Genomic DNA, 56,970 nt, shown 5'->3' with positions numbered 1-56,970 from the left:
GAACAACACGACGAAGACCAACTGGACGCCGACCATCACCGCGCGCTTCGACAACGCGACGTCGACCGCATACGACTTCGGGATCTCCGCGATGCTCGGCCGGCAGTCGCTGTTCTCGCCGTGCGCGGTGGCGGGCGGCTACGGCTACCAGTGCAACGGCTCGTCGCCGACCGGCCTCTACAAGTACGTGGAAGCCGACATGACCTATACGCACGACAAGACCCAGGTCAACGCGCAGGTCGACTACGGCGAGCTGCAGAAGGGCGCATGGAACGGCGGCACCGCGCGCTGGTACGGGATGTCGCTGCTCGGCCATACGAAATGGACGACGTCGTGGGTCGGCCGCATGGGCGCGACGCTGCGCTTCGACTACCTGAACAACACGTCGAACGGCGGTGGCGGCACGAACATCCAGTACGGGCTCGCGGGCGGCAACCCGTCGGTGAACGGGTCGAGCGGTTTCGGCATCGATCCGGCGTGCTTCCAGGGCTCGTCGACGAACGGCACCGAGTGCAAGGGCGCGCAGCGCTACGCGATCACGGCCGACCTGTTGTTCTATCCGACGCAGCAGATCACCGTGAAGGTCGAATACCGCCACGACGCGGCGAACCATCCGGTGTTCCTGAAGAGCAACGGCACGTACTCGCGCAGCAACGACCTGGCCGGGATGCAGTTCATCTACTCGTTCTGACCGGCGCGTGCCGTCCGATTCGCGACGCAACGCAATCACGTTCCGGGCCGAGCGGGCCCGGACCTCATTCGACACAGGAGATTTGATCTTGAAGCTGCATACCTTCGTGACCGACATCACCGATCCGCGTGCGCGAGGCCGCCTGATCGGCGAACGCTTCACGCCCGAAATCCGCGAGACGGTCGCGCTCTACCTCGCGTTCTTCCCGAAGCTCGGCATCGATCCGCAGCGCGCGCGGGAGATCGGCGAAGCGAGCCTGGCCGCGCTCGGCGCATGGTGCCCGCGCCTCGCCGCCGAAGTCGAGGCGATCGCCGACGGCGTCGACCTGCCGCGCTGGCAGCTCGCGTGCTTGAACGCGCGCACCGAGATTCTCGCGACCGCCCCGGCATCGGCCGAAGGCGAATGCTCGACGACCGTCTACGCGCCGGCCGGCCCGCACGCGCCGCGCACGCTGCAGACGTGGGACTGGCACGACAGCCTCGCGCCGCAGGGGCTGCTGATGCAGTTCGACACGCCGCACGGCCGCACCGTCAAGCTGTTCTCCGAATTCGGGATGCTGGCGAAGCTCGGCGTGAACAGCGCGGGGCTCGGGCTGCACTTCAACATCCTGCATCACGCGAGCGACAACGACAGCGCCGGCGTGCCCGTGCATGCGATCGCGCGGCGCCTGCTCGAAGACGCGACGACGGTGCAGGAAGCGATCGAATTCGCGCGCACCGCGCGGGTGAGCGCGTCGACGGTGCTGACCGTGTTCACGCGGCACGACGCGAACCCGCGCGCGGCGAGCATCGAGTTGAGCCCGTCGGGCGTGGGGGTAGTCGTGCCGCGTCCGGACGGCTGGCTGCTGCATACGAACCATTTCCTCGACCGCGCGTTGAGCGGCGGCGAGTGCATGCCCGACAGCTCGACCACGCGCGAACGCTTCGCGCACCTGAACGATGTCGTGGCGGGCATGACGAGCGCCGAGGTGCGCGAGCGCGCGGCGGCGATGTGCGGCGCGGCCGGCGATCAGGCCGTGGTGTGTTTCCATCCGGATTTGTCGATGCCCGACACCGAGCGCTGGGAAACGCTGCTGACCGTCGGCATCGATACCGACGCGTGCGCGCTCGACTACGTGGCTGGCAATCCGCACGACCTCGCGCGCGACGGGGCGCTGCGGTTCTGATCCGCGGGGCGGCACGCGTGTGCCGCCCGTGCGGCGGTCACGCGTCGATGCGTTCGACCTTGCCGACGAGCAGCCCGTACGATAGGCTGCCCGCGAGCGCCATCGCGGCGATGTAGGTGATCGCGCGCGAGAAGTCCGCGCCGTTCACCAGCAGCCCGATCACGATCGGCGTCGCGATCGCGGACAGGTTGCCGATCAGGTTGAACACGCCGCCCGTGAGGCCGATGAGCCGCGCGGGTGCGAGCCCCGACACGAGCGACCACGTGATCGACGCGAAGCCGTTGCCGAAGAACGCGATCGTCATGAACGCGATCACCCAGCCCGTCGACGTCACGTAGTTCGCGCCGATGATGCAGGTCGAGATCAGCAGCCCCGAGATGATCGGCAGCTTGCGCGCGAAGCCCTGCGATGCGCCGCGGCGCATCAGCCAGTCCGACAGCACGCCCGAGCACAGCACGCCGACGAACGCGGCGAGGAACGGCAGCGACGCGAGGAAGCCCGACTTGATGAAATCCATCCCGCGATACTTGACGAGATAGGTCGGGAACCACGTGAGGAAAAACCACAGCGTCGAGTTCAGCGCGAACTGGCCGAGGTAGATGCCCCACAGCTTGCGCCGGCCGAGCACGACGCCGAGGTCGCGCCAGGTCGACGGCGTGCGTTCGCTGCGCGCCGCGATGCGGTCTTCGAGATCGACGAGCCCGCCGCCGTCGCGGATCAGCGCGATCTCGGCCGCGTTGACGCCGCGAAATGCGCGCGGCTCGCGGTACACCGCATACCAGATCGCGGCCCACGCGATGCCGGCGAGGCCGGTCGCGACGAACACCATGTGCCAGCCGAGATGCACCTGCAGCCATGCGAGCACCGGCGTGAGGAACGCGAGGCCGACGAACTGGCCCGACGTGTAACTGCCGATCGCGCTTGCGCGTTCTCGGGTCGGGAACCACGTCGTGACCACGCGGTTGTTGATCGGGTAGGCCGGCGCCTCGAGCGCGCCGACCGCGAGACGCAGCACGATCAGCCCGACGAACGAACCCGCGAAGCCGAGCAGCAGCGTCGCGGCCGACCACAGCGCCAGCGCGCCCGCATACAGCACGCGCGGCGAGACCTTGTCGACGAGCCAGCCGCCCGGAATCTGCATCAGCGCATAGGTCCAGCCGAACGCGGAGAACACGAGGCCCGCGCGGACGGGATCGATGTTCAGTTCCTTGAACAACGCCGGCGCGGCGATCGACAGGTTGCTGCGGTCGAGATAGTTGATCACGACCGTGACGAATAGCAGCGCGAGGATCAGCAGCCGCTTGCGGCTTGGGCGGGCGGTTGCGGTTGCGTGAGCGACGGATTCCGGCGAGATGTCCGCGCGAGCAAGCGGCGGCTCCGGCGGGTTGGCATGGGTGCGTGACGCGGATTGGGCCACGGTTGTCTCCTGTGTTCTATGCCCGGCCGGCGCCCGCGAGCGGGGCGGCCGAATCGAATGGCGTTGGGGCGAACGTTAGAGCCGTGGAGCGAAACGCGTCAACATTTGAACAGGCATCCCTATTAATGGGAAGTTGGGCGTTCAGTATGTGGGAAAGGTGGCAGCCGGGCCGCATCGTGCATCGGCCGCTCGTGTTCTCCGCGCACGAGGAGATCAGTCAGGCAACGGTAACTGATGCGAGTCCTTGATCGTATGCATCACGAACGCGCTGCGTACTTCACGAACGTGCGGCAAGGTCGCCAGTCTTTTCCGACTGAACATGGCGAAGCTGTCGAGGTCAGTCGCGACCACACGCAATAGATAGTCCTCTATCCCGGACAAGATGAAACAGGACAGCACTTGATCGACCGTCTTGACGGCATTCTCAAATTCAACCGCGTCCTGCTCGCGATGCGACGAGATCTTCACGTAAACGAATGCATCGATCCCCAGACCGAGTGCCTTGCGGTCGAGTTCGAGGCTATAGCCCGAGATCACGCCCGACTCTTCCAGCCGCTTGACCCGCCTCCAGCACGGAGACTGCGAACTATGGGTCGCCTCGGCCAGTGCTGCCATCGACATTCTGGGATCAGATTGCAGATGGGTGAGGATCTGAATGTCTGCGGGGCTCAACGGAACGGGCTTCATGTCTGGACCTCGGGTACGCGGCAGTGGTAAGGGTTTCCCCGGTTCTGGATCGATGCAGGCAAATTCTGTCTGAATGTATTTCGGGGTGGACATATTTTGCCGGAGTATCCGGGCTTGTGCGGCAAAAGCGAAAAGAAAAGCCCGTCGTGGCTGGCTAGAATTTCTCCATCAAGGAGGCAGTCATGCACGAAGACGTCAAGGTCACCCTGGAGCGGGAATATTCCCCGAGCAGCGTGGCGCCCGACTACCGGAAGACAGTCGCAGCCTATGCGGCCGAGAGCGCGAACGTACTGGGCGCGCGAGCTCACCGCCGTCTCGCGTACGGCGCTGCCGTGGACGAGTATTCGATCGTGTTCGACGCGGCATCGTCCGATCGCCGTTTGATGTTCGTCTTTATCCACGGCGGGTACTGGCAGGAGCTGGCCGCTGAAGATTCGTGCTTTCCCGCCGCGGGGTTTCTCGCGCGAGGCATATCGTATGCGGCCGTGAACTACACGCTCGCGCCGAACGCGACCATCGAGGAGATGATCGGTCAATGCGGATGTGCGATCGAGGAGCTGACGCGCGAATATCCGGACACGAATCTGGTGCTGGCGGGCAGTTCGGCCGGCGCCCATCTTGCCGCGATGCAGGCCGTGCGGATGCCTGAGTCGGCCGATGTGCGGCACCGCGTGGTTGGCTCGATCCTGATTTCGGGCATCTACGATCTGCGCCCGCTCACACACACCTATATCAATACACCGCTGAAACTGGATCCGATCCGGGCGCACATTGTCAGTCCGGCGTTGCTTCCGGTCCGGCAGGTCGCGCCGACACTCGTGTGCTGGGGCGAACACGAAACCGCCGAATTCAAACGTCAGAGTGCCGAACACGCGGAACGACTGGCGAAGTATGGCGTGCCGGTGGAGCGTCTCGAAGTAGCGGACCGGAACCACTTTGACATTCTGTTTGATCTGGCAAACCCCGCCAGCCAGTTGGGGAAAGCCGTCGATAACCTGCTTGGAGGCTTGTAATGGCTGTATATCGCAAACGCGTCATCCCCGAGATTCGCGATCCGGCGCTTGAGCTGTCGGTCGTGAGAGATATCGGTATCTCGACTGACGAGAGCCGTACGGACGCCGTGAAGACCACGGCGGGCGAGCCGATGGTCGACTTCGAGGGCAAGAGCAATCCTTTCATCGACTATCACCGCAACGACCTTTTGCTGAGCCTGCAGCATATGCGTAGTGAAGGGCATGACGAGATGGTCTTCATCCTCATGACGCAGTGCAAGGAACTGACGTTCAAGGCGATTCACTACGAGCTGTACAACATGCAGCAACGCATCAAGGCGGATGACGTCACGGGTGCGCTCGCGTTGGCACCACGGATCAAGCGACTGTTCGAATACCTCGTCAAGACGTGGGACGTGCTATCGACGATCACGACGAGCGGCTTCAACGAATTCCGCGATTGCCTCGGCATCTCGTCGGGCCAGCAGTCGTATATGTATCGGCACGTCGAATTCATCCTCGGCAACAAGGCCGTCCGCATGGCTCAGGCACATGCGAATAATCCGGATGTGTTCCCTCAACTCAAGCAGTCCCTGAACTCGCCGAGCCTCTACGACGACGTCATCGCGTTGCTTCATCGCCGCGGGGTCGCCATTCCGGCGAATGCGCTGGAGCGGAACTGGTCCGAAACCTACGTCCCGAATCCTGACGTGGAGAAGGCATGGCTTGCGGTCTACGCCGATCCCGCGCCGGACAATGATCTTTATGTACTCGGCGAGGCGCTGATCGAGATTGCGGATCTCTTTTCGCAGTACCGATGGCGGCATTTCGTATCGGTCGAGCGCATCCTGGGGTTCAAACCGGGCACCGGTGGTTCCGCAGGGGTGGGCTGGCTCAAGCACGTGGTGGAACACCGGTTCTTCCCCGAGCTGTGGGCGATCCGTACGGTGCTGGGGGCGTGATGACGTTTGAAGACCAACAGACGGCCGCGACGCCCGTTCATGCAGATCCGTTCGATCTGACGCGCGCCCGGTTCGCGCTGCCGCCCGACATTCGCTACTTCGACGGCAATTCGCTGGGCCCGCTGCCCAAGGCGGTGCAGACGCAGGTCTACGTATCGACCACGCATGAATGGGGGGAAGGCCTGATCCGCTCGTGGCAGGACGCACGGTGGAATACGTTGCCGCAGCGCGTCGGTGAACGCATCGGCCGCCTGATCGGCGCGGCGCCGGGGCAGGTGGTGGCCTGCGACTCGACCTCGGTCAACTTGTTCAAGGTGTTGACGGCCGCCGTGCGTCTGCGACCGGGGCGGCGGCTGATCGTAACGGACGCCGCGTCCTTTCCGACCGATCTTTACATCGCGGGAGAAGTCGCGCGTCTGATGGGGCTGGAGATCGTCACTGTGCCAGTGAGCGAGATGTCCGAAGTACTGGGCGAGCAGGTCGCCGTGGTCCTGCTGTGCCATGTCGATTACCGGACGTCCGAGATCTACGACCTGGCCGGCATCACTCGCGCGGCGCACGACGCAGGCGCGCTCCTGGTTGCCGATCTGTCTCATTCGGCCGGCGCGTTGCCATGCAACCTCGATGCCAGCGGCGTCGACTTTGCCGTGGGATGTGGCTACAAGTACCTGAACGGCGGTCCGGGCGCGCCGGCGTTCCTGTACGCCGCGGCACGCCACATTCCGAATTGCGAACAGCCGCTGGCCGGCTGGTTTGGACATGCGACGCCGTTTGACTTTACCGGGGCGTACGCGCCCGCGCCCGGCATCGAGCGCTTTCTGTGCGGGACGAACCAGGTCATCGCATTGTCGGTCCTGCTTCGTGCACTGGACGTCTTCGACGACGTGTCGATCGAAGACGCTCGGACTCGCAGTCTGGCGTTGACCACCCGGTTCATCTCCGCGGTGGAGGCACGGCTGGTGCGCCACGGGTTCGTGATCGCATCGCCTCCGGAGGCGACGCGACGCGGTAGCCACGTATCGCTTCGCCATCCGAAGGGGTACGCGATCATGCAGGAACTGGCCCGGCGCGGCGTCATCGGCGATTTCCGCATGCCCGATTTCATGCGATTCGGCTTCGCGCCGCTTTTCAATACGATGGAGGACACGGACCATCTGGTCGACGAGATCGATCGCATCATGGAGGAGCGCGCGTGGGATAAGGCGCAGTACGCGCAACGCCGCGACTTCACCTAGTTCGGCGGGTATGACGGGGAGGAAGGGTCCCCGCATCATGATTCGCATTCCATATTAATTATCGGAGACAACGATGTCGGAAGTGAGTGGATTTCTGGCGAGAACCGAACGCGAGCGAGGACTGAGGAAGAGCCTGACGTCGCCGCAGCTGACGATGATCGCCATAGGCGGCGCGATCGGTACCGGGCTGTTTCTGGGAAGCGGCGCGGCCATTCAGGTCGCGGGGCCGAGCGTGATTCTCAGCTTTGCGATCGGCGCGTGTGTCGCGCTGCTCCTGATGGGGTGTCTGGCCGAAATGGTGGTGACCCATCCCAGTACCGGGTCGTTCGGCTCCTATGCCGAGCACTATCTGGGCAGCCTTGCCGGTTTCGTCGTCCGCTACGCGTACTGGATATCGGTGGTGTTGGTCATCGGTGCGGAAGTCACCGCGATATCCGTCTACATGAAGTTCTGGTTTCCGGGCTCGCCGGGCTGGTTATGGATCGTGCTCTTCTCGATTGTGCTGATCTGCCTGAATGCTCGCAGCGTCGGCTCGTTCGGCGTCGCCGAATACTGGTTTTCGGTCGTCAAGGTCGCCGCGATCGTCGGGTTCATCCTGATGGGAAGCTACACGGTATTCACCGCTACGCCCGCCAGCGGCATCGGCTTCGCCAACTTCCATGCGAACGGCGGGTTCTTCCCGCACGGCTGGGACGGTACGTGGCATGCGGTCGTCGTCGCGATCTTCAGCTTCATCGGGATCGAGTTCATCGCGGTCGCCGCGGGCGAGGCCGAGGACCCTGAGCGTGCAGCGCGCGGCGCTTTCAAGTCCGCGGTGTTACGGCTGATCGTTTTCTATCTGCTCACCGTTGCGCTGATGCTCGCGATTGTGCCGTGGCAGTTGGCGGGAACGGGGAAAAGCCCGTTCGTGATGGTCATGGAGACGACGGGCTTCTCGTGGGGGGCCGGCATCATGAACTTCGTCGTGCTGATGGCGGCATTGTCGGCGATGAACTCGCAGCTCTATGTCGCCACGCGCATGATTTTCAGCCTTGCCTGTAGCGGCTATGCGCCGGCCGGCCTGAGTGTCGTCGGTGCCAACGGCATTCCGCTGCGAAGCCTCGTGGTGTCATCGGGCGGCGTTGCCTTCGCAGCCGTCACGAGCATCGTGATGCCGCAAGGTTCGTTTGTCCTGGTCATGTCCATTGCAATGTTCGGCGCATTGTTCGGGTGGCTCATGATTTTCGTCACGCATTATCGCTTCCGCCGCGCGTGCGAACGCGATGGCGTTACGCCAACGTTCCGTCTGCCGGGCTTTCCGTTCCTGACGCTTCTCGGGGCCGTCGCAATGGCGGCGATCATCGGATCCACCTATTTCGTGCCGGCCTTTCGCATGACCGTGATCACGGGGATCCCGCTTCTGGTGGTGCTGGTCGTCGCCTATGCGCTGATCCGGAAGCCGCAGGCGTCGCGGGCGGTGATCGCGCAGCATGGTGCCGTGGAGTCCTGACCATTCGTCTCCGGGATGAATGACATACAAGGAGCATTTGATGTCGACGAATCACTACGATACCTATCGTGAAGACGTGGCCGGTCGTGCGAATGTCGAGGATTCGCCCGAGCTGGTGGCCTACTACCGGGAATTGGAGCAGCTTAAAACCGGCGCGCTATGGACCGTGGCCAACAAGATCGAGCCTTGGCAACCCAGGTCCGATTCGGTGCCGGTGCTCTGGCGCTACCGCGACTTGCGCGAACACGTGCTGCGTTCGGTGTCGCTCGTGACACCGGAGAAAGCCGGCCGGCGCGTCATCTATCTGGACAACCCCGGCCGGCGGGAGGTTGCCGCCGCGGTCGGGTGGTTGTACTCGGGCTTGCAGGTCATGCATCGGGGCGAACGGGCAGGCGCCCATGCGCATTCGTCTTCGGCGCTGCGATTCATCATGGAGGGAAGCGGCGCCTATACGATCGTCGACGGTCACAAGATGACGCTGGGCGTGAACGATTTCGTGCTGACTCCGAATGGCACCTGGCATGAGCACGGCGTCGAGGACGATGGCCTGCCGTGCATCTGGCAGGACGGCCTGGACATTCCGCTGGTCAATGCACTGGAGGCCGGTTTCTATGCCGTGCATCCGGATCTGCAGCAGGCCGTGGGCTACCCGGTCGACGATTCCCCGGGCATCTGGGGGGCAGCCGGCCTGCGCCCGCAGCATGCGGGCTGGACCCGGCGTTATTCGCCGCTGTTCAAGTACACGTGGGAGGCGACCTATGCCGCGCTGCAACGCTACGCGGGCGCGCAAGCGCACGATCCCTTCGACGGCGCGTTGATGCATTACACCAACCCGATCGACGGCGGCCACGTGATGGCGACCATCGGCGCGAGCATGCAGATGCTGCCGCCGGGTTTTGTCGGCAGCGCGCATCGACACACCGGCAGCTTCCTCTATCAGGTTGCCAAGGGCCGGGGCCATTCCGTCATCAACGGGCAGCGTCTCGACTGGCAGGAGCGAGACATCTTTTGTGTGCCCTCGTGGGCCTGGCACGAGCACGCCAATGCCAGCGGCAGCGAGGATGCGGTGCTGTTCAGCTTCAACGACCTGCCGGTGATGGAAAAGCTGGGCCTGTATCGCGAGGAAGCGCTGGCCGACAACGGTGGACACCAACCGGTGCTGCCGCTTGTGTCGGGCTGAGCGCATCCCGGAACCCGTTCATTTCAATCATCTCCTTCTGAACTGACTTACTCATGCGACTCGTTACCTATCGCGCTCATGTGAATGCGTCCGCCCGCATGGGCGCCATTGTCGATGATCTCGTGATCGATCTTCAGCGCCTTGGCGCGCACGTCGGGCATGCGATTCCCGGCGATATCCTCGATTTCATCGACCTCGGACCCCACGCGGTGGCGGTCGCGACCGAACTGCTGATCCAGCACCGGGACAAGTGGCCGCTGGATACGGCGCTGCCGCTGGCCAACGTCAGGCTGCTCGCGCCGATCCCGCGGCCACGCAAGAACATCTTCGGCATCGGCCTGAACTATGTCGAGCACGTGGAGGAGTCCAGCCGCTCGCTGGATACGTCGAGGGATCTGCCGAAGCAACCGGTGATCTTTTCCAAGCCGCCGACCGCGGTGATCGGGCCTGACGATGCGATCGAGCACGACGCAGGCATCACGCGGCAGCTCGACTGGGAAGTCGAGCTGGCCGTGGTAATCGGCCGTCGCGCGAGGCGTGTCGGGGAGGCGCGCGCGCTGGATCATGTGTTCGGCTACACCGTCATCAACGACATCAGCGCGCGCGACAACCGTCGTGCCGGCCAGTGGATCTACTCGAAGGGGCAAGACACCTACGCACCGCTGGGGCCGGTTATCGTCACCGCTGACGAAATCCCCGATCCGCATGACCTGAATCTGGGCCTGAGGGTCAACGGCGTGGAGAAACAGAACGCCAACACCCGCCACTTGCTGTTCAAGATCCCGACGCTGATCGCGGACATCAGCGCCGGCATCGCGCTGGAGCCCGGCGACATCATCGCGACGGGCACGCCATCGGGGGTGGGTGCCGGCCGGACCCCGCAGGAATGGTTATGGCCAGGCGACGTGGTCGAGGCGTGGGTCGAGGGGATCGGCACGTTGCGCAATCCGGTCGTGGCCGTGGGCGACGTGCCGTGCCGACGTGCGGAACAGTGACGGGTGCAGACGAAAGGAGCTATCGACATGCTTGAACTTCACGCATTCAGGGCGGCGACCGTACAGACGTCGCCGATTTTTCTCGATACCGACGCGACCGTCGACAAGGTCGTCCGTCTGATCGGCGAGGCGGCCGACAACGGGGCGCGCCTGATCGCGTTCCCGGAGGTATTCGTTTCCGGCTATCCGTACTGGAACTGGATCGGCAACCCGGTGCAGGGCAGTGTCTGGTTCGAGCGGCTTGCCCGCTCGGCGATCGAGATACCGGGCCCCGAGATCGCCAAGATCGCGCAGGCCGCCGCGCGTCATCGCATCAACGTGGTGGTCGGCGTCAACGAGCGAAACTGCCGTGGCGTCGGCACGATCTACAACACGGTCGTCACGCTGTCCGACGAGGGGCGCCTGCTGGGCCGTCACCGCAAGCTCGTACCCACGTGGGCCGAGAAGCTGACCTGGGCGCCGGGAGACGCTTCCGCGCTCCGCGTACATGACACCAGCGTCGGCCCGCTGGGTGTGCTGGCGTGCGGCGAGAACACCAACACGCTGGCGCGCTTCGCGCTGCTGGCTCAGGGCGAACTCATACACGTCGCGAACTACATTTCGCTGCCGGTGGCGCCGCCGGACTACGACATGGCGGAAGCGATCAGGATGCGTTCGGCTGCTCACAGCTTCGAAGGCAAACTGTTCACGGTCGTCTCGTGCTCGACAATCTCGGCGGAGATCGTCGCGGCGCTCGAGGTCGACTTTCCCGATGCGCGCGACATGCTTTCGCGCCGCAACAGCGCGTTCTCCGGATTTGTGGGGCCCGACGGACGCACAATCGGCAAACCGCTGATCGACGAAGAAGGCATCGCGTATGCCGATATCGATCTGGGGCGCTGCATTCAGCCTCGCCAGATGCATGACATCACCGGTCACTACAATCGCTTCGACGTGTTCGAGCTGAGCGTCAATCGACGGCCCCTCACAGCCGCGCGCTTCGACGATTCGCGCGCGGCCGATGAACTCGATGGGGAACCGGTAGTCATCGAACGCAACCAGGGCATTCAATCATGAGCGAGACTCGCCGCGACTACCGTATCGGTCAAATCGTACCGTCTTCCAACACCACGATGGAAGCCGAAATTCCAGCCATCCTGCGCGCGCGGGAGGTCGGTCACACGGAGCGTTTTACGTTCCACGCGAGCCGCATGCGCATGAAGCACGTTACCCGGGAAGAACTGGCTGCCATGGACGCAGACAGCGATCGCTGTGCACTGGAACTGTCCGACGCGCGCGTGGACGTGCTCGGCTATGCGTGTCTCGTGGCCATCATGAGTATGGGGCACGGATATCACCGTGCGTCCGAGGCGCGATTGCACCGACGGACCGTGGAAAACGGCGGACCTGCTCCTGTCGTCACCAGCGCCGGCGCACTCGTCGATGGTCTGAAAGCGCTTGGTGCCAGGAAAGTGTCGATCCTGACGCCCTACATGAAGCCGCTGACCGGACTCGTCATCGACTACCTCGGGAACGAGGGCATCGAGGTGATCGACAGTATTTCATTGGAGATCGCCGACAACCTGGAGGTCGGTCGTCAGGACCCGCATGCACCCGTCGAAATCACCCGCAAGTTGAAGACTGCAGGCGTCGATGCGATCGTTGCGTCGGCGTGCGTGCAGATGCCGTCCTTGCCGTCCGTGCAGCCTATCGAGGATCGCACCGGTTTGCCGGTGATTTCGTCATCCGTAGCGACGACCTACGCGATGCTCAAGAAACTGGGCTTGAGCACGAAGGTCCCAGGATTCGGCGCACTATTTTCCGGTCGTTACTGACCCGGTTCGGACGACCCGGGCGGATTGCGATACAGCGCCTTCAACCGCTGGAAACCGGAGACATGAGCTGCGGCGTGGTCGCGTGCTCGGTGGAGGCCATCGATGCGCAAGCAACGAGCAGCAGTGCGGCTAGCCGCCCGCGCTGTCGTCGCGATAGCCGTTCTTGCCGACGAAGATCTCCTTCAGCGCGGCGCGCAGCGCGACCGGATCGTACTGGCCTGGCACGAGATGGATCACGTAGCGCGTCTGACCGTCGAGACGCGCGGCGATGCCCGGTTCGATCTCAACGTCGATCGTGTCGTCCGTCAGTCGCACCGACAGATCCTTGACGCGCCAGGTGATCTGGTCGCGCACCATCACTTCGATCAGCGCGTCGTCCGGAAAGCGCGACAGCGCGAAGCAATAGTCCTGCTCCGCGTCGTGACAGTAGATGTTGGCGAAGCTTTCGTCGTCGTCGAGGTCGGACGTGGCCGCGCCGACGGTAGCGTGAAGTTCCATGAGCGTAGCTCCTGCGAATGGGTTGGTGGGTTAGTGGGGCGCGTGCGTCGTCGTTTCGCGCGTGGTCTCGGGCGCGGCGTCGGCCTGCGCATCGCGCGCCTTCAGCCACAGCCCGAATTCGCGCATCACGTCGACCACCGGCCGCAGCCGGTCGCCGTCCGCGGTCAGATCGTACTCGACCCGCACCGGCACTTCCGGATAGACGGTCCGCCGCACGAGCCCGGCGTCTTCCAGCGCACGCAGGTCGAGCGTCAGCATGCGCTGCGAGATGCCCGGCATGTCGCGGCGCAGGTCGCTGAAGCGTCGCGGCCCGTCGAGCAGATACGACACCAGCAGCAGCCGCCAGCGGCCGCCGAGCAGGCGCATCGCTTCTTCAACGGAACATCCTGTCGCACTCGTTTTCATGCTGCTGAACCCTGGTCGGTAAATTTTTTGTGACTACGGCACAAACGACTGCCGTCTTCCCAGCCCTGCGTCGATGCGAGATATTAGCGCCCGCGTCGCGGCGAATCGAGTCATGGTCAACCCACCAAGGAAATGCATGAAGCTTTATCACGCTCCCGGCAGCTGTTCCCAGGCCATCCGCATCGTGCTGCGCGAAGGCGGCATCGACGCGGAGATCATCAAGGTCGACGCGCGCAAGCATGTCGTCGAGGACGGCCGCGATTACTACGACGTGACCGAACTCGGCTACGTGCCGCTGCTCGAACTCGACGACGGCACGCTGCTGCGCGAAGGGCCGGTGATCGCGCAGTATCTCGCGGATCTGCGCCCGGAAGCCGCGCTCGCGCCCGCGTACGGCACGCTCGCCCGGTACCGGCTGATGGAGTGGCTCAACTTCCTCGGCACCGAGATCCACAAGGGCTTCATCCCGCTGCTGTATGCGGTGCAGGCGGGGAAGTATGTGGAGCCGGCGCGGCAGAAGCTCGACAGCCGCTTTGCATGGATCGACCGTCAGCTCGACGGCAAGACGTTCCTGACGGGCGACACGTTCACGGTGGCCGATGCGTACCTGTTCGCACTGACCGGCTGGGGCAAGGCCGACTGGATGCGCTCGGTGTACAACGCGGATATCGACCTGAGCCGGTATGTGCATCTGCACGCGTGGTACGAACGGGTCCGGGCGCGGCCGGCCGTGCAGCACGTGCTGGAGGCGGACGGCCTGCTGCGGTAGCGTGCGGCGGCGGTCGCGAATACGGTGCGTCATCCCGCCACACCGCGATCGTTTCGTCATATCGACGCGCCGCCACGCCGCAAAATGCCGCGCTATAATCGCCGCCATGAAATTGCTTCGGACCTTCATCCTGCTGCTGCTTTGCGCGGTGCTGCCCATCAGTGGGCTGGCAGCCAGCGGCCTGACCGGTGAATGTCCGATGCAGCACACGATGTCGATGGACGCGGACATGGGCATGACGATGTCCGCCGACATGAGCGATTGCGATTCGATGAAGTCGCCGTCCGCCGGCCACGCGCAAGCGAAGGCCAAAGCCAAGGGCATGGCCTGCAAGGTGACGGCCCAATGCCAGTTCGGCAGTCTCTATCACCCGGCCGCCCGCGCCGACGTTAGCCGTCCCGCTGCATTCGCCAGCACGATCGTCTTCCACTACACGCAGTCCGTACCCGTCCGCGACCCGAGCGGGTTGTGGCGCCCTCCACGCATTAGCTGATCCCGATCCGACCGGTTCACCGCCCACGCGGTGAGGTTCGTCCTGTGCTCAGGACGTGGAATCCCTATGGGTTCCGACGTTGGGGTTAAACCATGTCATTCGATTTCAGCACGCCGCGCACGCGGCGTGCATGTCGGCGCGCGCCCGTGCTGTGGGCCGCGCTGCTGGTGGCGGGCGCCGTGCACGCGCAACAGGCGCCATTCACGCTGGACGCCGCGCTGCAGTCCGCCACCGATCATTCCGCTTCGATGCAGGCCGCACAGGCTTCGGTCCACGCGAGTTCCGAAGCGGCCGTCAAGGCCGGCCAGTTGCCGGACCCGATGCTCAAGGCCGGCATCGACAACCTGCCGGTCAACGGCGGGCAGCGCTTCACCGTCGGCCAGGACTTCATGACGATGCGCCGCATCGGCATCGAGCAGGAGTGGGTATCCGGCGATAAACGGCGGCTGCGCTCGGCGCTGGCCGACGAGCAGGTCGGCCGTGAGCGCGCGGGCTATCTCCAGCAGCTTGCCGCCGTGCGCCGGCAGACCGCGACGGCGTGGCTCGACGCCGTCTATGCGAAGCAGGCGCTCGCGCTTCAGCAGGCGCTGCTCGCTCACATGAACCATGAGCTCGACGCGACGCAGGCGTCGTATCGCGGCGCGAAGGCGAGCGCGGGCGATGTCGTGCAGGCCCGCGCGATGCTCGCGCAAACGCAGGATCAGGTGCTCAAGGCGCAGCAGACGGTTCGCACTGCACTCATCGCACTTGCCCGCTGGACAGCCACGCCGGTGGCGGATGTGACGGGCGCGCCGCCCGCGCCCGAATCCTTCGTGTCGTCGTTGCCGCCGGACGAACTGCGCCTGTCGCAACCGGCGCTCGTCGCGGCCGCCGACGACATCGCGGTTGCCGAAGCCGACACCGCGGTCGCGAACAGCGAGCGCAGCCCGAACTGGACGTGGGAGATCGCGTACCAGCAGCGCGGCGGCGCGTATTCGAACATGGTGTCCGTCGGCGTCTCGATCCCGTTGCCGCTCAACCGAAAGAACCGCCAGAACCGCGACGTTGCCGAGAAGGCCGCGCTCGCGACGAAGGCGCGCCTGATGTACGAAGACACGCTGCGCCAGGTGCAGGCCGATATCCGTACGCAGTCCGAGACGCTGGCGAGCGGCCGCGAACGCATCGCGAACCTGGGCGCATCGCTGCTGCCCGCCGCCGATCAACGCGTGCAGCTCGCCAACGCCGCGTACCGGGCCGGCACGGGTTCACTTGCCGACACGTTCGCCGCGCGGCGCGCGCAACTGGAAGCGCAGTTGCAGGTGCTCGATCTCAGGCGCGACGTGTCGCAGACCTGGGCGCAGCTCGAATATCAGGTCGTGCCGGCAACGCTGGCCGCCGCGCAGTGAAGGAGAACCACATGACGAAGCAATCACTGACGCGCGCGGTGCTGATGACATTCGCCGGCGCGGCGCTGCTCGGCGCGGGGTATGTCGCGGGCACGCGCCATGCGGCAGGTAACGCGGCGATGGCGGCATCGACACCCGCCGCCGCTGCATCGGCCGGCAGGACCGACCCGAACACGGGGCGCAAGGTGCTGTACTGGCACGACCCGATGGTGCCGAACCAGCATTTCGACAAACCGGGCAAATCGCCGTTCATGGACATGCAGCTGCAGCCCGTCTATGCGGACGAAGGCGGCGGTTCGTCCGGCATCCGGATCGATCCGGGCCTGCAGCAGAACCTCGGCATTCGCTACGCGACCGTGCGCCGCCAGCAGACGGCGGCCGGTTTCGATGCGGTGGGCACCACGCAGTTCGACGAATCGCGCGCGGACGTCGTGCAGTCGCGCGTCACCGGCTACATCGACCGTCTGTATGCACGCGCGCCGATGCAGCGAATCGCGAAGGGCGCGCCGGTCGCGTCGCTGTTCGTGCCGGACTGGCTCGCGCCGCAGGAGGAATATCTCGCGCTCAAGCGCGGCGGGATGGACGGCAGCCTGCTCGATGCGTCGCGTGCGCGGATGCGCGCGCTGTCGATTCCCGACGGCATGATCGCGAACCTCGACCGCACCGGCCGCGCGCAGACGCACGTCGTGCTGAGTGCGCCGGAAACCGGCGTCGTCAGCGAGCTGAACGTGCGCGACGGTGCGATGGTCGCGCCCGGGCAGACGCTCGCGAAGATCGCCGGGCTGTCGACGCTGTGGCTCATCGTCGAGGTGCCGGAAGCGCTCGCGCTGAACGTGCAGCCGGGGATGTCGGTCGACGCGACGTTCGCGGGCGATCCGGCCCAGCACTTCAGCGGGCGCATCCGCGAAGTGCTGCCCGGCATCAGCACGAGCAGCCGCACGCTGCAGGCACGCGTGGAGATCGACAATGCCGCGCTGAAGCTCACACCCGGCATGCTGATGCGCGTGCGGGTCGCCGCGCGGCAGACCGTGTCGCGCCTGCTCGTGCCGTCCGAAGCGGTGATCGCGACCGGCAAGCGCTCGATCGTCATCGTGAAGAACGGCGACGGCCGGCTTCAGCCGGTGTCGGTGACGGTGGGCAACGACGTCGGCGGCGACACGGAAGTGCTCGACGGGTTGAACGAAGGCGACACGGTCGTCGCATCGGGGCAGTTCCTGATCGATTCCGAGGCCAGCCTGAAAAGCGTGCTGCCGCGGCTGGAACGCGCGGCCGGGGCCAGCGCGGCCGCATCGTCCGTGGCCGCGGCGGCGCCGATCTACGAAACTACCGGCAAGGTCGAGAAGGTCACGGCCGACGACATCACGTTCTCGCATCAGCCGGTTCCGGCGCTCGGTTGGGGCGCGATGACGATGGCGTTCGGCAAGCCGTCGGCGCACGCGTTCCCGGACGTGAAGCCGGGCCAGACGGTGCGCTTTGCGTTCACGCAGAGCGGCGACGGCTACCGGCTGACGAAGGTCGATCCGCAGGGAGGCGAACGATGATCGCGCGCATCATTCGCTGGTCCATCCACCACCGCTTCCTGGTGTTGCTCGCCACGGTGCTGGTCGCCGCATGGGGCGTCCATTCGCTGCGGCAGACGCCGCTCGATGCGTTGCCCGACCTGTCGGACACGCAGGTGATCGTGAAGGCGTCGTTTCCGGGCAAGGCGCCGCAGGTCGTCGAGGATCAGGTGACCTATCCGCTGACGACGACGCTGCTCGGCGTGCCGGGCGCGAAAACCGTCCGCGCGTATTCGTCGTTCGGCGACGCGTTCGTCTACGTGCTGTTCGACGATCGCACCGATCCGTACTGGGCGCGTTCGCGCGTGCTCGAATACCTGAGCCAGGTGCAGAGCCGGCTGCCGGCGGGCGCGACCGTGTCGCTCGGGCCGGATGCGACCGGCGTCGGCTGGGTGTACGAGTACGCGCTCGTCGATCGCAGCGGCCACCATGACCTCGGACAACTGCGCGCGCTCAACGACTGGTTCCTGAAGTTCGAGCTGAAGGCGGTGCCGGACGTGTCGGAAGTTGCGAGCATCGGCGGCATGGTGCGCCAGTACCAGGTCGTGCTCGATCCGGACAAGCTGCGCGCGTACGGCATCACGCAGGCGGCGGTCGCGGATGCGCTCGGCAAGGCCAACCAGGCGTCCGGCGGCTCGGTCGTCGAGCTGGCCGAGTCGGAGTACATGGTGCGTTCGACCGGCTACCTGCGCACGCTCGACGACTTCCGGCATGTCGTGCTGCGCACCGACGACGCGGGCACGCCGGTGCTGCTCGGCGACGTCGCACGCATCCAGGTCGGCCCGGCGATGCGGCGCGGGATCGCGGAGCTGAACGGGCAGGGCGAGGTGACGGGCGGCGTCGTCGTGATGCGTTCGGGCAAGAACGCGCTCACGACGATCGACGCGGTGAAGGCGAAGCTCGCCGACCTGAAGCGTTCGCTGCCGCCCGGCGTCGAGATCGTCACGACCTACGATCGCTCGCAGCTGATCGAGCGCGCGGTGGACAACCTGACGGACAAGCTGATCGAGGAATTCGTGATCGTCGGCATCGTCTGCGCGGTGTTCCTGTTCCATCTGCGCAGCGCGTTCGTCGCGATCCTGTCGCTGCCGCTCGGCGTGCTGGCCGCGTTCATCGTGATGCGCTACCAGGGCGTGAACGCGAACCTGATGTCGCTCGGCGGGATCGCGATCGCGATCGGCGCGATGATCGATGCGGCGATCGTGATGATCGAGAACGCGCACAAGCATCTGGAAGCGTACGACCACGCGCATCCCGGCGAGCCGCTGACGGCCGCGCGGCGCTGGGACATCGTCGCGACCTCGGCCGCGGAAGTCGGGCCGGCGCTGTTCTTCTCGCTGCTGATCATCACGCTGTCGTTCATTCCGGTGTTTTCGCTGGAAGGGCAGGAGGGCAAGCTGTTCGCGCCGCTCGCGTTCACCAAGACCTATACGATCGCCGCCGCCGCCGGGCTGTCGGTGACGCTGGTGCCGGTACTGATGGGCTATCTCGTGCGCGGCCGCATTCCGCACGAGCACGCGAATCCGATCAACCGCGTGCTGATCCGCCTGTACCGGCCGCTGCTCGAAGCGACGCTGCGGCGCCCGTGGTTCGCGATCGGCATCGCGGTCGTTGCGCTCGTGCTGACGGCCGTGCCGTTGTCGCGGCTCGGCGGCGAATTCATGCCGCCGCTCGACGAAGGCGACCTGCTGTACATGCCGACCGCGCTGCCGGGCATCTCGGCCGACAAGGCGAGCGAGCTGCTGCAGCAGACCGACCGGCTGATCAAGACCGTGCCCGAGGTCGATACCGTGTTCGGCAAATCCGGACGCGCGGATACCGCGACCGATCCCGCGCCGCTCGAGATGTTCGAGACGACGATCCGCTTCAAGCCGCGCAGCGCGTGGCGGCCCGGCATGACGCCGGAGAAGCTCGTCGACGAACTCGATCGCACGGTGAAGGTGCCGGGCCTGTCGAACGTGTGGGTGCCGCCGATCCGCAACCGGCTCGACATGCTGTCCACCGGCATCAAGACGCCGGTCGGCGTGAAGATCTCCGGGCCGGATCTCACGGGGATCGACGCGATCGCGACGCAGGTCGAGGCGGCGGTGAAGCACGTGCCGGGCGTCACGTCCGCGCTCGCGGAACGGCTGAACGGCGGCCGGTACATCGACGTCGACATCGACCGGCTCGCGGCCGCGCGCTACGGGCTGTCGGTCGCGGATATCCAGTCGGTCGTGTCGTCGGCGGTGGGCGGCGAGGATGTCGGCGAAGTGATCGCGGGGCGCGAGCGCTTCCCGATCAACATCCGCTACCCGCGCGAGATCCGCGATTCGCTCGAGAACCTGCGGCAATTGCCGGTCGTCACCGCGCGCGACGCGCAGATCCGCCTCGGCGACGTCGCGCGCATCGTGATCGCCGACGGCCCGCCGATGATTCGCAGCGAGAACGCGCGGCTGTCCGGCTACGTGTACGTCGACATCCGCGGCACCGACCTGCGCACGGCGGTCCGCGCGATGCAGCAGGCTGTCGCGCAGCAGGTCGCATTGCCGCCCGGTTATTCGATCGCGTGGTCGGGGCAGTTCGAGTATCTCGAACGCGCGGCGGCAACGCTGCGCACCGTCGTGCCGGTGACGCTCGTCGTGATCTTCGTGCTGCTGTTCCTCACGTTCGACTCGGCGGCCGACGCGCTGCTGCTGATGTCGACGGTTCCGTTCGCGCTGGTCGGCGGCTTCTGGCTCGTGTGGGGGCTCGGCCATGCGGTGTCCGTCGCGACGTCGGTCGGGTTCATCGCGCTGGCGGGCGTGGCCGCCGAATTCGGCGTCGTGATGCTGCTGTACCTGAAGGGCGCGCTGAAGCGCCGGCTCGACGCCGGCGAGCAATTGACCGACGCGCTGCTGCTCGACGCGATCCGCGAGGGTGCGGTGCTGCGTGTGCGGCCCAAGGCGATGACGGTCGCCGTCGTGCTCGCCGGCCTCGTGCCGATCATGGTCGGGCACGGCGCCGGTTCCGAAGTGATGCAGCGCATCGCCGCGCCGATGGTCGGCGGCATGGTCACGGCACCGCTGCTGTCGATGTTCGTCATTCCCGCCGCATGGCTTCTGCTTCAGCGCCGTCGTGTGCGAAGCGCGAGCGATGAACGGCATTCCTCCGCAGTTCCTTCCGGCATGAACGTGCCATCCACCCAAACTGGAGATTTGTGATGAAGAAGATGAAATCGATTGCCACCGCCACCGCCGCTGCCGTTCTCGCGATCGGCGCGTTCGCGGCTCCCGCGTTTGCGTCCGGCGACATGTCGGGCATGGACATGTCCGGCATGAAGATGTCGTCCGACGGCTCGGCCGCGTCGCACACCGCGCTCACCGACGCCGAAGTGAAGAAGGTCGACGCCGCGACCGGCATGGTCACGCTGAAGCACGGCGCGCTCGAGAACGTCGGGATGCCGCCGATGACGATGGCGTTCAAGGCGAAGGACGCGGCCATGCTCGCGCAGGTTCATGCGGGCGAGAAGGTCAAGGTTCGGGTCGAGAACGTCAACGGCACGCTGACGATCGTCAAGCTGGTGAAAGCGTCCTGATCGTGCCGATGCGGGCGTTGCCGACGCCCGCGTCGACGCAGTGACGCGCAGCGCGCGGACGCGGCGGCCGATGCCGCGTCCGCATCCGCGCGCGCGCGTGCGCGTCGGGCAAGGCGTCCGATTCTGGCGTTCAACGAGCCAGCGTCAGCACCAGATACCCCGCATACCCCGCGCCGTTCGCGAGCAGCGCCCAGATCGCAAGCCCGCGCGTGCGGGCATTGATGCGCAGCCAGGCCGCCGCCGCGAGCGTGATGATCACGCCGGTCAGCACTTCGGGGCGCGGCTCCCACGGCGTCAGCATGATGCCGATCGCCGGCAGCAGCGTGCCCTGGAACACCATCGCGCCGGTGATGTTGCCGAACGCGAGCGTGTCCTTCTTGCGGCGGATCCACAGCACGCTGTTGACCTTCTCCGGCAATTCCGTCGCGATCGGCACGATGATCAGCGACAGCAGCAGCGCCGATACGCCGAGCACCTGCGACACGCCTTCCACGCCGTGAATGAAGCCCTTCGCGCCGCCGACCAGCAGCGCAAGGCCGAGGGCCAACTGCAGCGCGATGGTCGCCAGGTTGGTCGGCAGGCCCGTGCGCGACAGCAGCATCGTATGCGGCGCCTCGGTGCCGTGCCCGGCATCGACGAGCTGGTTCGACGCGCGGAACGTCATCACGACGTACAGCACGTAGATGCCGACCAGCAGCGCGGCAAGCAGCGCGCGGACGGCCCAGTTGTGATGCGGCACGAACATCGCCGCGGTCGCCAGCGAGAACGCGGCGAGGAAGTAGTTCATGTCGCGCACGAACCCCGTGCGTTCGGGCGCGATCGTGCCACGCAGCCCGCGCGAGCGGATCACGGCGAGCGTCATCAGGAACGTGGTGAGCGTCGCGAGCATCAGCGGCGCACCGAGAATCGCGCCGACGCCGATCTCCTCGTTCACCGCCTGGTTCGCCGTGCCGCCGGCCAGCGCGAGCAGCGGCACCATGGTTTCGGGCAGCGCGGTGCCGACGGCCGCGAACAGCGAACCGGTGACGCCTTCGGAAATCTTCAGGCGTTCGCCGAGATGTTCGAGCGCATTGGTGAAGACTTCGGCGGCCACGAGGATGACGACCAGCATGAACGCCAGTTCGAGGAACATGAAGGTCATGCGGCACCTCCGCGGACAGGTGCGTCGATCGCGATGGCGCGTAGGGAGAAGGCTGCGGGGAACATGGGGACTCCGTGGTCGGACGCTGACGAACCATGGCGCATCCGCCGACGTCCGACCAGGAACGACGCGATGCGCCCATGGTCTCGCCAGACCGATTCGGCCGAACGCGCCACGGCTGGAAGCCGAGTGTGTTGACGCGTTCGCTTTCCGGGGGACGGAAAGCAGGCTACTCCCCAAAGACGAGCGCCAGTCTAGCCGAGCCGATTGCTTTCGGCAAGCTTGCGCGGCGATATCCTTTCGGCGGATGAGGAAAGCCGTGCGCGTGGCGGGTGCTCGTGTCGTCTCGGGAAGCAATCGCGTACGCGCGGCGGTGTCATGTGCGTGTCACGAACGCATCGCCGGCCGCGTCATCCCGCCGTACGCTCGGGAAATAGAGCGCGAACGTCGTGCGTCCGTCGTGGCTCGCGACCTCGACCTTGCCGCGATGCAGTTCCATGATCGACTTGACGATCGCGAGCCCGAGCCCCGCGTTTCTCGCCGCGCCGTGCCGCGACGAATCGATCCGGTAGAAACGCTCGAAGATCCGGTCGACCTGTTCGGGCGGAATCGCGGTGCCGCGATTCGTGACCTCGACGACCGCATAACCGGCTTGCGCGGAAACGGCCAGCTCGATCGTCGATGCGGCTTCCGCGTGTTCGAGCGCGTTCGACGCGAGATTGCTGACCGCACGCCGGAACAACGTTGCGTCCGCAACGACAGGCGCGTGGCCGTGCACGTCGATGCGCACGCCGGCCTCGTCGGCCAGCGCCTGGAAATACGACGCGAGCCGGCGCAGCTCGCTGCCCGCGTCGAGCTCGGCGGTCTTCAGGTGCTGCCTTGCATTGTCGGTGCGTGCGAGAAACAGCATGTTCTCGATCATCCGCTGCAGCCGTTCGCATTCCTCGATGTTCGAGTCGATCAGCGCTTCGTATTCTTCGGTCGTGCGGGCGCGCGACAGCGTGACCTGCGACGAACTGATCACGTTGGCGAGCGGCGTGCGCATGTCGTGCGCGAGATCGGACGAGAACTGCGACAGCCGCACGAACGCGCGTTCGAGACGGTCGAGCATCCGGTTGACCGACGTCGCGAGCTCGCGCAGCTCGACCGGGCCGCCGCGCGCGTCGAGGCGCGCGTTCAGGTTGTGCGCCTCGATGCGCGACGTCTGCCGGCCGAGGCTCTCGACCGGGCGCAGGCCGCGCGCGGCGACCGCATAACCGAGTGCGCCGACCAGCAGCGCACCGACGGCCGCCGCGAGCCAGATGTCGACGCGATAGCTTTCCAGCAGCGACTGGCGATCGGTCGCGGTGCGCGCGAGCGCGACCTGGATGGCCTCGCCCGACGGCAGCGTTTCACGCGCATACACGCAGCGCGACGTGCCGATGCCGGGCGGCGAGCACGTGAACGGGCCGCCGGCGCCACCGGTTCCGGCGGCCGGATGCGGCGCCGCGATCACCGACGCGAGTGTGTTGCCGGCTTCGTCGGAGTGCTCGACGAGCGCGTGGTTCTGCCCGTCGTAGATGTCGAGATAGACGCCCGGGTGAGACAGCAGCACCTCGTGGAATACGGCCGGATCGGCGCGCAGCGCGGCCGTCGAGCCGCTCGCGTGCGCAAGCTGCAGGAACTGGTTGAGCTTGCCGGAGATCTCGATGTCGTCACGTCGCTTCAGCTCGGCGGACAGCGAGCGATACAGATACGCGCCGGTCAGCGCGAACACGAGCGCGGCGACGACGGCGAACGCGAGCGTCAGGCGCCGCAGCAGCGAATACGAAGCCGGGCCGGCGGTCACGAACGATCCTCGAGCACGTAGCCCATGCCGCGGATCGTGTGGATCAGCTTCTTCTCGTACGCGTTGTCGATCTTCGCGCGCAGGCGCTTGATCGCCGCATCGACGACGTTCGTGTCGCTGTCGAAATTCATGTCCCAGATCTGCGACGTGATGAAGGTGCGGGTCAGCACCTCGCCTTCGCGTTCCGCGAGCAGTTGCAGCAGCGCGAATTCCTGTGCGGTCAGGTCGATGCGGTTGTCGGCGCGCCGCACGCGGCGCTTGATCAGGTCGACCTCGAGATCGGCGACGTGCAGGATGTCGCGGACGTTGCGCGGCGCGCGCCGCAGCAGCGAGCGGATGCGGGCCAGGAACTCGGCGTACGCGAACGGCTTGAGCAGGTAGTCGTCGGCGCCCAGTTCGAGGCCGGTGACCTTGTCCTCGATCGCCTCGCGGGCCGTGAGCAGCAGCACGGGTGTCTGCTTCTGCGCGCGCAAGCGCCTGAGTACCTCGAAGCCGTCCATTTCCGGCAGCATCACGTCGAGCACGACGAGATCGAAATCCTCGTGCAGCGCGAGGAACAGCCCGTCCTTGCCGGTTTCCGCGACGTCGACCGTGTAGCTCGCCTCCATCAGCCCCTTCCGGAGGTACGACGCCATCTTGGGTTCGTCTTCGACTATCAGTATCCGCATGGTGAGGCAGGCTATCGATGATTCCAGCCGGTGAGTGTAACGCCTGAGCTTACGGTGCCGCGCGTGCGCGAAAGATGACCGGCGGATGACGGAATTTTCATGAAGCACGGGCCGAAACGTCGAGCGCGCGTTTCATGAAAATCCGGTCATGTTTCGACCATGTCGTCGTCACGGCGGCGGCGATAAGCTGCAGCCGTCCTGTCTCCGGAGCGCGCCGTCGCGGTGCCGCGCCGGCCCATCCGGTCGTAGCCTGCCTGATTCCGCATCCATGTCGTACTGGCGCAAATTCATCCTCGTCGTGCTGCTGGCGCTGAGCCAGCCGATCCCGTCGTTCGCGACCGTTTCGATGCCGTGCGCGGGTGCTGTCGTGCCGGATGCGAACGAGATGTCGCACGCGATGCCGGTCGCGCAGGATGGTCATCCCGAGCACGATAGCCACGCGCCGTCGTGTTCCGCCTGCGTGTCCTGCTGCGTCGGCACGGGCATGCCGGGTGCGCCTGCGCTGCCTGCTGCGTCGGGCATCAGCGTCACGATCGTCGCGCATCCGCCGTCGGCCGTGGTCGTGTCGTTCCTGACCGGTGGCATCGACAGGCCGCCTCGCCGGATTCCCGTCTAGTCCGTGCCCGTGGCCGACAGGCCGCGATCTGCAATCCACGCCGGCGGCCGCGCAAGGCCTGCCGGACGACACTACGACGAGACCTATTCATGCGATTGATCACTGCGGCGCTGCTTGGCGCGGCGGCCATCGTGCCGTCGCTCGCGCCTGCGCAAACCCCGTTTCCCGATCCGGCGGACGCCGCCGCGACGGTGCCGGACGTCACCGTGACGTCCGCGTTCGACGGCTACCGGCCGTATCGCGACGACGAAGGCCCGGGCTGGAAACAACTGAACCGGGACGTGATGAAGCGGCCCGCGAAGCCCGGCAACACGACGGGTCACGGCGGCGCCCATTCGATGCACGGAGGGCCCGCGCAATGACGAACCTTGCGATAGCGCCGAGGATCGGTGCGGCCGCGCTCGTGCTGGCATTCCTCGCGGGCTGCACGACGTTTTCGAAGGACGGCGGCTTCGACGCCGTGTCGTCCACCGCGGCGGAACGTATCGGCAAAGACGCGGTGGTCGTGCGGACCGATGCCGACCGCGAAGCCGTCGACAAGCGGACCCGCGAACTGCTCGCCCAACCATTGTCGATGGACGACGCGGTGCAGGTCGCGCTGCTGAACAACCGCGGGCTGCAGGCGTCGTATGCGGAGCTCGGGTTGTCGGAGGCCGACCTCGTGCAGGCTGGCCGGCTGCCGAACCCGCGCTTCTCGTTCAGCCGCACTCGCGCCGGCGACGGCGAGCTGACGCTCGGCCGCACGTTCTCGGCGAACGTGTTCGCGTTGCTGACGATGCCGCTCGCGACGAATATCGAGCGCCGCCGCTTCGAGCAGACCAAGCTCGAAACGGCCGACGCGATGCTGAAGGTGGCGGCCGACGCGCGCCGCGCGTATGTCGAGGCCGTCGCCGCCGAGCAGGCCGCGAACTACGCACAACAGGTGCGCGATGCCGCGAGCGCGGCCGCGGAACTCGCGCTGCGCATGCGTCAGGCCGGCAACTTCAGCCGGCTCGATTACGCCCGCGAGCAGGCGTTCCATGCCGACGCGGTCGCGCAGCACGCGAAGGCGCGGCAGCAGGCCGTGGCCGCGCGCGAGAAGCTCACGCGCGCGATGGGGCTGTGGGGCGGGCGCACGCAGTACGTGCTGCCCGAGCGCTTGCCCGACCTGCCGAAAGTGCGCCCGGACCTGCCCGATCTCGAACGCTTCGCGATGAGCAACCGTCTCGACATCCAGGCCGCGAAGCTGCAGACGCAGGGCGTCGCGTCGTCGCTCGGCCTCAGCAAGGCCACGCGTTTCGTCAACGCGGTCGATCTCGGTTATGTGAACAACTACGAGACCGGCAAGGGTCACGAGCACGGCTACGAGATCAGCGTCGAGATCCCGCTGTTCGACTGGGGCGGCGCGAAGGTTGCGCGGGCCGAGGCGATCTACCTGCAGTCGGCGAACCGGCTCGCGAAGACGGCCATCGACGCGCGCTCCGAAGTGCGCGAATCGTACGCGGCGTACGTGACGAGCTACGACGTCGCCACGCACTACCGCGACGAAGTCGTGCCGCTGCGCAAGACGATCTCGGACGAGCTGCTGCTGCGCTACAACGGGATGCTCGCGAGCGTGTTCGAACTGCTGGCCAATGCGCGCGAACAGGTTGGCGCGGTGAACGGCTACATCGATGCGCTGAAGGACTACTGGCTCGCCGAAACCGATCTGCAGATGGCCGTCGGCGGCCGGCTGCCTGTCTCGGGCGCTGCGCTGCGCGCACCGCGTTCCGCCGAACCCGAACCTGCCGCTGCGCCGCAGCCGGCTTCCTCATCCGTGGCGCAACCGGCGCCCGCAACGCATCCGGAAGGTCATTGACATGGTGTCCCGTCGACAATTTCTCAACGGCTCGGGCGCCGCGCTGCTCGGTGCGGCGATGGTCAGCAAGGCCGGCGCCGCGTCGCTGCCCGAAGCGCCCACGATGGCGAAGACCGGCACGCAGCCGCCGCTCGTGCCGCCGAACGGCCGTCCGTACACGCCCGTCGCGACGCTGAACGGCTGGACGCTGCCGTGGCGGATGAAGAACGGCTGGAAGGAGTTCCACCTGACGGCCGAGCCCGTCGTGCGCGAGATGGCGCCCGGCATGAACGCGAACCTGTGGGGCTACAACGGCCAGTCGCCGGGCCCGACGATCGAGGCCGTCGAAGGCGACAAGGTGCGCATCTTCGTGACCAACCGGTTGCCCGAGCACACGACGATCCACTGGCATGGGCTGCGGCTGCCGAACGGGATGGACGGCGTCGGCGGTCTCACGCAGCCGCATATCCCGCCCGGCAAGACCTTCGTCTACGAGTTCCAGCTCGAGGCGCACGGCACGTTCATGTATCACCCGCACGCCGACGAGATGGTGCAGATGGCGATGGGGATGATGGGCATGTTCATCGTGCATCCGAAGGATCGCGGCACGATGCCGGTCGATCGCGATTTCGTGTTCCTGCTCGCCGCATACGACATCGATCCGGGCAGCTACACACCGCGCGTGAACGAGATGACGGACTTCAACATGTGGACGTTCAACTCGCGCGTGTTTCCGGGCATCGATCCGCTGCCGGTGCGCGCGGGCGACCGCGTGCGGATTCGTTTCGGCAACCTGACGATGACGAACCATCCGATCCACCTGCACGGCTACAGCTTCGAAGTCGCCGGCACCGACGGCGGATGGATCCCGCCGGCGGCGCGCTGGCCCGAAGTGACGGCCGATGTCGCGGTGGGCCAGATGCGCGCGATCGAGTTCACCGCCGATCGCCCGGGTGACTGGGCATTCCACTGCCACAAGTCGCATCACACGATGAATGCGATGGGCCACCAGGTGCCGAACCTGATCGGTGTGCCGCAGAAGGATCTCGCGCAGCGCATCGGCAAGCTCGTGCCCGACTACATGGCGATGGGCAGCACGGGTGGCGCGATGGGCGGCATGGAGATGCCGCTGCCCGACAACACGCTGCCGATGATGACGGGCACGGGCCCGTTCGGTCCGCTGGAGATGGGCGGCATGTTCACGGTGCTGAAGGTGCGGCAGGGGCTCGGCCGCAACGACTATCGCGATCCGGGCTGGTTCCGGCATCCGAAGGGCACCGTCGCGTACGAGTACACCGGCGAATTGCCGGACGGTTGAGCAGCAGCACGCGGCGGCCGTGCCGATGCGGCCGCCGGTTTCGATTCACTCACTCTGGAGCAAACACGATGAAGAAGGGACTGGTTTCGATTGCAACGGGTTGCGCGCTGGCGTTCTCCGCCGCGTCGTACGCGGCCGGCGACATGGCCGGCATGGACATGAGCGGCGGCGCGAAGCAGGGCGCCGATGCGGCGCAGCGCATGTCGCACGGTGAGATCCGCAAGGTCGACACGGCCGCGGGCAAGTTGACGATCAAGCACGGCCCGCTGGACAACCTCGGGATGGACGCGATGATGATGGCGTTCAAGGTGAAGGACCCGGCGATGCTGTCGCAGGTGAAGGTGGGCGACAAGGTCGACTTCGTCGCCGACGACGTGGGCGGCGCGCTGACCGTCGTCGAGCTGAAGAAGCCGTGACGCCGGGCACGAACATGAAGATCAGGATCACGACGCTCAAGCGGCTGGCCGGCTTCGCCGCGGCCGGCGCGATCCTCGCCGCCGCGCCGGTCGCGGCATCGGCGCACGGCAAGCTGGAAAGCGCCGTACCGGCGACGGGCAGCACGGTCGACACGGCGCCCGACACGGTGCGGCTCACCTTCAACGAAGACCTCGAACCGGCGTTCAGTTCGGTGAAGGTGTCGGACGCGAACGGCAATGCCGTCACGCAGGACAAGGCGAAGGTCGACGCGTCGAACCCGCGCGTGATGACGGTTGCGATGCCGAAGCTCGCGCCAGGCGCGTACACGGTGCAGTGGGCAGCGATGACGGCCGATGCGCATCGCACCAAGGGCACTTATACGTTCAGGGTGAAGGGATGAACGACGGTTTCGTCGGCCTGCTGCGTCTTGTGTCGGTGGCGATCCAGAACGCCGGGTTCGCGGGCATCGTCGGCGCGCTGCTCGGCAGCCACTGGCTCGCGCGCGGCGCGTCGGCGTGGCAGCACGGCATCGGGCGGCGCCTCGTCGCGACGCTGCGCATCGCGTCCGTCGTGTCGCTGTTCGCGAGCATCGCCGCGTTCTGGGCGCATTGCGCGCTGATGAGCGACGTGTCGATGCTCGAAGCCGGGCCGGCCGTCTGCGCGATGCTCGTGGGCACCGGATTCGGCCACGCGTGGCTGGCCGGTGCCGCGTTCATGGTCGTGATCGTGCTGCTGTCGTTTCTCAGGCATGCGAACGACACGCGTTTTCCGTTCGCGATGTGGGCCGCGCTCGCTTGTGTCGCGCTCGCGCGCAGCAACGGCGGGCATCCGGTCGACGCCGGGTTGTTCAGCGTGCCGGTGTGGGTCGACTGGCTGCATCTGCTCGCGATCAGCGCATGGATCGGGCTCGTGTTCGTGACGGCGTTCGGCGTGATGCCGCGTCTTGCCGGCATGCCGGCGAGCGAACGCGCGACCGGCGCATCGTTCGTGCAGTCGCTGTCCGATGCGTCGACGGTTGCGTTGATCGTGTTGTTCGCGACCGGCGCGTACAACGGTTGGCGCGGCATCGATACGCCGGCCAACCTGCTCGCGTCGAGCTACGGGCAGATCCTGCTGCTGAAGCTCGCGCTCGTGCTGATCGCGGCGGCGCTCGGCGGACACAACCGGTTCTTCGGGATGCCGAAGTTGCTGGCTGAGTTGAAAGACCCGGCCGCCGCGATGCCGGCCGCCCCGTTGCGCCGGTTCGGCGCGGTGTTGCGGATCGAGGCGGTCGTGCTGGGCGGCGTGCTGATGGTGGCGGCCGTGCTCGCGTCGAGCGCACTGCCGGGGACGGTCTAGCGCGGCGGCGCGTTGTCGAAGCATCGCGGGGGAATCGTCACGGGCACGATGGATTTTCATCAGACGATTTCCCCGCATTTTCCGGCACAACCGCGCGGCCGGTGGCGATCGTCGCGCGAAATCACTTGTTACATTTACCTGTCTTTTGATTACCAAAAACTGTCATTGAGCGCCGCTAAGCTTTCGCCACCCTCACAACCGGGATCTCCCGTCATGCGCTCGACAATCCGCCTGTTTGCCCCGCTATTGCTGCTCCCGACGCTCGCCGCCGCGCCGGTGTTCGCCGCCACCGCCGCTCCCGTCAGCCCGAACTGCGGCGGCAGCACGACGCCGATCGCCGATATCCAGGGGCCGGGCGCGCCGTCACCGCTCGCCGGCCAGAACGTGTCGATCGAAGCCGTCGTCACCGCCGATTTCGGCGGCACGGACGGCTTCGGCGGCTTCTTCGTCCAGCAGGCCGATGCACAGCGCCGCAACCAGCCGGGCGTGTCCGAGGGCCTGTTCGTCTATGCGCCGAAAGTGCGCGCGAAGGCGGGCGATCTCGTGCACGTGACGGGCAAGGTCGAGGAGAAATACGGGCAGACGCAGCTCACGCAGTCGGGTGCGATCGCGGTGTGTGCGAACGGCCAGACCGTCACGCCCGTGACGCTCACGCTGCCGGTCGACAGCCCGAACGCGTTCGCCGCGTATGAAGGGATGCTCGTGCGCCTGCCGCAGACGCTGAACGTCACCGACAACTACGAGCTCGGCCGCTACGGCAGCGTGATGCTCAGCAACGGCCGCCTGTGCACGCCGACGAGCGTCGTGCCGCCCGCACAGGCGCAGACGCAGATCGACGCGAACGCGCGCAACCGCCTGATCCTCGACGACGGCTCGAACAAGCAGAACCCCGCGACCGTGCCGTATCCGGCGCCCGGCCTGTCGGCCGCGAACACGCTGCGCGCGGGCTACACCGTGCGCGACATCGAAGGCGTGCTCGAAGTGCGTTACGGCGCGTGGCGCGTGCAGCCGCTGCCCGGCGCGGCCGTGCCGGCGTTCGAGGCGCGCACGAACCCGCGCACCAACGCGCCTGCGCGCGATCCGAAATCGAACCTGCGCGTCGCGTCGTTCAACGTCCTCAACTACTTCAACGGCAACGGTCTCGGCGGCGGCTTCGACGATCCGAACAACCGCGGCGCGAAGACCTACGCCGAATTCCAGCGTCAGGAAGCGAAGATCGTCAGCGCGCTGAAGGCGCTCGACGCCGACGTGATCGGCCTGATGGAAATCCAGAACAACGGTTACGGCGAACTCAGCGCGGTGCGCCAGCTCGCGGCGAAGCTCGGCAACAACTGGCGCGTCGTCGATCCGGGCACGTCGCGCCTCGGTGGCGACGCGATCGCGGTCGCGCTGATCTACGACAGCCGCAAGGTCGAACCGGTCGGCCGCGCGGCGACGCTCGCGATCGACGACAAGAATCGCCAGCCGCTCGCGCAGTCGTTCCGTCGCATCGGCGGCAAGCAGGCGCTGACGGTCGCGGTGAACCACCTGAAGTCGAAGAACTGCCCGGACGCCGCGAACGACGATCTCGACCAGGGCGACGGCCAGGGCTGCTGGAACCCGACGCGCACGCGCGCGGCGGCGAAGGTCGCTGACTGGCTTGCCGGCACGCCGACGGGTGTCGCGGGCCAGGGCGTGTTGCTGATCGGCGACTTCAACAGCTACACGCATGAAGACCCGATCCGCACGCTCGAATCGCGTGGTTACCGCAACCTCGTGGCGCGCTGGATCGGTGCGAACGCATACAGCTACGTGTACAACGGCGAAGCCGGTTATCTCGACCATGCGCTCGCGACGCTGCCGCTCGCGTCGCACGTGAAGGCCGTGCACGAATGGCACATCAACGCGGACGAGCCGCTCGCGCTGCAGTACACGCTCGCGTACAAGTCGGCCGAGCAGCAGAAGACGTACTACGCGCCGGATGCGTATCGCTCGTCGGATCACGATCCGGTGCTGATCGATATCGCGCTGCCGGGCGGCGGGAATTGATGGCGGGTTGACCGCGGGTGATGCGCGGCGTGCGGCGAGTCCGCACGCCGCTGCCCGCCCGGGAAATGGATTCGAATTTCGGGTAAATAATTCCGCCGAAACCGCCATGAATTAACGCAATCGGTATTTTATGGATGGCGCAATGCACATGAGCGCCTGGATTGAAGAATGCCTGAAGCGAATCGAGTCATCGAATGACGTGTGCATGGCGTGACGGCACCTTAATCGATTGTCGATAATAAAAATGAAAGAAAAATCCAGTCGATCTGAAGGGTATGCAAGCGCTGCATCAATACCGGCAAGGCTTGTGAGTTGTGCGACAGAAGTAAAATATTCGGCGAATCATTGCCGATAAAACGCGCCTTGCACGAATAATCTTTTTGTCTTTCAAATTCCAGACACTGACCGTCGTTCGCATCATTACGGGATTTTTAATATCGGAATGATCTTTGACAACGCGGCGCAGCACCGCCTATTTTTGTCGGTGTCGTAAATTCAGGTAATCAGAAAAGAAGTCCAAACTGCAGGGGGCGGTTCAAGCATCATTCTCGCCAGCAGTTTGCTGTGTCTGTATCACGTTCAGTCTCTTGAAGCAGTCCGATTCCAACCGCCTTTTGCGCGAGTGGCGGGTGTTGCTGCGCGTCTCGCCGGCGAAGGCGGCCTTTGTGAAGTGGTATCCGAACCAAATCAAAGGGCAGAGATGAAACCAGACAGGAGCAGTACCGGCAGCCGCCGTGCTCGTCACGGCCGGTTGGTCGGGCTAGGCGCATTGACGGTCATGACGCTGGCGCTCGCGGCATGCGGCGGCGACGACTCGTCGTCCGTCGGCGCGTCGAGCCTTGCGCAGACCACGGCCAGCCAGCAGGCCAGCGCACAAGCGGCCAGCAGTCAGGCACCGGCGGCCAACCAGCCTTACGTCGACCAGGTCGCGTATTCGATGAATGCGACCGACGGCCTCGCCGCCGCGCAGGTGTCGGAGAAAGCGGCGGTCATGCATTACCAGTGGACGGGCGGCAGCAAGACGGTCAACTACACGACGACCACCGGCCACCTGACCGCGCAGGACGCGAACGGCAACGCGGAAGCGTCGATGTCGTATGTCGCGTACACCGCGCCGAGCACCAACGGCAAGCCGCGTCCCGTCACGTTCGTGTATAACGGCGGCCCCGGCTCGTCGTCGATCTGGCTGCGTCTCGGCTCGTTCGCGCCGACGCGGGTGGCCACGCCCGATCCGGGTTTCGGCACCAACTGGCCGAACTATCCGATCGTCGACAACGCCGACAGCCTGATCGACACCACCGACCTCGTGTTCATCGACCCGCCGGGAACCGGGCTGTCGGAAGCCGTATTGCCGAACACCAACCAGAAGTACTGGGGTTCCGATGCGGACGTCAACATCATGCGCGACTTCATCCAGCGCTACCTGAACGTCAACAGCCGCAGCACGTCGCCGATCTACCTGTACGGCGAATCGTACGGCACGCCGCGTACCGACATGCTGGCGCTGGCGCTCGAATCGGCCGGTGTGCACCTGACGGGCATCGTGCTGCAGTCGTCGATCCTGAACTACTTCGCGGATGCGGTGGAGGCGGTGGCGATCACGCAGTCGACCGAAGGGCTGCTGCTCGAAACCGATACCGTGGCCGGTTACTTGCCCGGGTACGCGGCGGTCGCGGCGTACTTCAACCAGGTCTCGCCAGCGCCGGTGAACCAGGATCTGTACGCACTGCAGACGGAACTGTTCACGACGCTGATCTACAACCAGCTGCAGAAGTACTCGCAGTCGTGGGTGTTGAGCCAGCTCGGCATTCCGGATGCGCTCGGCACGCCGGTGTTCCCGAGCGATGCGACGCTCAGGCTGTGGGGGATACCGTCGAGCCTGACGCTGCAGGCGCTGCAGGGCTACTTCAACGCGAACCCGTTCGGCACGAGCCTGCTGCCCGGAACGACGATCGGCCGGTATGACGGACGCGTGTCGTTGCCGAACTCCGATCCGCGTCTGCAAACCGACGGCGACCCGTCCGACATCCTGATTTCGCAGCCGTTCACGAACGCGCTCGCGACGCAGATGCCTGACTACCTCGGCTATACCGCACCGAACGCGACCTACCTGCCGCTGAACGACAACATCATCGGCGTCTGGGACTTCACGCACGACGGCCAGCCGATGCCCGACACGATCCCCGATCTGCTCGGCGCGCTGCAGCTCAACCCGAAGCTTCGCGTGCTCGCGGAGAACGGCTTCCACGATCTGGCCACGCCGTTCTTCAATACCGAGAAGCAACTCGCGCGGCTGCAGACGGTGAAGGGCCTGAATCCGAAGCTGCAGGTGAACTTCTTCCAGGGCGGCCACATGATTTACCTCGACGATGTCGCTCGTCCGCAGATGAAGCGTGACCTGAAGACGTTCTACAAGGGCGCGCGGATTCCGACGGCGCTGACGCTGCATACGCTGCCGCCGCCGTGGCCGGACGAAAACCCGCCCAGCGTGCCGACCGGCAGCATCCCGGGCGCGACGGCCGCGACGACGCTGGCGGCGGCCCCTTGAGCGACGGACTCCTTGTCAGAGGAACCCTCTATTCATCCATTGAATGCGAGCGATCATGTCCCTAATCCAAATGATTCGGCGTATGTCTGCGTTGATCGTCGTCGGTGCTGCGATGAGCAGCGCCCACGCCTTGCCGCCGCAGGCGGTGGCGCCGGTGAAGCTTCCGCATGGCGGGCGCGGCGTCGACGGTCCGTTCTTTCCGTCGACGCGGGCGGCGCCGGTGTTGCCGTCGACCGGCGCGACGCTGCAGCAGCAGGCGCAGCAGCGGGTCGATGCGAGGCTCGGCGCCAATACGGTGCTGAGCAACGGCGCGGCCGTGACGAAGGCGCAGGCGCAGAGCAGCGGGCTCGGTTTCGTGTCGAAGCACTTCGACGAGATCGATGCGAAGCACACCGGCCGCGTGACGATGAGCGATGTGCGGCAGTTCATCCAGCAGCGGCAGGTGCAGGCGCAGCAGGAACAGCAGGACGAGTGACGTAGCAACGCAGCGCGGCGGCCGGTGCGAGGTCGGCACCGGCCGCCGAACCGCGACAGGCGTTCAGCTCGCGTGGCGCGCGTAGCGCCGGGCCGTGACCGACGGCAGCTCGCCGAACATCGCGCGATAGTCCTGCGCGAAACTGCTCAGGTGCCAGAAACCCCATTTGGTTGCGGCGGACGTCACGGATTCGCCGAGCCGAAGCTCGCGGCGCGCGTGGTTCAGTCGAACGGCGCGCAGATACGCAATCGGGTTCAGATTGAGCGTGTCGTGGAACGCATACTGCGCGGTGCGCCGGCTGATGCCGAGCTGCACGCACAGCTCGGCGATCGACAGCGGGCAGGTCGATGCGTCCTGAAGCCGCTCCTGCACCGCGTTGACCAGCGACCAGTACTTCGTCGGGCGCGCGGCTTGCGCGCCGTCCTCCGGCGCGGCCGCCGTCAGCACCTCCGAGATCGCGTACAGCACGGTGCGCTCCAGCAGTTCGATGCGGTCCTGCGTCGTCATGTCTTCAGCGGAGGTGCTTTTCGCCGCGGCGGCGAGCGTGCGGCGCAGCAGGTCGCGCAGATTGTCCGCGACGTACGCGGCCATCGGGATCAGCGGGGCGAGGGTGCGTGCGCGCAGTGACGCGGCCACCGTGCGCATCGCCGGCGTCGACAGCTTGTCGGGTTCGATCTCGACGTTCACGAGCACGTGCCGGTCGGGCGAATAGAACTCGAATTCCGGCAGGCTCGAGAACACGTGCAGGCTGTCGCGCCCGCTCTTCTCGCCGCACATGCGCGCATGCCCTTCCAGCTCCAGCGGCACGGCCACGGCGATCCGGTCCGACGGCACCGCGCCGCGCTGCAGGATGACCTTGTCGAGGTCCTCGACCAGCAGCTTGATGCCGCCCAGCGACACGATCGACGACGAGCCATGAAACAGGCCGCCCGAGATCTGCGTGTAATTCAGGTTCCAGCCTTCGAACGACCGCGCCTGTTCCGCCACGTCGGTGAACGCGCAGAACGCGACCGTTCGCGCGAACAGCGGGGCGCCAGAGAAATCGCTCAGGTGGGCAGACGGCGTCATCGGGGGCGGGAGGGAGCGGGCCGGATCGAATCATTGTAGCCGCACGGCGAGCCGGTCAAAAAGCGCCGCCTCGTGGAAACCCTCGCTTGCCGAAATCCGATAGTGAAAAGCGTTTCGGCACCCTACCTTTGGCATCAATACGTTGCTGTTCACCGAGCCGTGCTGACAACGCACCGCGGTGCCTATCTGGAGAGACGTTGATGGAACTTCCCCGTGGCGGATTCTGGAGAAACTGGGTCGGCAATCAGTCGTGCGTGGCCGCGCACCTGGCATCGCCGACCAGCGAGGCCGAGATCGCGGAGCTGGTGCGTACCGCGACGCGCCAGGGCAAGCATGTTCGATGCGCGGGGTCGGGGCACTCGTTCACGCCGGTCGTGGCGACGAGCGGCCTGCTGCTGTCGCTCCAGGACTACCAGGGCATCGTCGATGTCGATCAAGCGCGCAAGCGCGTGACGGTGAAGGCCGGCACGAAAATCAATGCGGTGACGCGTCACCTGAAGGCACTCGGCCTGTCGCTCGTCAACCAGGGCGACATCGATTCGCAGGCGATTGCCGGCGCGTTCGCCACCGGCACGCACGGCACCGGGACCACGCTGAGCAACCTGTCGTCGCAGGTCGTGGGGATGCGCATCGTGCGCCCCGACGGCTCGATCATGGAAGTGAGCGACCGGAAGGACCTCGACCTGCTCCATGCGACGCAGGTGAATATCGGCATGTTCGGTGTGGTGTCGGAGATGACGCTGCAGGTGACCGATGCGTTCTGGCTGCACGACCGGGTCTGGCGCGAGGATTTCGAAGCGCTGATGGAGCAATACGACGACCTGGCGGCGAAGCATCGGCATTTCGGTTTCTTCTGGTGTCCGACGTCTGAAAGCCGCGACCTGTACTGCCTGCCCGACACCGCGAAGGTGTCGAACTCGAAGAAAGACTACGACGTGTGCGAGATCAAGGTGATGGACGTCACCGACGCGCGCACGTTTCATGAAGGCGAGCACGAGAAGATCGCATACAGCTCAGAGGTGTATGCGATCCACTACGTGCCGAACTTCCACGAGCTCGAGTACGCGGTGCCCGCGCGGCACGGCAAGGAAGCGCTGCGCCGCGTTCGCGACCTGATCCTCACGAAACACCGCGACTGCATTTTCCCGGTCGAGTATCGCTTCACGAAGGGCGACCCGGCGTGGATCAGCCCGTTCAACCATCAGGACAGCGTCACCATTTCATGCTCGGGCGGCCCGAACGGCGTCGACTACTGGCCGTTCCTGAAGGACGTCGACGACATCCTGCGCGACTACGGCTCGCGTCCGCACTGGGGCAAGCTGCATTTCACGAACCGCGAAGACGTGGACCGCTGGTTCCCCAAGGCCGAAGCGTTCCGCGCACTGCGCCGCAGCGTCGACCCTGAAGGTTTCTTTCTCAACGATCATCTTCGGGCGCTGTTCAGTTGAGCGCGCCGATCAAACCAGACAGGAGAACGAAGAATGAATGTCAAGATTGACGGCCGCCTGGCCGGCAAGGTCGCCATCGTCAGCGGCGGCGCCGGCGGATGCGGCGGCGCTGCGTCCGAACTGTTCGCCGCACAGGGCGCGAAGGTCGCGATCATCGACCGCGACGGCGACGCCGCCGAAGCACTTGCGTCCAGGCTGCGCGATGCCGGCCTGCAGGCGATCGGCCTCGGCGCCGACGTGTCGAAACAGGTGGAGGTTCAGCGGGCCGTCGATGCGGCGCGGGGGCAGTACGGCAATGCGGACATCCTGTTCAACCACGCCGGCACGCTGATCGTCAAACCGTTTCTCGACATCGAAGAGTCGGAATGGGACTGGCTGATGGGCGTGAACGTCAAGAGCATGTTCCTGATGACGAAGGCGGTGCTGCCGCAGATGCTCGAGAAGGGGCGCGGCAGCATCGTGTGCACGTCGTCGATTTCGGCGGTCTGCGCGACGCCGGGCGAAGTGCTGTACGACGCGACCAAGGGGGCGTGCCACATGTTCGCGCGGGCCATCGCGGTCGAGTACCGCGACCGCGGGATTCGCTGCAACGCGCTGGCGCCGGGGTTCATCCGCACGCCGCACGGGATGCGCGAACTCAAGGACCTGCAGGCGATGGGTGTCGACGCGACCGAAGCGGCGATCGCGGTTCAGCAGGGCCGGTTGTGCGAACCGTCGGAAGTCGCGGCGGCCGCGCTGTTCCTCGCGTCCGACGAGTCGAGTTTCGTCAACGGCACGCATCTGTTCGTCGACAACTGTTTTTCCGCCGTCTGATCGTCGAGGCTCGCGGCTGTGCTTTCGACGCGACACGACATGCGACGCTAGTCGTGCTGGCCAACGCGAAAGACGTTGCGCAATTCGTCGTGGTTGTGCACGTTGAGCTTGCGGTAGATCTTTCGCACGTGATCGACGACGGTGCTGTCGCGCAGTGCGAGGCCGCGCGCGATGGCGGTTTGCGAGTGGCCGAGGACGAGTAGCGAACAGAGCTGCCGTTGTCGTTCCGTCAGACCGAACTCGAAGCCGAGTCGCTCGATTTCCAGTTCGTGCGGGAGGAAATGCTCGATGTAGATCACGATCGCCTGTTCGCAGGGCAGCGCGCTCGCGTGCGCAAAGCGATACGCCTTGAATCGGAAGCGGCCGGCCGCATTGCGGCGTTCCATCGTGGCGGGTGCCACCGGGAGACCGCACCAGATGCGATTGACATGCGTCAGCAGCGGCGCAAGCCAGTTCGGAAAGCGGTCGCGACGATAGAACGCAAGCGGTTCGCCCGAGGCGAGCGCCAGCATCCTGACGCTGTCCTCGCTTTGCAGCAACACCTTTCCGGTGTTGTCGATGACCATGATCGACGACTGGCTGCCTTCCGCTTCGTGTGATGGCGGATGTATCGGGCACGAAAGCGCATGCGCGATATGTCGCGCGAACGGCGCGATGTCGCGATGATTCTTTTCCGAGAACGGACGAGCGCCGGGCGCGCGGCACAACTTCAGGCTTCCCCAGCCACGGGTACCATCGGTCGCCGTCAGCTCGAGACAATGCCGCATGCCGACCGGCCGCCACAGCTCCGCATACATCGCACTCTTCAGCAGCGCGGCGTCGTAACGGGCGCTGTTTTCGAATCCGCGGCCGCGGCGCATCGCGTCCGAGAACGTGACGCCGAGCACTTCCTGTTTTTCGGTGTTGTGGACGTCGGCAAAGTAGGTGGGCAGGACTTGATAGACGGTGTCGTTTTCGCTGTAGACGTCCGACACCGCATAGTGTTCGTCGGTATAGAAGAACATGCCCCAGTCGGCGCCCACGATGCGCCGCGTTGCTTCAACCACATGAGGAATGACGAGGCGCGGTTCGATGCCGAACGAACATAGTCGCCGGATGTGGCCCGCTAGCGCGACATACTTGTCGGACATGGTGCGCCCCTTGCACTACGACGGGCCGGCACGCGACTGCGTCGAACGAGGGCCGCGTGCACCTTGCGCATACGGTGTCCAGTTTAGGTCGGCGAGTCGACGAATTCCACAATTGCCCCCTCGTCAGGGGGCGTTAAACCGGCCGGCCGATTTCTATCATTAATCCATTCCTGCTGGCTGCCCCGCCCGGTGCGCGACGGCTCGAAGCGCGCGATCCGCCCGATCGCGGATGCGCGTCACAGGAACGTTCGATTCGCGTTGCGGCACGACGCGCGGGCAAGCGCATGCGCCAGGCTGCTGCGAGGTGTTGTTGCGCATTCGCATGCGAATGCGCTGGTCCGGGGGACGTTACAGGAGGACGCGAAGGTCGCTCGATGGAACCTCGAACGTGCGAAGCCGCCGATGGCTGAAGCGACGCAGCGGAATGCTCGCGATTCGCGACGCGCGGCGATGCCGTCGGGGCCGACGTTGTTGCATCGGCGAGGTGTGTCGAATCGCGCGGACGGCCGGACCTCGGCGCCGTTCCCGCGTACGAGTCGCAATGTCTTTTCATATGAGGTGCCACGATGAAGACGGTTTACAAGGCGGCGCTGGCCGCCGTGTGCATGCTGGGTGCGACCGGGCTTGCCCGGGCGGATGGCGGAGGCGACGAGAGCCCCGGCACACCCTCGGATGCCGCGCTCAGCGCCACTGCGGTGGGCTCCATGCCCAGTGCCGGGTCGCAGGCGGGCGGCCCCGCGGTGATCACGCGCGCTCAGGTGAAGCAGGAGCTGATTCGCGCGCAGAAGTCGGGCGAGTTCGAGCGGATGAATCAGTTCTACGGCGGCGGGAATTAGGGCGGCGTGACGAACCGGCGCGGCCGCCCGGACCATCGGCGGCCGCGTGATCGGTGCCCGGGTTGCATGCGGGGACGGTTGTAACGGGCAATGCGACCCTCGCGAAGATCACGGGCATGACACCTCCAAGTCGGCGGTTTCAGCCCGTTTCAAAGGTGCTTCAGACGGACGGATCGACGTTCGCCTCGAGTTCGCGGATGCGCTCGAGATTCCGCGTGTCCTTCAGCACCGGCGGCCCCGCGAAGGTGTTGCGCACGCCGAAGCCGTACCAGATCACCATCAGCACCGCGACGAAACCGACGAGCACATAGAGCACCTTTTCATTCGGCGGCTGGATGCCGACATACGCCAGCACGCACGCGCCGACCAGCGCGAGCAACGCACACGGCTTCGACCAGATGCCCAACTGGAACGGACCTTTTTCGGTCCACGTGCGGCCTTCGGCCAGCATCCCCGAGCCGATCGGCATCGCATACGAGATGAACAGGAACACGGCGCTGCCGGCACTCAGCACCGAGAACGCGTCGCCGTACAGCGTGACGACGATCGCGAGCACCGCGCAGGTCCAGATCGCGGGCCCGGGCGTCCGGTGCGTGTGACTCACGCTGCGCAGCAGCTTCGATGCCGGCAGCCCGCCGTCGCGCGCGAACGCATACACCATCCGCGACGTCGACATGATCGCGGCGAGCCCGCATACGTAGTTGATGAAGAACATCGCGAGTTCGAGGCACACGCGCAAGGTCTTCGGAATCGGCGCGAGTATCGCTTCGAAAAAGCCGGTGCCCTGTTTCATCGCGGCGGTCAGGTCGGGCATCACCAGCACGAACGCGCACACCATCACGTAACCGAAGATCGCGGACCAGAACACCGACCCGATGATGCCGCGCGGCACGTTTCTGGCCGCATCGTGCGTCTCCTCCGACGTATGCGCGGACGCGTCGAAACCCGTGATGGTGTAGGTCACCAGCAGCAGGCCGGACAGGAACGCGAGCGGCGTGGCCTGCTTCGGCCACGCACCGCCGTCGACGCTGGTGAAATTGGTGAAGGTGACCAGCCGATGCAGGTCGAACGTGACCGGCGAGTAGTAGAGCAGCGAAACGACCAGCGCGATCGTCACGACGAAGATCAGATAGCCCGACAGGTCGGTGATCCTGCTTGCGATCCTGATGCCGCGTGCGTTCAGGATCGCCTGCGAGATCGTGATGAATGCGATGAACGCGGTTTGATGCCACCAGGTCAGGCTGTCCGGGCTGACGCCGAACATCGGCGCGATCAGCGTCTTGAAGAACGGATCGTAGGTGCCGAAGTTGATCGCGGCGATCACGAAGATGAGGCCGATCAGGTTGAGCCACGCCGTCATCCACCCCCATTTCTTCCCGCCGAGGATCGCGCCCCAGTGATAGAGGCCGCCCGCGGTCGGAAACGCGGACGCGATCTGCGACATCGATACGGCGACGATCAGTGCGAACAGCGAACCCAGCGGCCAGCCCAGGCCGACCGATGCGCCGCCGGTCGCGGAAAACGCGAGCTGAAACGCGGTAATGCCGCCCGACAGGATGCAGATCACCGAAAACGACACGGCGAAGTTCGAGAAACCGTTCATCCGTCTCGACAGTTCCTGCGCATAACCCATCTTGTGCAGGAGGCTTACGTCACTGTCGGTGCCTGAGTCAGGCGGGAGTTTTGTATCCATGTTCGCTCCGTCACGAATGTCCTGCGTGGCAGGACTGTCATCGCCACCCGGGCCTTGTGTGTCGGCCCGCTCCTGGACTTCGTCGGCGGCACGCGATGGCGCGGTTGAACGGCAATCGCGTTCCGGTCCGATGCGTGAACGGTATGAAACCAAATCTCCGGGCAATATCGGATTTCGGCAATGTAGTGAAAATCCGGATGCGTGCACCGTTTGGGGGCGTGTCTGTCCGTTTTTTTTCGTCCTGAGTGCCGGATGAAGCACGGATGCCCCGCATTTGCCGGAATTCGCCAGCCGCAGAAAATGCGGCCTCCCGGCGTCGCGTCATCGTGGCTCGATCGCCCCGGACGCCGAATCCGGTGACGGCCTATTCCGCCTGTCGCTTGTCGCGTCGCTGCCCGAAGCGCGCACGATAGTCGCGCGGCGATGTGCCGACCCGTTTCGCGAACGCGCGCTGCAACGCGTCCACGCTGCCGAATCCCGAACGTTCCGCGATCCGTTCGAGTGGCCAGTCGGCTCGCTCCAGCAACACCTTCGCGCGCTCGACCCGCGCTGCCAGCACGTACTGCGCGGGCGAGTGTCCGGTCTCGTTGAAGAAATTGCGTGCAAACGTCCGTTCGCTCATGTGCATGCGGGCGGCCAGCGCGGCGACGCCAAGATCGCCGGTCGGATCGTCGGCGATTTCGGTGAGCAGCGCGCGCATGCGCGGCGTCGCGCTTGACTGGATGTCGAGTCCGACGCTGAACTGCGCTTGTCCGGCGGGGCGGTGCATGAACAGCACGAGTTCGCGTGCGACCGCGAGCGCGGTCGGCGCACCGCAATCCGCCTCGACGAGTGCGAGACACAGGTCGATGCCGGCTGTCACGCCGGCCGAGGTATGGAACGGCGGGTCGCTCACGTAGATCGCATCCGGCTCGACCCGTGCTTCAGGACACAGTGCCTGTAGCGCCGCACACTGGTTCCAGTGCGTGGTCGCACGTTTGCCGTCCAGCCATCCACCGGCGGCGAGCACGAACGCGCCCGTGCAGATGCTCGCGATTCGCCGCGTGCTTGCGATCCGCGTGCGCAGCCACGGCAGCACGCCGGCATCCGACGCTGCGTGTCGCAGCGCCGCTTCGTTGCCGCCGGCGACGATGATCGTGTCGATACGCCCAGGCAGTGCCGCCAGTGCGGTCGGAGCGGCGAGACGCAGGCCCGCGTGCGTGACGATGTCGTCCCCGTCCTGCGATGCGAGCGTGAGCCGGTACGGCACGGCATGGCCGGGAAGGTAACGGTTCGCGACCGCGAACACTTCCATCGGGCCCGTGATGTCGAGTGACTGGACGCCGTCGAAGCCGACGACCACGATGTCGCGTGCCGAACCGGTTGACTGGGACATGGCAGAAAGTGCGGTGGAGTTGTCCTTGTGACCGCGAGCATGATCCTTGTAATTTCCCGGACATGCAATCGATTGACTCGGGTGGGCGATGCGGGAACGGAAGACAAGCGGGGCGATGCGCCCGGCAGCGGTGCTGCTCGTGTGCGGGATGCTGGGCGCGTGGGCGTTGGGGCGGCCGGCGCAGGCGATGGCGGAGGACACACTGCCGGTCGTACGGACGCTGACGATGAGCGCACCGAAGGAGGGTCGCAGGCGGCCGCTCGTTGCGATCGTCGCGGACAACGCGGGAACGGAGACGACCGACCTTATCGTCCCTTACGCGATTCTGAAAGCGTCCGGTGCGGCCGATGTCGTTGCCGTATCGGCCGACGAAGGCGCTGTCGAACTGATGCCCGCGCTGCGCATGCTGGCCGATACCACGTTCGACCGGTTCGATGCCACCGTCCCGTCGGGTGCGGATGTCGTGATCGTGCCCGCGCTGCATCGTGCCGACCGGCCGGCCGTGCTCGAGTGGCTGCGCAAGCAGGCCACTGCCGGCGCGACGATGGTGGCGATCTGCGACGGCGCAGAGGTGCTCGCGAACGCCGGCCTGCTGCGGCGTCGCATCGCCACGTCTCACTGGTATTCACGCGACCGTCTGCGTCGCCGTTTTACCGATACGACGTGGGTCGACGATCGTCGTTACGTGATGGACGGCAACGTGATGACGACGACCGGCGTGTCGGCGTCGATTCCCGCTTCGCTTGCATTGGTGAGTGCGCTGGGCGGGCCGGGAGCGGCCCACGAGACTGCGCGGAAACTCGGCGCGCAAGCATGGAGCGATGTGCACGACGGTAGCCGGTTCGTGTTGACCGCGCGCGCGGTGGCGACCGCGCTGATGAATCGCGTTGCGTTCTGGCGGCGTGAGACGTTCGATCTTCCCGTTGGGAACGGGTTTGACGAACTTTCGGTTGCGTTGGCCGCCGACGCGTGGGCGCGGACATGGCGCAGCGATGTTGTCGCGACGGCGGACGCGCACGTGATCGAGTCGAAGTACGGGCTGCGGTTGCTGACGCAGCCGGCCAATATCCGGCACGAGCGCGTGACGATTCCGGATGATCGGCGTGGCGAAGCGGTGCTTCCCGGTGTCCTCGCAGATATCGCGGCACGCTACGGTGACGCGACGTCAGGCTGGGTCGCGCTGCAACTGGAGTATCCGAGGTAGTCAGCCCGCCGCGGACGAGCCCCGTCATCAACGTCACGGCTTCCGTCGGATACATCCACCTGCCGCGCAGGGTAATTCCGCCTCAGGCCGGATGCCGAGCCGCCACGCGATTCCAGAGCGCCGCTGACCGGCTGCCGCTTCGGCAATACGCGAGCACGGGTTTCGGCAGCGCGTCGAGCAATGCTTCAAACGCGTCGACTTCCGCGTCGCCGATGCGGTCGCGCTCGACCGGCAGGTAGCGCGCTTCGAGGCCCAGTTCGCGTGCTGCCGCGGCGATCTCGTCGAACGCCGGCTGGTCGTCGCCTTCGCCGTCCGGCCGGTTGCAGATCACCGAGCGGAAGCCTGCATTCCGGATCGCTTTCAGTTCGGCCGGCGTGATCTGCCGCGACGCCGAGAACCCGCTCGCGGCCGTCGCACGGCATTGCTCGATCGCCTTGCGGAAACAGGCGATCGCGAAGTCGACGTCCTGCTCCGTCGTGAAGCGGCCGAAGCTCACGCGCACGGTGCGGCCGGCAGTCGCCTCATCGAGGCCGATCGCGGTCAGCACGTGGGACGGTGCGCCGCTGGTCGAGTTGCACGCGGACGTCGACGACACGGCGAGCGCGTCGCCGAGCATGTACGGGAAGAAGCCCGGTGCATTCACCGTCAGGCTCAGCGTGTGCGGGATACGGCGCGCGGCGGCAGCGTTCTGCGTGACATCGCCGAGCGCGAGCAGCGCATCCGTCAGGCGCGCGCCGAGCGCTGCAATGCGCGCGGCTTCACCGTCGAGTTTGTCGGCGGCCAGTTCGCACGCGACACCCATGCCGACGATCTGATGGGTGGCGAGCGTACCCGAGCGCAGTCCGCGTTCGTGTCCGCCGCCATGAATCTGCGGGGCGATCCGGTCGGCGATGTCGCGGCGGACGAACAGCGCGCCGATGCCCTTCGGACCATAAACCTTGTGTGCGGACATCGACATCAGGTCGATGCCGAGCGCACGTACGTCGATCGGCGTCTTGCCGAGCGCTTGCGCGGCGTCGACGTGGAGCAGCGCGCCCGCGGCGTGCACGATGCGGGCGATCGTGGCGATGTCGGTCAGCGTGCCGAGTTCGTTGTTCACGAGCATCAGCGACACGAGGCCGGTATCGGGGCCGATCGCCGCAGCCACCGCGTCGGCGGTGATTTCGCCGTTGCGCGTGGGCGTCAGGAAGGTGACCGACGTGCCGTGCTTCGACAGGTTCGCCATCGTGTCGAGAATGGCCTTGTGCTCGATGCGGCTCGTGATCAGGTGGCGCTTGCCGGTCGCGGCTTCCGCGTAGCCCTTCAGCGCGAGGTTGTTCGATTCGGTCGCGCCGGAGGTCCAGACGATCTCGTCGGCATCCGCGCCGATGAGCGCGGCGACTTGCGCGCGGGCGCGCTCGACCTGTTCCCGCGCCAGCCGGCCGGCGGCGTGCGAACTCGACGCGGGATTGCCGAAGATGCCGTCGAAGCCGAGGCAGCTCGTCATCGCTTCGATCACGCGGGGATCCGCAGGCGTCGTGGCCGCGTAGTCGAGGTAGTGCAGCGTGGTGGTATCGCTCATGTCCTTCTCTTGCTCTTTCTCTTTCGGAATGGGAGAAATGATACGGGGGACAGGAGGGAAAATGGATCCAAAGTTGGTTGTGAATTCAGCTCGATATGGAATATCGTTTTCTCTTGGTGTGGAATGGGGGAATTTATTTTTCGGTGGGCCGGGCGGTGCGTGGTGGCAGCGGATTCGGCCCGCGGACGCCCGCCCGGCCCGGCGGGTTGTCACACGTAGAAGCGCTGCGGGCGGAAGTCCTGAAGCTGGGTCGTTTCGATGCCGTCGAGCACTTCGATCGCGAAAAGCTGGCCGATTGCCGGCGCGGACGTCATGCCGCTATGCATCGCCGCAACGTGAACGTTCCGGTACTGGCGGCCGCGGCCCATGATCGGATACTCGTCGCGGGGCAGCACGCGGTAGCCGAGCGTCATGGTGTCGAGTTCGATCCCCTTGGTATCCGGCAGCACGCCGGCCACGCGTTCGAGGAGTTTCGCGCCGAGTTCCGGCGTCGGCTCCAGCGTGCCGGTGTCGCCGAAATTCGATCCGGTCACGATGCGCCCGTCGGGATTCTGCTTGATGTCGAGGCCGGCCGGCATCAGCACCTGATGCACGAGCGGGGGCAGCGGCTTGCTGTGGGCCAGAATGCCCTTCGACGTACGGAGCGGCACCGGAATGCCCGCCTGCGCGCCAAGCCGCGTGGAGTCGTTCCCGGCGGCGATCACGATGTGATCCGCGAGGAACGGCCCCTTGTCGGTCGTCACGCCGATCGCGCGGTCGCCCTTGAAGTCGAGGGTCGATACGTTGGCCTTCGTCAGGGTGACGCCGGCCCGGATGCCGGCCTGGACTAGTGCCAGCGTGGCGGCCACGGGATCGAGCGTCCCGTCGATGGTCGAATGCCAGCCTGCACCGAAATCGCCGGCGTGCACGCCCGGTACCAGCCGTTCGAGTTCGTCGCGCGAGATGTTGCGGATCGGATAGCCCCACGGCTGATGCAGCGCGGTCGTGTCGTGGAGCTTGTCGATCTGTTTCTGGTCCGGGCCGCACCACGAGATGCCGCCACCCCATTGAATCTGCAACGACGGCCCGATCTCGAGCTGAAGGCGGCGCCACCCGAGGATGCCTTCGTAGTTCAACGCGTAGTACGAATAGGGGGCCTTGTTGTTCGCGTTGATCCACGCAAACGAGTTGTGCGTCGTGCCGGATGCCGGCGCATCTTTCTCGATGAGCGTGACATCGGCGCCGCGTCTGGCGAGGTGATAGGCGATCGACGCGCCCATCACGCCGCTGCCGATCACGATCACGCGGTCTTTCGATCTTGCCGCCCGCGCAATGTCGGGAAAAGCGCCGGCGAGCGGCGCGGCAAGCACGGGGAAGAACTGCCGGCGGTTCATATGCGTCTCCTTGGTTCGATATATTTCGTAAAACTAATGAAATGACTGACGGTAGATCCCGTTGACACCTTTCCGGTCAGGCGGGCTTCAGGTCTCGATGAGATTGAGGAACTGCCGGACGCGCGGATGGGTGCTGGCCGTAAAGAACGCATCGGGTGTCGTATCTTCGACGACCACGCCGTTCTCCATGAACACCACGCGGTCGGCAACATCCTGCGCGAACCGGACCTCGTGCGTGACGACCAGCATGGTCATCCCGTTGCCCGCCAGCTCGCGCATGACCGCGAGCACGTCTTCCCGCAATGCCGGATCCAGCGCGGAAGTCGGCTCGTCGAACAGGATGACTTCCGGATCCATCGCGAGGCCGCGGGCGATGGCGACGCGCTGCTTCTGTCCGCCGGACAGCCGCGCAGGATATTCGCCGGCCTTGTGCGCGAGGCCCACGCGATCGAGCAGGTGCAGGCCGCGCTCGACCGCTTCGCTTTTCCTCACGCCCTTGACGCTCACGAGACCTTCGATGACGTTTTCCAGTGCGGTGCGATGCGGGAACAGGTTGAATGACTGGAAAACCATGGCCGTGCGCTGGCGAATGGCCTTGACGCGCTTCTGCTCGTCGCGCGACAGCGCGGCTCCGCCCGTGCGCTCGATCTCGATGCCGCACACCGACACCTTTCCCGCATCGGGCAATTCCAGAAAATTCAGCGAGCGCAACAACGTGGTCTTGCCGGAACCGGACGGGCCCATCAGCACGACCACTTCCCCGCGCGCCACGCAGAAATCGACGCCCCGCAGCACGGCGTTTGCCCCAAAGGACTTGGTCAATCCTTGAACGACGATGGTATTCATGTGTGTATTCATTGAAAGCGCCGCGATACCCGGCCTTCGAAAATCGTCTGGACGATCGTCAGGATCTGGTTGATGACCCAGTAGATCAGGCCGACCATCAGGAACATCTCCATGTACCGGAAGGTCGACGCCCCGACCTGGTCGGCCACGCGGGTGAGTTCGACGACGGTGATCGTGGACGCCAGCGACGTGTCCTTGATCAGCGCGATCATGCGGCTGCCCACCGGTGGGATCGCGATGCGCAGCCCTTGCGGAAGGATCACGCGCCACATCATCTTCCAGTAGTTCATGCCGAGCGAATGCGCGGCCTCCCACTGGCCGCGATCGACCGCGTTGATCCCGGCGCGAAAGTTTTCGCTGAGGTACGCCGCGGAAAACAGCGTCAGCGCCAGCAGCGCGGCCGGCACCGGATCGAGCGTGATGCCGTAGCGCGGCAGGCCGAAGTAGATCAGCAGGATCTGCACCAGCAGCGGTGTGCCGCGAAACACGGAGACATACGCGAACGCGATGCCGCGCAACAACCGGATCGACGAGACCCGCGCGAGCGCGACGGCGAGCCCCAATGCCGAACCGAGCACGAAGGACGCGAGGCCGAGGAACACGGTCATCGTCACTGCGCTTTCGAGCAGCGGCAGCGAACGCATGAAGAGATCGAACATGCTTACTCCTTCTGCGCTTTCGCCTTGGCGATGGTGCCCACCATGTCGTAGTCCGCGCCGACCCAGCGTTTCGCGAGCCGCTCGAGCGTACCGTCGGCCGTCATGTCGTCGATCGCCTTGTCGACCGCGGCGAGGAGGGCCGGTTGGCCCTTCGCGAGCGCCGGCGCGGACAGCTGATAGATCAGCGGATCGCCGACTTCCTTGACCGGCAGGTGATTCACGTTCGCGTATTTCATGCCGCCGAAGTGGGAGATGATGACGGCGTCGAGGCGGCCGCTCCCGAGGTCGTTGAACACGAGCCCGCCGTTGTCGTATGCGCGGATGTCGGCGTCCTTCAGGTGCGCACGCGCCCACGCTTCATTCGACGAACCCGTGGTCACGCCGACGCGCTTGCCCTTCAGGTCCGCCTGGCCGTGGATGTTCGTGTTGTCGGTGCGCACGAAGATGCGGAAATCCTCGACGCCGTAGGGCTTCGCGAAATCGACCTGCTTGCTGCGCTCGACCGTCGGCGTCAGGTCGTTCATCGCCAGGTCGTATTTCGCGGACTTGAGCCCTTCGACGAAGTTCTTGTACGCGCCGGCGACGAATACGACCTGCTTCACGCCGATGCGATTGCCGACCTCGCGTGCGACTTCGACGTCATAGCCGGCCGGCTGGTTGTGATCGTCCAGCAGGGTCCACGGCGGGCTGCTCTGTGTATTTGCCACACGCAACGTGCCGCTGGCGCGTGCCGCCGCGAGAAGATCCGTTGCGCCGGCATGGACGCTGGACAACGCCAGCGTTCCCGTCATGCCGAGCGCGACCAGGAATCTGGCCGTAACGAGCGTGGTTTGCATTTTCATCGTGCTTCCTTGGGTGTCTGTTGATCGGGCACAACCGTGGCGTTACGCTGCGCGGGCCTTGACGTCGGCGAACGCCGCGAGTCCGGCGCACAGATCGTCGATCAGCAGGTCCGGCGCTTCGAGCCCGATCGACAGGCGGATGATCGGCTGGTCGGTCAGCGGGAACGGACGCTGCGCCTGCAGCGGCGCCGGGTAGTAGGCCGCGAGGCTATGGACGCCGCCCCAGCTCGCGCCGATCGCGAAGTGGCGCAGCGCATCGAAGAACGCGGTGAATGCCGCCTCCGGCGCGGGTTCGAGCATCAGCGAAAACAGGCAGCCGTTGCCGGAGAAATCGCGCTTCCAGATCGCGTGGCCCGCGTCGGACGGGAGCGCCGGAAACAGTACCTTGCGAACGGCCGGCTGCGATTCGAGGTGCCGCGCGATGTGCAGCGCGGACGCGCTCTGCGCATCGAAGCGCACCTTGAGGGTTTCGAGGCCGCGCAACACCAGGAAACAGTCGTCGGGGCTGGCCTGCTGGCCCAGGATGCTCTGCGTCTCGCGCAATGTTTCGTAGTGGCCGAAGTCGTTCATGCTGATCGCGCCGAGCAGAAGATCGGAGTGGCCGCCGAACAGCTTGGTGGCCGCTTCGACGCTCAGGTCCACGCCGTGTTCGAGCGGACGAAACGCGAGCGGGCTGGCCCACGTGTTGTCCATCATCGTCATCACGCCGTGGCGGCGCGCCACTTCGACGATGGCGGGAATGTCCGGCATTTCCATCGTCACCGTGCCCGGCGATTCCATGCAGATCATGCGCGTATTCGGCTTCACGTAGCGCTCGATGTCGACGCCGATCGCCGGTTCGTACAGGTCGACTTCGACGTCGAACATCGCGAGCCATTTCTGCGCGAAGGTCTTCAGCGCGCCGTAGCAGGCAGCGGACACGAGCAGGTGATCGCCGCCCCGGACGAAGCCCATCACGGCCGTCATCAGCGCGGCTTGCCCGGACGGCGCCAGTACGCAGTGTGCGCCGCCCTCGAGCGCGGCGATGCGGCGCTCCAGTTCGCGCGCCGTCGGCGTGCCGGTGATGCCGTAGCTGTAACCGTCGGGCTGGCGTTCCTTGCGGCGGGCGAAATCGTCGAGCGAATCGAACACGACGGTCGATGCGCGCATGACCGCCGGCGACAGGCTGCGGAACGGTTGGGGAGGGAACGGCGTGGTCGTCGTCATGATGCTGGTCTGGGCTCCGTGGCTGACAAGTTGATGACGTGCAGTTTTACTTTCGCGCGGGTTTGCAGCAACATCGGAAATAATTAGGTTGATAAGCCGAGGTTATAGATGAGCGTGCGCGATATCGAGGTGTTCCGGGCGGTGATGAACGCCGGAAGTACCAGCAAGGCGGCCGGCGTGCTGGAGATTTCGCAGCCGGCGGTGAGCCAGTCGATCCGGCGGCTCGAGAGCATGGCGGGGTTCCGCCTGTTCGAGCGGGTGCGCAGCCGTCTCGTGCCGACGCAGGAGGCCGTTGCGCTGATGCGTGACGTGGACCGGTACTTTCTCGGTTTCGAGGTGATCGAACACCGGATCCGCAGCTTGCGCTCGTACGGCTTGGGGCGTCTCGCGATCGCGTCGTTGCCCGCGCTCGGCACCGCCTTTCTGCCGCGTGTGATCGCGTCGTTCGACGCGGCGGCGCGCGACGTCCAGATTTCACTGCAGGTGATGAGCTCCCGTGAGGTTCACGAGAAGGTGTCGGCCGGGCAGGTGGATTTCGGCTTGATGTCGGACGAGATGTCGATGGCCGGGCTGGAACACTCGGCATTCGTCACGATGCCGGGCGTCGCGGTGATGCATGCGGGGCACCCGCTCGCGGCCAGAAGCGTGATCAAGGCCGACGATCTGTCGCGGACGGCCTTCATCGCACTGAATCCGGAGGACAGCACGCGATTGAGGCTCGAAACGCAGTTGCGCGGGCTCGGCGTGGTGCTGAAGCCGCTGGTCGAAACGCCTTACTCGCATACGGTTTGCGAGCTCGCGCTGGCCGGGGTGGGCGTGGGGTTCGCGCATCCGCTCGTGGCGCTCGATTTCGTGAAGCGCGGGCTTGTCGTGAAGCCGTTCGATGTCGATGTCGCCTTTACCGGCGTGCTGGTCTTTCGTCCGGGAACGCCGATGTCGGAGAACGCGCGAGTGTTTCTCCAGCACATGCGGATTCAGCTGGAGGCCGATCAGAACGCGCTTGGGGCGTTGTTCGGCAAGAAGGGCCGGGGGAGGGATTCGCGGGGAGTGGCGGGTGGTGGATGAGTCGACCCGGGTGCCGGGTTTGTCCGTCGGCTGGCCGAACCGCAGCCTTGCGAATGCGTCGCGGGAAGCCGCCCGCTCCGAGAGGCCGTACGCGGCTGTCTCGGTGTCTATGAGGGATTCCCCCGTGACGTGCGCATGAGCGTCACTTCAGCCCCGCAGGAATGCGCTCCACGCCTCCCCACCGACACTTCCCGCCCACCGCCCCGATTATTTGCATTTCGCGAATGGCGCGTTCGCCGGTTGTTCCATACCCGATCGGCAGCGTTGCACCTATCGTGGTGGCGTCGGCTGATTGGATTCGACGCCTGGAACCGGAAAGGCGGCCGGCGCTTCCTCGCGATTCACGTCGCACACCACACAAAAGACATCGGACCTGACTCATGCGCAGGCGCTGCGGCGCGCGCAGGCGAAGCAGCGTCCACGGAGACGGACATGAAAGCAAACGAGTGGGATACCTCCTATGAGTGGAACGCGGTGACGCTGCTGGCGCTCGGCTTCGGGCTGGTTGGCCTGGACCGCTGGCTCATCGCGCCGCTGTTCCCTTCGATCATGAAGGACCTCAACCTGACCGCGCAGGACGTCGGCAACTGCATCGGCGTGCTCGGCTTGTCGTGGGGCATCTTCGCGGCGCTGATGGGCGGCATCTCGGACAAGGTCGGCCGGCGCAAGGTGCTGATTCCGGCGATCATCGCGTTTTCGCTGCTGTCGGGTTTCTCGGGGCTCGCGGGCGGCCTGCTCGGGTTGATGGCGATCCGCGGGCTGATGGGTGTCGCCGAGGGTTCGTTCTGCCCGACCAGTTTCGCCGCGACGGCCGACGCGTCGCATCCGCGGCGGCGCGGCCTGAATCTCGGCCTGCAGCAAAGCGGCTTCGCGCTCTTCGGGCTGGCGCTGTCGCCCATCATCGCCACCCAGCTGCTCGGTTTCGTGTCGTGGCGCTGGGTCTTTGCGCTTGTGGCCGTTCCCGGCCTGATCCTCGGCGCATTCATGTTCTTCGTCATCCGCGAGCCGAAGGTCGTGAAGGAAGTCGCGTCGGAGCATGCGCCGGCGTCGCTCGGCCATGTTCTCAAGAGCCGCAACATCCTCGTCGCGATGGCCGCGCTGTGCTGCGCGATGACCGGCGTATTCGTGCTCGGCGCGCTGCTGCCGCTGTACCTGACGGATTACCTGTCGCTAGGCACGCAGAAGATGGGCCTCGTCGTGTCGGCGATCGGCTTCGGCGGTTTTCTCGGGCAGTTCGGCTTGCCCGGCCTCTCCGATCTGGTCGGCCGACGCTTCGCGAGCATCGTGGGTTTCGTCGGGACGGCCGTGATGCTCTACATTTTCCGCGGTCTCGGCCCGCAGCCGCTCGCGCTGTTTGGGGTGCTGTTCGTTGCGTCGTTCTTCACGCTCGGGCTCGTGTCGCTGCTGTCCGGCCCGGTGGCGACCGAGGCCGCGCCCGTCGGTCTGGTGTCGACGTCCATCGGCGTGGTGGTCGGCGTCGGCGAGATCTTCGGCGGCGGCATCGCGCCGGCGATAGGCGGCTATGTTGCCGCACACTTCGGCATCCAGAACATTCTGTGGCTGCCGATGTGCGCGGTCGTGCTGGGCATCCTCGTCAGCCTGTTGCTGAAGGAAACCGCACCTGCGGTGCTGCAGCGTCGTGTGGCCGTGCAGCCGGAGCTGACGGTAGGAAAGTAACCGAGGTCGTGCGCGCGCCGGTGTTTGCACCCTCCGCGATTGACATCGATTAGGCGACACAGTGACGCCATTCGCATGACACAGCCCGTTGCCCGCTAAAGGTAGACTGGTGACTTCGCTGTCGAAAAAGGGCGCGGCATGGACCGGTTTCTGAGCATCGAGGCATTCGTGAGGGTCGCGGAGGCGAGCAGCTTCGCCGAGGCGGCGCGGCAGCTGGGTGTGACCAGTTCCGTGGTGACGAATCGCATCCAGCAGCTCGAGAAGTTCGTCAACGCGCCGCTGTTTCATCGCAGCACGCGCCACGTGCGCTTGTCCGAAGTGGGCGAGGCCTTTTATCGCGAGTGCGCGGAGGTGGTCGGACGCGTCAACGAGTTGACCGACCAGATGCGCGAGCTTCGCGCCACGCCGACCGGGCGGCTGCGCATCCAGGTACTGCCCGGTTTCGCGCTCGATCACCTGGGCCCGCCGCTGGTCGAATTCAATCGACGCTACCCGGGCATCCAGCTCGACGTGATCGTCAATGACCGCGTCGTGGACCCTGTCGAAGAAGGGTTCGACATCGCCTTCCAGATCTTTCCGCCGATTTCCGAGTCGCTGATCGAGCGGCGGCTGTTCAAGGTCAGGCGTCTCTTTTGCGCGTCGCCCGCTTACCTCGAAGCGCATGGTGCGCCACAACATCCCCGTGATTTGCTGCAGCACACCACCGCGCTGTATTCGGGTTATCCGTCGCGCAACCGCTGGACGATGACGCGCGACGACGAGGTCGTCGAAATGGAGCTGCCGGGCATGATTCGCTCGAACTCCGTTCACCTGCTGCGGGAGTGCGCGCTGACAGGTGGCGGCGTCGTTTGCCTGCCCACGCTCGTGGCGAGCGACGCGCTCGTCGCGGGCCGGCTGGTGCCGATCCTGACCGACTACCACCTCGCACCGCTGAGCTTTGCCGCCGTTTATCCCGCGACGCAGCGACAGGCGCTGAAAGTGAAGGCGCTGGTCGAATTCCTCGCGGAATGCATCGGCGATGAACCCGCGTGGGACGTGCCGCTGCTGGCGCGTGGCTGGGTGCGCTGAACCGCGCGATTATTCGCGAAACGCAAATGCCGTAATCGCCGTCCGTTGCCTTGTTGCGGTTGTTGGTTGCCCCTAGAGTTGAATCCAACAAGCGGTTCAACTCAGGAGACAGCAATGACCGACACGGCATTCCACACCGTCTTTGGCTCGCTCGACAGCTACAAGAAGGGCGAGATCGAAATCACCAGCGGCAGCGCGCAGCACTACGCCTTCTCGAATGTCTTCGAGGTGGCATCGAAGTCGGCCCCTTACGAAAAGGTCGTCGCCGGCAAGAATCTCGAATACGTGATCGAAGTACTGAGGACCGAAGGCCAGTCGCCCTGGTTCGCGTGTGCGCATGACGAGTTCGCGATCCTGATGGACGGCGAAGTCCGGATCGAATTCATCAAGCTCGACGCGCCGCCGAAGTCGGGCCGCGGCACCGTGAGCGCGGGCGCGCAACCGGCTGGCCGCAACATGGGGTACGTCGTCTTGCGCCAGGGCCATCAGGCGCTGCTTCCGGCCGGCTGTGCGTACCGCTTCACCGCCGGCAAGCCGGGGGTCGCGCTCGTCCAGACCATGCTCGGCGAGCTGTCCGTGGAGAAGTGGGCCGAGATCTGCCTGCACTGACCCTTCCGACCGCCCACATTCGACTATCCCAGGAGACACGTTATGGCCACCCTCGAAACCCTCGACCCGTCCGCAGGCTTCGCCGCCGATCTGGTGCAATCCACGCAAGCCGATGCCGTCACCGGCTACCGCCGCTTCCAGCTCGGCGCGTTCGAATTCCAGCGCGACGAATATTTCGTGAAGATCAGCTGGCCCGCGAAAGGCCAGACGCGCACGCATGCGATGCCGGCGGACGCATTTCTGCGCGCGATGATGCGCGACGTCGCATGGGGCTTCTTCTACGGCTGGGTGAATTTCGATCACGTGTTCGGCACGCGCAATCACTACGGCAAGGTGGACATGTATGCGGGCACCTTCAACGGCATCCTGAAGGACGCCGGGGTCGACTACACCGAGACCTTCGAAACGCCCACCATCATGGCGACCTTCAAGGCGATGCTGCACGACTGGACCAACGAAGGCTTCGACCCGTTCGCGGCGCCTGAGGAAACCGGCACGGCATTCGGGCGCAAGCACGGCGAAAACGGCGCGGCAATCGAACGCACGCGGATCGCGACGCGCCGCATGCCCGGCCTCGAAGGCGACTCGCCGCTGCGCGACGAACTGCCCGTCAACCGCGCGTTCCTCGACGTCGCGCAGGACGAACCGGAAGTGCATGTCGAGCCGGGCTTCGAAGGCGAACTGCACGCATTCAACCTGTTCAAGTATCTGTCGCGCTCGGACGTGACGTGGAATCCGTCGGTCACGTCGGTGTGCGAGCGCAGCCTGTTCTGCCCGACCACCGAGGAATTCATCCTGCCGGTCTTCCACGGCAACGACCGCGTCGAATGGTTCCTGCAACTGTCCGACGAAATCGTGTGGGACATCGGCGACAAGAACACCGGCGCACCGCGGGCACGCGTGACGATGCGCGCCGGCGACATTTGCGCGATGCCCGCCGACATCCGGCACCAGGGTTACTCGACGAAGCGTTCGATGTTGCTGGTCTGGGAAAACGCGACGCCGAACCTGC

General features: G+C 65.7%; 52 protein-coding genes and 1 riboswitch (2 of these 53 cut by a window edge). Of the genes, 35 read left to right on the top strand and 17 right to left on the bottom strand.

The features are described from left to right. Window positions 1-691, top strand: partial view of a DUF3138 family protein gene (locus tag ACTRWB_RS03565; protein WP_412025375.1) — the 3' end only. The gene continues 884 nt to the left of window position 1, outside the view; the window shows 691 of its 1,575 coding nt (coding positions 885-1,575); its start codon lies beyond the left edge, outside the window; its stop codon occupies window positions 689-691. 88 nt (window positions 692-779) lie between these two features. Continuing rightward, window positions 780-1,856, top strand: a complete 1,077-nt coding sequence (locus tag ACTRWB_RS03560) for a C45 family autoproteolytic acyltransferase/hydolase (protein WP_446900958.1) — start codon at window positions 780-782, stop codon at window positions 1,854-1,856. A gap of 37 nt (window positions 1,857-1,893) precedes the next feature. Here ACTRWB_RS03560 and ACTRWB_RS03555 read toward each other — a convergent pair whose 3' ends face one another. Then, window positions 1,894-3,273: an MFS transporter gene (locus ACTRWB_RS03555; RefSeq protein WP_446900957.1), complete on the bottom strand. Its 1,380-nt coding sequence runs from the start codon at window positions 3,271-3,273 to the stop codon at window positions 1,894-1,896. A gap of 213 nt (window positions 3,274-3,486) precedes the next feature. After that, window positions 3,487-3,960, bottom strand: a complete 474-nt coding sequence (locus ACTRWB_RS03550; RefSeq protein ID WP_048249133.1) for an Lrp/AsnC family transcriptional regulator — start codon at window positions 3,958-3,960, stop codon at window positions 3,487-3,489. Between the two features lie 182 nt (window positions 3,961-4,142). On the opposite strand from ACTRWB_RS03550, the gene ACTRWB_RS03545 reads away from it, so the two are divergent. The 8 genes from ACTRWB_RS03545 to ACTRWB_RS03510 all read left to right on the top strand — a co-directional run bounded on the left by ACTRWB_RS03545 (window position 4,143) and on the right by ACTRWB_RS03510 (window position 12,627). Further along, the gene (locus tag ACTRWB_RS03545; protein WP_446900956.1) at window positions 4,143-4,973 is read left to right on the top strand and encodes an alpha/beta hydrolase; all 831 of its coding nucleotides are present in this window, start codon (window positions 4,143-4,145) and stop codon (window positions 4,971-4,973) included. Continuing rightward, window positions 4,973-5,914, top strand: a complete 942-nt coding sequence (locus tag ACTRWB_RS03540) for a tryptophan 2,3-dioxygenase (protein ID WP_129516427.1) — start codon at window positions 4,973-4,975, stop codon at window positions 5,912-5,914. Before ACTRWB_RS03545 ends, ACTRWB_RS03540 begins: the two co-directional genes overlap by 1 nt. Next, window positions 5,914-7,149, top strand: a complete 1,236-nt coding sequence (kynU, locus tag ACTRWB_RS03535) for a kynureninase (protein WP_446900955.1) — start codon at window positions 5,914-5,916, stop codon at window positions 7,147-7,149. The genes ACTRWB_RS03540 and kynU overlap by 1 nt, the downstream gene beginning before the upstream one ends. Before the next feature lie 73 nt (window positions 7,150-7,222). Beyond that, window positions 7,223-8,638: an amino acid permease gene (locus ACTRWB_RS03530; RefSeq protein ID WP_343490888.1), complete on the top strand. Its 1,416-nt coding sequence runs from the start codon at window positions 7,223-7,225 to the stop codon at window positions 8,636-8,638. A gap of 40 nt (window positions 8,639-8,678) precedes the next feature. After that, window positions 8,679-9,818, top strand: a complete 1,140-nt coding sequence (locus ACTRWB_RS03525) for a cupin domain-containing protein (RefSeq protein ID WP_446900954.1) — start codon at window positions 8,679-8,681, stop codon at window positions 9,816-9,818. A gap of 53 nt (window positions 9,819-9,871) precedes the next feature. Next, entirely contained in the window at window positions 9,872-10,813 is a 942-nt protein-coding gene (locus ACTRWB_RS03520; RefSeq protein WP_446900953.1) for a fumarylacetoacetate hydrolase family protein, read from the top strand. 27 nt (window positions 10,814-10,840) lie between these two features. Next, window positions 10,841-11,869, top strand: a complete 1,029-nt coding sequence (locus tag ACTRWB_RS03515) for a carbon-nitrogen hydrolase family protein (RefSeq protein WP_193102243.1) — start codon at window positions 10,841-10,843, stop codon at window positions 11,867-11,869. Further along, window positions 11,866-12,627, top strand: a complete 762-nt coding sequence (locus tag ACTRWB_RS03510) for a maleate cis-trans isomerase family protein (RefSeq protein ID WP_446900952.1) — start codon at window positions 11,866-11,868, stop codon at window positions 12,625-12,627. The genes ACTRWB_RS03515 and ACTRWB_RS03510 overlap by 4 nt, the downstream gene beginning before the upstream one ends. A 129-nt stretch (window positions 12,628-12,756) precedes the next feature. Here the strand turns inward: ACTRWB_RS03510 and ACTRWB_RS03505 are convergent, their stop codons facing one another. Together ACTRWB_RS03505 and ACTRWB_RS03500 are read right to left on the bottom strand one after the other, a co-directional pair. Next, the gene (locus tag ACTRWB_RS03505; protein WP_446900951.1) at window positions 12,757-13,125 is read right to left on the bottom strand and encodes a hypothetical protein; all 369 of its coding nucleotides are present in this window, start codon (window positions 13,123-13,125) and stop codon (window positions 12,757-12,759) included. 30 nt (window positions 13,126-13,155) lie between these two features. Further along, window positions 13,156-13,530 (bottom strand): winged helix-turn-helix transcriptional regulator, encoded by a 375-nt coding sequence (locus tag ACTRWB_RS03500; RefSeq protein ID WP_446900950.1) that lies wholly within the window; start codon window positions 13,528-13,530, stop codon window positions 13,156-13,158. Window positions 13,531-13,666: 136 nt separating this feature from the next. Between ACTRWB_RS03500 and gstA the strand changes: the two genes are divergently transcribed. The 6 genes from gstA (at window position 13,667) to ACTRWB_RS03470 (ending at window position 21,292) form a co-directional block, all read left to right on the top strand. Beyond that, window positions 13,667-14,299, top strand: a complete 633-nt coding sequence (gene gstA, locus ACTRWB_RS03495; RefSeq protein WP_446900949.1) for a glutathione transferase GstA — start codon at window positions 13,667-13,669, stop codon at window positions 14,297-14,299. A gap of 106 nt (window positions 14,300-14,405) precedes the next feature. Continuing rightward, the gene (locus ACTRWB_RS03490; RefSeq protein WP_129516436.1) at window positions 14,406-14,792 is read left to right on the top strand and encodes a hypothetical protein; all 387 of its coding nucleotides are present in this window, start codon (window positions 14,406-14,408) and stop codon (window positions 14,790-14,792) included. A gap of 92 nt (window positions 14,793-14,884) precedes the next feature. After that, window positions 14,885-16,177 (top strand): TolC family protein, encoded by a 1,293-nt coding sequence (locus ACTRWB_RS03485; protein ID WP_446900948.1) that lies wholly within the window; start codon window positions 14,885-14,887, stop codon window positions 16,175-16,177. Between the two features lie 11 nt (window positions 16,178-16,188). Further along, window positions 16,189-17,718 carry an efflux RND transporter periplasmic adaptor subunit gene (locus ACTRWB_RS03480; protein WP_446900947.1) on the top strand — a complete coding sequence of 510 codons (1,530 nt, stop codon included), beginning with the start codon at window positions 16,189-16,191 and terminating at the stop codon, window positions 17,716-17,718. Next, the gene (locus tag ACTRWB_RS03475) at window positions 17,715-20,918 is read left to right on the top strand and encodes an efflux RND transporter permease subunit (RefSeq protein WP_446900946.1); all 3,204 of its coding nucleotides are present in this window, start codon (window positions 17,715-17,717) and stop codon (window positions 20,916-20,918) included. The genes ACTRWB_RS03480 and ACTRWB_RS03475 overlap by 4 nt, the downstream gene beginning before the upstream one ends. Then, a complete protein-coding gene (locus ACTRWB_RS03470; RefSeq protein WP_446900945.1) occupies window positions 20,918-21,292 on the top strand; it encodes a copper-binding protein in 375 nt (124 codons plus the stop codon). Before ACTRWB_RS03475 ends, ACTRWB_RS03470 begins: the two co-directional genes overlap by 1 nt. A gap of 130 nt (window positions 21,293-21,422) precedes the next feature. Here the strand turns inward: ACTRWB_RS03470 and ACTRWB_RS03465 are convergent, their stop codons facing one another. The 3 genes from ACTRWB_RS03465 to ACTRWB_RS03455 form a co-directional block, all read right to left on the bottom strand. Further along, on the bottom strand, window positions 21,423-22,433 hold the full coding sequence (locus ACTRWB_RS03465; RefSeq protein WP_419687985.1) for a sodium:calcium antiporter: 1,011 nt from the start codon (window positions 22,431-22,433) through the stop codon (window positions 21,423-21,425). 73 nt (window positions 22,434-22,506) lie between these two features. Next, a riboswitch (yybP-ykoY riboswitch) is annotated at window positions 22,507-22,683 on the bottom strand. Between the two features lie 126 nt (window positions 22,684-22,809). Continuing rightward, entirely contained in the window at window positions 22,810-24,261 is a 1,452-nt protein-coding gene (locus ACTRWB_RS03460; RefSeq protein WP_446900944.1) for a heavy metal sensor histidine kinase, read from the bottom strand. Then, a complete protein-coding gene (locus ACTRWB_RS03455) occupies window positions 24,258-24,929 on the bottom strand; it encodes a heavy metal response regulator transcription factor (protein WP_129516443.1) in 672 nt (223 codons plus the stop codon). The genes ACTRWB_RS03460 and ACTRWB_RS03455 overlap by 4 nt, the downstream gene beginning before the upstream one ends. A 268-nt stretch (window positions 24,930-25,197) precedes the next feature. Between ACTRWB_RS03455 and ACTRWB_RS03450 the strand changes: the two genes are divergently transcribed. From ACTRWB_RS03450 to ACTRWB_RS03405, 10 genes are all read left to right on the top strand, one after another. Continuing rightward, window positions 25,198-25,545, top strand: coding sequence for a hypothetical protein (locus tag ACTRWB_RS03450; protein ID WP_446900943.1), 348 nt, complete (start codon window positions 25,198-25,200; stop codon window positions 25,543-25,545). 89 nt (window positions 25,546-25,634) lie between these two features. After that, window positions 25,635-25,907: a hypothetical protein gene (locus tag ACTRWB_RS03445; protein WP_343490874.1), complete on the top strand. Its 273-nt coding sequence runs from the start codon at window positions 25,635-25,637 to the stop codon at window positions 25,905-25,907. After that, window positions 25,904-27,382 (top strand): TolC family protein, encoded by a 1,479-nt coding sequence (locus ACTRWB_RS03440; protein WP_446900942.1) that lies wholly within the window; start codon window positions 25,904-25,906, stop codon window positions 27,380-27,382. The genes ACTRWB_RS03445 and ACTRWB_RS03440 overlap by 4 nt, the downstream gene beginning before the upstream one ends. 1 nt (window position 27,383) lies before the next feature. Then, the gene (locus tag ACTRWB_RS03435) at window positions 27,384-28,679 is read left to right on the top strand and encodes a multicopper oxidase family protein (protein ID WP_193101470.1); all 1,296 of its coding nucleotides are present in this window, start codon (window positions 27,384-27,386) and stop codon (window positions 28,677-28,679) included. A 68-nt stretch (window positions 28,680-28,747) separates the two neighbouring features. Continuing rightward, window positions 28,748-29,095 carry a copper-binding protein gene (locus tag ACTRWB_RS03430; RefSeq protein ID WP_446900941.1) on the top strand — a complete coding sequence of 116 codons (348 nt, stop codon included), beginning with the start codon at window positions 28,748-28,750 and terminating at the stop codon, window positions 29,093-29,095. A gap of 14 nt (window positions 29,096-29,109) precedes the next feature. Continuing rightward, window positions 29,110-29,496, top strand: a complete 387-nt coding sequence (gene copC / locus ACTRWB_RS03425) for a copper homeostasis periplasmic binding protein CopC (protein ID WP_446900940.1) — start codon at window positions 29,110-29,112, stop codon at window positions 29,494-29,496. Beyond that, complete coding sequence (locus tag ACTRWB_RS03420; protein WP_446900939.1) at window positions 29,493-30,434, top strand: copper resistance D family protein; 942 nt, start codon at window positions 29,493-29,495, stop codon at window positions 30,432-30,434. Before copC ends, ACTRWB_RS03420 begins: the two co-directional genes overlap by 4 nt. A 213-nt stretch (window positions 30,435-30,647) precedes the next feature. Then, window positions 30,648-32,462, top strand: coding sequence for an ExeM/NucH family extracellular endonuclease (locus ACTRWB_RS03415; RefSeq protein WP_446900938.1), 1,815 nt, complete (start codon window positions 30,648-30,650; stop codon window positions 32,460-32,462). Between the two features lie 700 nt (window positions 32,463-33,162). Beyond that, window positions 33,163-35,010: a S10 family serine carboxypeptidase-like protein gene (locus tag ACTRWB_RS03410; RefSeq protein ID WP_446900937.1), complete on the top strand. Its 1,848-nt coding sequence runs from the start codon at window positions 33,163-33,165 to the stop codon at window positions 35,008-35,010. 43 nt (window positions 35,011-35,053) lie between these two features. Further along, on the top strand, window positions 35,054-35,485 hold the full coding sequence (locus ACTRWB_RS03405; protein WP_129516452.1) for a 2-oxoglutarate dehydrogenase: 432 nt from the start codon (window positions 35,054-35,056) through the stop codon (window positions 35,483-35,485). A gap of 63 nt (window positions 35,486-35,548) precedes the next feature. Here the strand turns inward: ACTRWB_RS03405 and ACTRWB_RS03400 are convergent, their stop codons facing one another. Continuing rightward, window positions 35,549-36,553 carry a helix-turn-helix domain-containing protein gene (locus ACTRWB_RS03400; protein ID WP_446900936.1) on the bottom strand — a complete coding sequence of 335 codons (1,005 nt, stop codon included), beginning with the start codon at window positions 36,551-36,553 and terminating at the stop codon, window positions 35,549-35,551. 200 nt (window positions 36,554-36,753) lie between these two features. Here ACTRWB_RS03400 and ACTRWB_RS03395 point away from each other — a divergent pair, with 200 nt between their 5' ends. Both ACTRWB_RS03395 and ACTRWB_RS03390 read left to right on the top strand, forming a co-directional pair. Then, window positions 36,754-38,001 (top strand): D-arabinono-1,4-lactone oxidase, encoded by a 1,248-nt coding sequence (locus ACTRWB_RS03395; protein WP_446900935.1) that lies wholly within the window; start codon window positions 36,754-36,756, stop codon window positions 37,999-38,001. A 33-nt stretch (window positions 38,002-38,034) separates the two neighbouring features. Next, the gene (locus tag ACTRWB_RS03390) at window positions 38,035-38,814 is read left to right on the top strand and encodes an SDR family NAD(P)-dependent oxidoreductase (protein WP_446900934.1); all 780 of its coding nucleotides are present in this window, start codon (window positions 38,035-38,037) and stop codon (window positions 38,812-38,814) included. 47 nt (window positions 38,815-38,861) lie between these two features. Here ACTRWB_RS03390 and ACTRWB_RS03385 read toward each other — a convergent pair whose 3' ends face one another. Next, window positions 38,862-39,944: a helix-turn-helix transcriptional regulator gene (locus ACTRWB_RS03385; RefSeq protein WP_446900933.1), complete on the bottom strand. Its 1,083-nt coding sequence runs from the start codon at window positions 39,942-39,944 to the stop codon at window positions 38,862-38,864. Window positions 39,945-40,510: 566 nt separating this feature from the next. Here ACTRWB_RS03385 and ACTRWB_RS03380 point away from each other — a divergent pair. Continuing rightward, the gene (locus ACTRWB_RS03380) at window positions 40,511-40,780 is read left to right on the top strand and encodes a DUF4148 domain-containing protein (protein WP_446900932.1); all 270 of its coding nucleotides are present in this window, start codon (window positions 40,511-40,513) and stop codon (window positions 40,778-40,780) included. 160 nt (window positions 40,781-40,940) lie between these two features. Here the strand turns inward: ACTRWB_RS03380 and ACTRWB_RS03375 are convergent, their stop codons facing one another. Both ACTRWB_RS03375 and ACTRWB_RS03370 read right to left on the bottom strand, forming a co-directional pair. Beyond that, window positions 40,941-42,473 (bottom strand): amino acid permease, encoded by a 1,533-nt coding sequence (locus ACTRWB_RS03375; RefSeq protein WP_446900931.1) that lies wholly within the window; start codon window positions 42,471-42,473, stop codon window positions 40,941-40,943. Between the two features lie 364 nt (window positions 42,474-42,837). After that, the gene (locus tag ACTRWB_RS03370; protein ID WP_446900930.1) at window positions 42,838-43,848 is read right to left on the bottom strand and encodes a GlxA family transcriptional regulator; all 1,011 of its coding nucleotides are present in this window, start codon (window positions 43,846-43,848) and stop codon (window positions 42,838-42,840) included. An 88-nt stretch (window positions 43,849-43,936) separates the two neighbouring features. On the opposite strand from ACTRWB_RS03370, the gene ACTRWB_RS03365 reads away from it, so the two are divergent. Then, window positions 43,937-45,052 carry a DJ-1/PfpI family protein gene (locus ACTRWB_RS03365; protein ID WP_446900929.1) on the top strand — a complete coding sequence of 372 codons (1,116 nt, stop codon included), beginning with the start codon at window positions 43,937-43,939 and terminating at the stop codon, window positions 45,050-45,052. 82 nt (window positions 45,053-45,134) lie between these two features. Here ACTRWB_RS03365 and ACTRWB_RS03360 read toward each other — a convergent pair whose 3' ends face one another. The 6 genes from ACTRWB_RS03360 to metC all read right to left on the bottom strand — a co-directional run bounded on the left by ACTRWB_RS03360 (window position 45,135) and on the right by metC (window position 51,539). Continuing rightward, window positions 45,135-46,613, bottom strand: coding sequence for an aminotransferase class V-fold PLP-dependent enzyme (locus ACTRWB_RS03360; RefSeq protein WP_446900928.1), 1,479 nt, complete (start codon window positions 46,611-46,613; stop codon window positions 45,135-45,137). A 209-nt stretch (window positions 46,614-46,822) separates the two neighbouring features. Next, on the bottom strand, window positions 46,823-47,986 hold the full coding sequence (locus tag ACTRWB_RS03355) for an NAD(P)/FAD-dependent oxidoreductase (RefSeq protein ID WP_446900927.1): 1,164 nt from the start codon (window positions 47,984-47,986) through the stop codon (window positions 46,823-46,825). Window positions 47,987-48,073: 87 nt separating this feature from the next. Next, a complete protein-coding gene (locus ACTRWB_RS03350; RefSeq protein ID WP_129516461.1) occupies window positions 48,074-48,832 on the bottom strand; it encodes an amino acid ABC transporter ATP-binding protein in 759 nt (252 codons plus the stop codon). 8 nt (window positions 48,833-48,840) lie between these two features. Beyond that, the gene (locus ACTRWB_RS03345; RefSeq protein WP_343490857.1) at window positions 48,841-49,491 is read right to left on the bottom strand and encodes an amino acid ABC transporter permease; all 651 of its coding nucleotides are present in this window, start codon (window positions 49,489-49,491) and stop codon (window positions 48,841-48,843) included. Between the two features lie 2 nt (window positions 49,492-49,493). Beyond that, complete coding sequence (locus ACTRWB_RS03340) at window positions 49,494-50,333, bottom strand: ABC transporter substrate-binding protein (protein WP_446900926.1); 840 nt, start codon at window positions 50,331-50,333, stop codon at window positions 49,494-49,496. A gap of 42 nt (window positions 50,334-50,375) precedes the next feature. After that, window positions 50,376-51,539, bottom strand: a complete 1,164-nt coding sequence (metC, locus tag ACTRWB_RS03335; protein WP_446900925.1) for a cystathionine beta-lyase — start codon at window positions 51,537-51,539, stop codon at window positions 50,376-50,378. 108 nt (window positions 51,540-51,647) lie between these two features. Between metC and ACTRWB_RS03330 the strand changes: the two genes are divergently transcribed. From ACTRWB_RS03330 to ACTRWB_RS03310, 5 genes are all read left to right on the top strand, one after another. Next, window positions 51,648-52,604 (top strand): LysR substrate-binding domain-containing protein, encoded by a 957-nt coding sequence (locus ACTRWB_RS03330; protein ID WP_343490854.1) that lies wholly within the window; start codon window positions 51,648-51,650, stop codon window positions 52,602-52,604. A gap of 432 nt (window positions 52,605-53,036) precedes the next feature. Beyond that, complete coding sequence (locus ACTRWB_RS03325; RefSeq protein ID WP_446900924.1) at window positions 53,037-54,281, top strand: MFS transporter; 1,245 nt, start codon at window positions 53,037-53,039, stop codon at window positions 54,279-54,281. 138 nt (window positions 54,282-54,419) lie between these two features. After that, complete coding sequence (locus tag ACTRWB_RS03320; RefSeq protein WP_129516466.1) at window positions 54,420-55,349, top strand: LysR family transcriptional regulator; 930 nt, start codon at window positions 54,420-54,422, stop codon at window positions 55,347-55,349. A gap of 114 nt (window positions 55,350-55,463) precedes the next feature. Beyond that, window positions 55,464-55,958, top strand: a complete 495-nt coding sequence (locus ACTRWB_RS03315) for a hydroxyquinol 1,2-dioxygenase (protein ID WP_193101431.1) — start codon at window positions 55,464-55,466, stop codon at window positions 55,956-55,958. A 42-nt stretch (window positions 55,959-56,000) separates the two neighbouring features. Continuing rightward, a protein-coding gene (locus tag ACTRWB_RS03310) for a hydroxyquinol 1,2-dioxygenase (protein WP_419687962.1) crosses the window boundary here: on the top strand, window positions 56,001-56,970 show its 5' portion. The gene runs 50 nt beyond the window's last position; only the first 970 of its 1,020 coding nucleotides appear in the window; it begins with the start codon at window positions 56,001-56,003; its stop codon lies off the right edge, out of view.

The sequence above is a fragment of the Burkholderia sp. YIM B11467 genome (genome assembly GCF_052952715.1).
The sequence above is the reverse complement of the archived record's forward strand: the minus strand, read 5'-3'. Positions and strand labels throughout refer to the sequence as shown.

Coding starts and splice junctions, on each gene's coding strand:
- ACTRWB_RS03455 (WP_129516443.1), bottom strand. CDS start 24,929: ATGCGGATACTGATAGTCGAAGACGAACCCAAGATGGCGTCGTACCTC.
- ACTRWB_RS03550 (WP_048249133.1), bottom strand. CDS start 3,960: ATGAAGCCCGTTCCGTTGAGCCCCGCAGACATTCAGATCCTCACCCAT.
- copC (WP_446900940.1), top strand. CDS start 29,110: ATGAAGATCAGGATCACGACGCTCAAGCGGCTGGCCGGCTTCGCCGCG.
- ACTRWB_RS03500 (WP_446900950.1), bottom strand. CDS start 13,530: ATGAAAACGAGTGCGACAGGATGTTCCGTTGAAGAAGCGATGCGCCTG.
- ACTRWB_RS03470 (WP_446900945.1), top strand. CDS start 20,918: ATGAAGAAGATGAAATCGATTGCCACCGCCACCGCCGCTGCCGTTCTC.
- ACTRWB_RS03320 (WP_129516466.1), top strand. CDS start 54,420: ATGGACCGGTTTCTGAGCATCGAGGCATTCGTGAGGGTCGCGGAGGCG.
- ACTRWB_RS03355 (WP_446900927.1), bottom strand. CDS start 47,986: ATGAACCGCCGGCAGTTCTTCCCCGTGCTTGCCGCGCCGCTCGCCGGC.
- ACTRWB_RS03450 (WP_446900943.1), top strand. CDS start 25,198: ATGTCGTACTGGCGCAAATTCATCCTCGTCGTGCTGCTGGCGCTGAGC.
- ACTRWB_RS03345 (WP_343490857.1), bottom strand. CDS start 49,491: ATGTTCGATCTCTTCATGCGTTCGCTGCCGCTGCTCGAAAGCGCAGTG.
- ACTRWB_RS03325 (WP_446900924.1), top strand. CDS start 53,037: ATGAAAGCAAACGAGTGGGATACCTCCTATGAGTGGAACGCGGTGACG.
- ACTRWB_RS03515 (WP_193102243.1), top strand. CDS start 10,841: ATGCTTGAACTTCACGCATTCAGGGCGGCGACCGTACAGACGTCGCCG.
- ACTRWB_RS03370 (WP_446900930.1), bottom strand. CDS start 43,848: ATGTCCCAGTCAACCGGTTCGGCACGCGACATCGTGGTCGTCGGCTTC.
- ACTRWB_RS03400 (WP_446900936.1), bottom strand. CDS start 36,553: ATGACGCCGTCTGCCCACCTGAGCGATTTCTCTGGCGCCCCGCTGTTC.
- ACTRWB_RS03435 (WP_193101470.1), top strand. CDS start 27,384: ATGGTGTCCCGTCGACAATTTCTCAACGGCTCGGGCGCCGCGCTGCTC.
- ACTRWB_RS03390 (WP_446900934.1), top strand. CDS start 38,035: ATGAATGTCAAGATTGACGGCCGCCTGGCCGGCAAGGTCGCCATCGTC.
- ACTRWB_RS03415 (WP_446900938.1), top strand. CDS start 30,648: ATGCGCTCGACAATCCGCCTGTTTGCCCCGCTATTGCTGCTCCCGACG.
- ACTRWB_RS03445 (WP_343490874.1), top strand. CDS start 25,635: ATGCGATTGATCACTGCGGCGCTGCTTGGCGCGGCGGCCATCGTGCCG.
- ACTRWB_RS03430 (WP_446900941.1), top strand. CDS start 28,748: ATGAAGAAGGGACTGGTTTCGATTGCAACGGGTTGCGCGCTGGCGTTC.
- ACTRWB_RS03485 (WP_446900948.1), top strand. CDS start 14,885: ATGTCATTCGATTTCAGCACGCCGCGCACGCGGCGTGCATGTCGGCGC.
- ACTRWB_RS03375 (WP_446900931.1), bottom strand. CDS start 42,473: ATGGATACAAAACTCCCGCCTGACTCAGGCACCGACAGTGACGTAAGC.
- ACTRWB_RS03405 (WP_129516452.1), top strand. CDS start 35,054: ATGCGAGCGATCATGTCCCTAATCCAAATGATTCGGCGTATGTCTGCG.
- metC (WP_446900925.1), bottom strand. CDS start 51,539: ATGACGACGACCACGCCGTTCCCTCCCCAACCGTTCCGCAGCCTGTCG.
- ACTRWB_RS03410 (WP_446900937.1), top strand. CDS start 33,163: ATGAAACCAGACAGGAGCAGTACCGGCAGCCGCCGTGCTCGTCACGGC.
- ACTRWB_RS03545 (WP_446900956.1), top strand. CDS start 4,143: ATGCACGAAGACGTCAAGGTCACCCTGGAGCGGGAATATTCCCCGAGC.
- ACTRWB_RS03420 (WP_446900939.1), top strand. CDS start 29,493: ATGAACGACGGTTTCGTCGGCCTGCTGCGTCTTGTGTCGGTGGCGATC.
- ACTRWB_RS03530 (WP_343490888.1), top strand. CDS start 7,223: ATGTCGGAAGTGAGTGGATTTCTGGCGAGAACCGAACGCGAGCGAGGA.
- ACTRWB_RS03330 (WP_343490854.1), top strand. CDS start 51,648: ATGAGCGTGCGCGATATCGAGGTGTTCCGGGCGGTGATGAACGCCGGA.
- ACTRWB_RS03380 (WP_446900932.1), top strand. CDS start 40,511: ATGAAGACGGTTTACAAGGCGGCGCTGGCCGCCGTGTGCATGCTGGGT.
- ACTRWB_RS03505 (WP_446900951.1), bottom strand. CDS start 13,125: ATGGAACTTCACGCTACCGTCGGCGCGGCCACGTCCGACCTCGACGAC.
- ACTRWB_RS03525 (WP_446900954.1), top strand. CDS start 8,679: ATGTCGACGAATCACTACGATACCTATCGTGAAGACGTGGCCGGTCGT.
- ACTRWB_RS03395 (WP_446900935.1), top strand. CDS start 36,754: ATGGAACTTCCCCGTGGCGGATTCTGGAGAAACTGGGTCGGCAATCAG.
- ACTRWB_RS03490 (WP_129516436.1), top strand. CDS start 14,406: ATGAAATTGCTTCGGACCTTCATCCTGCTGCTGCTTTGCGCGGTGCTG.
- ACTRWB_RS03385 (WP_446900933.1), bottom strand. CDS start 39,944: ATGTCCGACAAGTATGTCGCGCTAGCGGGCCACATCCGGCGACTATGT.
- ACTRWB_RS03510 (WP_446900952.1), top strand. CDS start 11,866: ATGAGCGAGACTCGCCGCGACTACCGTATCGGTCAAATCGTACCGTCT.
- ACTRWB_RS03340 (WP_446900926.1), bottom strand. CDS start 50,333: ATGAAAATGCAAACCACGCTCGTTACGGCCAGATTCCTGGTCGCGCTC.
- kynU (WP_446900955.1), top strand. CDS start 5,914: ATGACGTTTGAAGACCAACAGACGGCCGCGACGCCCGTTCATGCAGAT.
- ACTRWB_RS03540 (WP_129516427.1), top strand. CDS start 4,973: ATGGCTGTATATCGCAAACGCGTCATCCCCGAGATTCGCGATCCGGCG.
- ACTRWB_RS03465 (WP_419687985.1), bottom strand. CDS start 22,433: ATGACCTTCATGTTCCTCGAACTGGCGTTCATGCTGGTCGTCATCCTC.
- ACTRWB_RS03440 (WP_446900942.1), top strand. CDS start 25,904: ATGACGAACCTTGCGATAGCGCCGAGGATCGGTGCGGCCGCGCTCGTG.
- ACTRWB_RS03520 (WP_446900953.1), top strand. CDS start 9,872: ATGCGACTCGTTACCTATCGCGCTCATGTGAATGCGTCCGCCCGCATG.
- ACTRWB_RS03475 (WP_446900946.1), top strand. CDS start 17,715: ATGATCGCGCGCATCATTCGCTGGTCCATCCACCACCGCTTCCTGGTG.
- ACTRWB_RS03480 (WP_446900947.1), top strand. CDS start 16,189: ATGACGAAGCAATCACTGACGCGCGCGGTGCTGATGACATTCGCCGGC.
- ACTRWB_RS03315 (WP_193101431.1), top strand. CDS start 55,464: ATGACCGACACGGCATTCCACACCGTCTTTGGCTCGCTCGACAGCTAC.
- ACTRWB_RS03350 (WP_129516461.1), bottom strand. CDS start 48,832: ATGAATACCATCGTCGTTCAAGGATTGACCAAGTCCTTTGGGGCAAAC.
- ACTRWB_RS03360 (WP_446900928.1), bottom strand. CDS start 46,613: ATGAGCGATACCACCACGCTGCACTACCTCGACTACGCGGCCACGACG.
- ACTRWB_RS03365 (WP_446900929.1), top strand. CDS start 43,937: ATGCGGGAACGGAAGACAAGCGGGGCGATGCGCCCGGCAGCGGTGCTG.
- gstA (WP_446900949.1), top strand. CDS start 13,667: ATGAAGCTTTATCACGCTCCCGGCAGCTGTTCCCAGGCCATCCGCATC.